45 protein-coding genes, 3 tRNA genes and 2 pseudogenes (1 of these 50 running past the window's edge) are annotated in these 57,671 nt (G+C 42.7%); 23 read left to right on the forward strand and 27 right to left on the reverse strand.

Features of this window, described 5'->3' with window-relative positions:
- Positions 1-125 precede the first annotated feature (125 nt).
- Positions 126-554, forward strand: coding sequence for a trimeric intracellular cation channel family protein (locus tag JMW94_RS11345; RefSeq protein WP_227685493.1), 429 nt, complete (start codon positions 126-128; stop codon positions 552-554).
- A gap of 73 nt (positions 555-627) precedes the next feature.
- On the opposite strand, the gene recJ is transcribed toward JMW94_RS11345, so the two are convergent.
- The gene (gene recJ / locus JMW94_RS11350) at positions 628-2,457 is read right to left on the reverse strand and encodes a single-stranded-DNA-specific exonuclease RecJ (RefSeq protein WP_201604483.1); all 1,830 of its coding nucleotides are present in this window, start codon (positions 2,455-2,457) and stop codon (positions 628-630) included.
- A gap of 313 nt (positions 2,458-2,770) precedes the next feature.
- On the opposite strand from recJ, the gene JMW94_RS11355 reads away from it, so the two are divergent.
- The 3 genes from JMW94_RS11355 (at position 2,771) to JMW94_RS11365 (ending at position 4,362) form a co-directional block, all read left to right on the forward strand.
- Positions 2,771-3,286: a hypothetical protein gene (locus tag JMW94_RS11355; RefSeq protein ID WP_055123847.1), complete on the forward strand. Its 516-nt coding sequence runs from the start codon at positions 2,771-2,773 to the stop codon at positions 3,284-3,286.
- 257 nt (positions 3,287-3,543) lie between these two features.
- Entirely contained in the window at positions 3,544-3,777 is a 234-nt protein-coding gene (locus JMW94_RS11360) for a hypothetical protein (RefSeq protein WP_201604484.1), read from the forward strand.
- 195 nt (positions 3,778-3,972) lie between these two features.
- Positions 3,973-4,362 carry a hypothetical protein gene (locus JMW94_RS11365; protein WP_045451282.1) on the forward strand — a complete coding sequence of 130 codons (390 nt, stop codon included), beginning with the start codon at positions 3,973-3,975 and terminating at the stop codon, positions 4,360-4,362.
- A 153-nt stretch (positions 4,363-4,515) separates the two neighbouring features.
- Here the strand turns inward: JMW94_RS11365 and JMW94_RS11370 are convergent, their stop codons facing one another.
- The 4 genes from JMW94_RS11370 to uvrB form a co-directional block, all read right to left on the reverse strand.
- On the reverse strand, positions 4,516-4,893 hold the full coding sequence (locus JMW94_RS11370; protein ID WP_087815765.1) for a hypothetical protein: 378 nt from the start codon (positions 4,891-4,893) through the stop codon (positions 4,516-4,518).
- Positions 4,894-5,171: 278 nt separating this feature from the next.
- Positions 5,172-6,224, reverse strand: coding sequence for a pyridoxal phosphate-dependent aminotransferase (locus JMW94_RS11375; RefSeq protein ID WP_227685494.1), 1,053 nt, complete (start codon positions 6,222-6,224; stop codon positions 5,172-5,174).
- Positions 6,225-6,760: 536 nt separating this feature from the next.
- Entirely contained in the window at positions 6,761-7,813 is a 1,053-nt protein-coding gene (locus JMW94_RS11380) for a pyridoxal phosphate-dependent aminotransferase (RefSeq protein ID WP_201604485.1), read from the reverse strand.
- A gap of 239 nt (positions 7,814-8,052) precedes the next feature.
- Positions 8,053-10,164 (reverse strand): excinuclease ABC subunit UvrB, encoded by a 2,112-nt coding sequence (uvrB, locus tag JMW94_RS11385; protein ID WP_201604486.1) that lies wholly within the window; start codon positions 10,162-10,164, stop codon positions 8,053-8,055.
- A gap of 375 nt (positions 10,165-10,539) precedes the next feature.
- On the opposite strand from uvrB, the gene dps reads away from it, so the two are divergent.
- Complete coding sequence (dps, locus tag JMW94_RS11390) at positions 10,540-11,022, forward strand: DNA starvation/stationary phase protection protein Dps (protein WP_060491486.1); 483 nt, start codon at positions 10,540-10,542, stop codon at positions 11,020-11,022.
- A 184-nt stretch (positions 11,023-11,206) separates the two neighbouring features.
- Here dps and JMW94_RS11395 read toward each other — a convergent pair whose 3' ends face one another.
- From JMW94_RS11395 to JMW94_RS11430, 8 genes are all read right to left on the reverse strand, one after another.
- Entirely contained in the window at positions 11,207-11,914 is a 708-nt protein-coding gene (locus JMW94_RS11395; protein WP_201604487.1) for a DUF2059 domain-containing protein, read from the reverse strand.
- A gap of 15 nt (positions 11,915-11,929) precedes the next feature.
- Complete coding sequence (locus JMW94_RS11400) at positions 11,930-13,051, reverse strand: cation diffusion facilitator family transporter (protein WP_201604488.1); 1,122 nt, start codon at positions 13,049-13,051, stop codon at positions 11,930-11,932.
- Between the two features lie 106 nt (positions 13,052-13,157).
- A complete protein-coding gene (locus JMW94_RS11405; RefSeq protein WP_055123836.1) occupies positions 13,158-13,703 on the reverse strand; it encodes an acyl-CoA thioesterase in 546 nt (181 codons plus the stop codon).
- Positions 13,704-13,829: 126 nt separating this feature from the next.
- Entirely contained in the window at positions 13,830-14,240 is a 411-nt protein-coding gene (locus JMW94_RS11410; RefSeq protein ID WP_201604489.1) for a DUF2177 family protein, read from the reverse strand.
- 102 nt (positions 14,241-14,342) lie between these two features.
- On the reverse strand, positions 14,343-15,836 hold the full coding sequence (locus JMW94_RS11415; protein ID WP_201604490.1) for an SAM-dependent methyltransferase: 1,494 nt from the start codon (positions 15,834-15,836) through the stop codon (positions 14,343-14,345).
- Positions 15,837-15,919: 83 nt separating this feature from the next.
- Entirely contained in the window at positions 15,920-16,891 is a 972-nt protein-coding gene (locus JMW94_RS11420; protein WP_201604491.1) for a DUF1365 domain-containing protein, read from the reverse strand.
- A 41-nt stretch (positions 16,892-16,932) separates the two neighbouring features.
- Positions 16,933-18,693: an NAD(P)/FAD-dependent oxidoreductase gene (locus JMW94_RS11425; RefSeq protein ID WP_201604492.1), complete on the reverse strand. Its 1,761-nt coding sequence runs from the start codon at positions 18,691-18,693 to the stop codon at positions 16,933-16,935.
- A gap of 57 nt (positions 18,694-18,750) precedes the next feature.
- The gene (locus JMW94_RS11430; protein WP_201604493.1) at positions 18,751-19,488 is read right to left on the reverse strand and encodes an SDR family NAD(P)-dependent oxidoreductase; all 738 of its coding nucleotides are present in this window, start codon (positions 19,486-19,488) and stop codon (positions 18,751-18,753) included.
- A 541-nt stretch (positions 19,489-20,029) separates the two neighbouring features.
- Between JMW94_RS11430 and JMW94_RS11435 the strand changes: the two genes are divergently transcribed.
- Positions 20,030-21,232 (forward strand): pyridoxal phosphate-dependent aminotransferase, encoded by a 1,203-nt coding sequence (locus tag JMW94_RS11435; RefSeq protein ID WP_201604494.1) that lies wholly within the window; start codon positions 20,030-20,032, stop codon positions 21,230-21,232.
- 300 nt (positions 21,233-21,532) lie between these two features.
- A tRNA-Asn gene (locus JMW94_RS11440) sits at positions 21,533-21,608 on the forward strand.
- Between the two features lie 259 nt (positions 21,609-21,867).
- Here JMW94_RS11440 and icmH read toward each other — a convergent pair.
- From icmH to JMW94_RS11460, 4 genes are all read right to left on the reverse strand, one after another.
- Positions 21,868-22,680, reverse strand: coding sequence for a type IVB secretion system protein IcmH/DotU (icmH, locus tag JMW94_RS11445; RefSeq protein ID WP_060491495.1), 813 nt, complete (start codon positions 22,678-22,680; stop codon positions 21,868-21,870).
- A gap of 114 nt (positions 22,681-22,794) precedes the next feature.
- Positions 22,795-24,141, reverse strand: coding sequence for a type VI secretion system baseplate subunit TssK (tssK, locus tag JMW94_RS11450; protein WP_201604495.1), 1,347 nt, complete (start codon positions 24,139-24,141; stop codon positions 22,795-22,797).
- Positions 24,142-24,150: 9 nt separating this feature from the next.
- Positions 24,151-24,837, reverse strand: a complete 687-nt coding sequence (locus tag JMW94_RS11455) for a hypothetical protein (protein ID WP_201604496.1) — start codon at positions 24,835-24,837, stop codon at positions 24,151-24,153.
- Positions 24,838-24,868: 31 nt separating this feature from the next.
- Positions 24,869-25,918, reverse strand: a complete 1,050-nt coding sequence (locus JMW94_RS11460; RefSeq protein ID WP_227685495.1) for a M15 family metallopeptidase — start codon at positions 25,916-25,918, stop codon at positions 24,869-24,871.
- Between the two features lie 417 nt (positions 25,919-26,335).
- On the opposite strand from JMW94_RS11460, the gene JMW94_RS11465 reads away from it, so the two are divergent.
- The 7 genes from JMW94_RS11465 to JMW94_RS11495 all read left to right on the forward strand — a co-directional run bounded on the left by JMW94_RS11465 (position 26,336) and on the right by JMW94_RS11495 (position 38,424).
- Positions 26,336-28,114 (forward strand): hypothetical protein, encoded by a 1,779-nt coding sequence (locus JMW94_RS11465; protein WP_201604497.1) that lies wholly within the window; start codon positions 26,336-26,338, stop codon positions 28,112-28,114.
- Between the two features lie 72 nt (positions 28,115-28,186).
- The gene (tssM, locus tag JMW94_RS11470; RefSeq protein WP_201604498.1) at positions 28,187-32,233 is read left to right on the forward strand and encodes a type VI secretion system membrane subunit TssM; all 4,047 of its coding nucleotides are present in this window, start codon (positions 28,187-28,189) and stop codon (positions 32,231-32,233) included.
- Positions 32,230-33,210 (forward strand): type VI secretion system-associated protein TagF, encoded by a 981-nt coding sequence (gene tagF / locus JMW94_RS11475; protein WP_055123825.1) that lies wholly within the window; start codon positions 32,230-32,232, stop codon positions 33,208-33,210. Before tssM ends, tagF begins: the two co-directional genes overlap by 4 nt.
- Before the next feature lie 233 nt (positions 33,211-33,443).
- Positions 33,444-34,157, forward strand: coding sequence for an OmpA family protein (locus JMW94_RS11480; protein WP_045451536.1), 714 nt, complete (start codon positions 33,444-33,446; stop codon positions 34,155-34,157).
- Positions 34,158-34,329: 172 nt separating this feature from the next.
- Positions 34,330-37,152, forward strand: a complete 2,823-nt coding sequence (locus JMW94_RS11485) for a DUF2345 domain-containing protein (RefSeq protein ID WP_201604499.1) — start codon at positions 34,330-34,332, stop codon at positions 37,150-37,152.
- A gap of 19 nt (positions 37,153-37,171) precedes the next feature.
- A complete protein-coding gene (locus tag JMW94_RS11490) occupies positions 37,172-37,810 on the forward strand; it encodes a hypothetical protein (protein ID WP_201604500.1) in 639 nt (212 codons plus the stop codon).
- Between the two features lie 50 nt (positions 37,811-37,860).
- A complete protein-coding gene (locus JMW94_RS11495; protein ID WP_201604501.1) occupies positions 37,861-38,424 on the forward strand; it encodes a hypothetical protein in 564 nt (187 codons plus the stop codon).
- 104 nt (positions 38,425-38,528) lie between these two features.
- Here the strand turns inward: JMW94_RS11495 and JMW94_RS11500 are convergent.
- A pseudogene (locus JMW94_RS11500) lies at positions 38,529-39,059 on the reverse strand (IS3 family transposase); the annotation flags it as partial.
- An 80-nt stretch (positions 39,060-39,139) separates the two neighbouring features.
- Between JMW94_RS11500 and JMW94_RS11505 the strand changes: the two are divergent.
- The gene (locus JMW94_RS11505) at positions 39,140-39,478 is read left to right on the forward strand and encodes a T6SS immunity protein Tdi1 domain-containing protein (RefSeq protein ID WP_227685499.1); all 339 of its coding nucleotides are present in this window, start codon (positions 39,140-39,142) and stop codon (positions 39,476-39,478) included.
- A gap of 260 nt (positions 39,479-39,738) precedes the next feature.
- Here the strand turns inward: JMW94_RS11505 and JMW94_RS11510 are convergent, their stop codons facing one another.
- The 3 genes from JMW94_RS11510 to JMW94_RS11520 all read right to left on the reverse strand — a co-directional run bounded on the left by JMW94_RS11510 (position 39,739) and on the right by JMW94_RS11520 (position 41,746).
- Positions 39,739-40,473, reverse strand: a complete 735-nt coding sequence (locus tag JMW94_RS11510; protein ID WP_227685496.1) for a DUF305 domain-containing protein — start codon at positions 40,471-40,473, stop codon at positions 39,739-39,741.
- A gap of 125 nt (positions 40,474-40,598) precedes the next feature.
- Complete coding sequence (locus tag JMW94_RS11515; RefSeq protein ID WP_227685497.1) at positions 40,599-41,066, reverse strand: DUF305 domain-containing protein; 468 nt, start codon at positions 41,064-41,066, stop codon at positions 40,599-40,601.
- A gap of 77 nt (positions 41,067-41,143) precedes the next feature.
- Positions 41,144-41,746 carry a DUF411 domain-containing protein gene (locus JMW94_RS11520; RefSeq protein ID WP_201604502.1) on the reverse strand — a complete coding sequence of 201 codons (603 nt, stop codon included), beginning with the start codon at positions 41,744-41,746 and terminating at the stop codon, positions 41,144-41,146.
- A gap of 223 nt (positions 41,747-41,969) precedes the next feature.
- Here JMW94_RS11520 and JMW94_RS11525 point away from each other — a divergent pair, with 223 nt between their 5' ends.
- Both JMW94_RS11525 and JMW94_RS11530 read left to right on the forward strand, forming a co-directional pair.
- The gene (locus JMW94_RS11525) at positions 41,970-42,737 is read left to right on the forward strand and encodes a heavy metal response regulator transcription factor (RefSeq protein WP_201604503.1); all 768 of its coding nucleotides are present in this window, start codon (positions 41,970-41,972) and stop codon (positions 42,735-42,737) included.
- A 1-nt stretch (position 42,738) separates the two neighbouring features.
- Positions 42,739-44,220 (forward strand): ATP-binding protein, encoded by a 1,482-nt coding sequence (locus JMW94_RS11530; RefSeq protein ID WP_201604504.1) that lies wholly within the window; start codon positions 42,739-42,741, stop codon positions 44,218-44,220.
- A 288-nt stretch (positions 44,221-44,508) separates the two neighbouring features.
- Here the strand turns inward: JMW94_RS11530 and JMW94_RS11535 are convergent.
- From JMW94_RS11535 to msrB, 4 genes and pseudogenes are all read right to left on the reverse strand, one after another.
- A tRNA-Asp gene (locus JMW94_RS11535) sits at positions 44,509-44,585 on the reverse strand.
- Between the two features lie 51 nt (positions 44,586-44,636).
- A tRNA-Val gene (locus JMW94_RS11540) sits at positions 44,637-44,712 on the reverse strand.
- Positions 44,713-45,016: 304 nt separating this feature from the next.
- Positions 45,017-45,502, reverse strand: a pseudogene (locus JMW94_RS11545) (glutathione peroxidase).
- Between the two features lie 160 nt (positions 45,503-45,662).
- Positions 45,663-46,088 (reverse strand): peptide-methionine (R)-S-oxide reductase MsrB, encoded by a 426-nt coding sequence (gene msrB / locus JMW94_RS11550; protein WP_045448234.1) that lies wholly within the window; start codon positions 46,086-46,088, stop codon positions 45,663-45,665.
- 646 nt (positions 46,089-46,734) lie between these two features.
- Between msrB and JMW94_RS11555 the strand changes: the two genes are divergently transcribed.
- Complete coding sequence (locus tag JMW94_RS11555) at positions 46,735-48,378, forward strand: aminotransferase class I/II-fold pyridoxal phosphate-dependent enzyme (RefSeq protein ID WP_413786197.1); 1,644 nt, start codon at positions 46,735-46,737, stop codon at positions 48,376-48,378.
- Between the two features lie 108 nt (positions 48,379-48,486).
- Here JMW94_RS11555 and JMW94_RS11560 read toward each other — a convergent pair whose 3' ends face one another.
- Both JMW94_RS11560 and JMW94_RS11565 read right to left on the reverse strand, forming a co-directional pair.
- Entirely contained in the window at positions 48,487-50,094 is a 1,608-nt protein-coding gene (locus tag JMW94_RS11560) for an inorganic phosphate transporter (RefSeq protein WP_045448242.1), read from the reverse strand.
- 639 nt (positions 50,095-50,733) lie between these two features.
- Positions 50,734-52,377 carry an ATPase gene (locus JMW94_RS11565; protein WP_201604505.1) on the reverse strand — a complete coding sequence of 548 codons (1,644 nt, stop codon included), beginning with the start codon at positions 52,375-52,377 and terminating at the stop codon, positions 50,734-50,736.
- Positions 52,378-52,630: 253 nt separating this feature from the next.
- Between JMW94_RS11565 and JMW94_RS11570 the strand changes: the two genes are divergently transcribed.
- The 5 genes from JMW94_RS11570 to JMW94_RS11590 all read left to right on the forward strand — a co-directional run.
- Positions 52,631-53,344, forward strand: a complete 714-nt coding sequence (locus JMW94_RS11570; RefSeq protein WP_201604506.1) for an FFLEELY motif protein — start codon at positions 52,631-52,633, stop codon at positions 53,342-53,344.
- A 108-nt stretch (positions 53,345-53,452) separates the two neighbouring features.
- On the forward strand, positions 53,453-54,574 hold the full coding sequence (ubiE, locus tag JMW94_RS11575) for a bifunctional demethylmenaquinone methyltransferase/2-methoxy-6-polyprenyl-1,4-benzoquinol methylase UbiE (RefSeq protein WP_201604507.1): 1,122 nt from the start codon (positions 53,453-53,455) through the stop codon (positions 54,572-54,574).
- A gap of 111 nt (positions 54,575-54,685) precedes the next feature.
- Positions 54,686-55,390 (forward strand): SCP2 domain-containing protein, encoded by a 705-nt coding sequence (locus JMW94_RS11580; RefSeq protein ID WP_201604508.1) that lies wholly within the window; start codon positions 54,686-54,688, stop codon positions 55,388-55,390.
- Between the two features lie 137 nt (positions 55,391-55,527).
- On the forward strand, positions 55,528-57,189 hold the full coding sequence (locus JMW94_RS11585; protein ID WP_201604509.1) for an ABC1 kinase family protein: 1,662 nt from the start codon (positions 55,528-55,530) through the stop codon (positions 57,187-57,189).
- A 185-nt stretch (positions 57,190-57,374) separates the two neighbouring features.
- Positions 57,375-57,671 carry the 5' portion of an FAD-binding oxidoreductase gene (locus JMW94_RS11590; protein ID WP_201604510.1) on the forward strand. 1,119 nt of this gene lie beyond the right edge of the window, so the window shows 297 of its 1,416 coding nt (coding positions 1-297); the start codon lies at positions 57,375-57,377; the stop codon falls past the right edge of the window.

The raw sequence follows: 57,671 nt of genomic DNA on the forward strand, positions 1-57,671 counted from the left end.
CTCATGTCTTTGTTTTGGACACTTTTGATCACTTGCGCTCGAAAGTCTGCTGAATAGGTCATGTATTCTTCTGCCGTGTCGCTTATTTTAAAAGTATTGTATCTTATTTATAAAAGACTGACTATATGAGCTACCTGACTGTTATCACCATCTCTTCATTAGTGATGCAAATATTCTTTCATCCCAACTCTAAACGCGTTAATAAGTTCCTCAAACTCTCAGATACTATTGGACTGTCAGTTTTTACCTTAATCGGTATCAAGGTTGCCGATAGTATGGGTGCAAATGTGCCCGTGGCATTATTACTTGGGGTGATTACCATCATTGTCGGCGGTATCATCCGCGATATGATCTGCAATGAGATTCCGCTGGTGTTGCAGCAAGAGATTTATATTTCGGCAGCCTTGGCTGGCGGCATCCTCTATTTCGCACTACACAATCTGGGTGTGACAGCTTGGATTGCTGACATCGCTACTATGAGTACGATTTTTACCTTACGCATGCTCGCCATTCGTTATGGCTGGCAATTTCCAATCATCGAATGGAAATACTAAAAAAGCGTCAACCTTAAACAAAGTCGACGCTATATTTGCTACTTATTAAGTATCTTATAATAAGATAATGCCATCATTCCTGTACCACTGCTAAATCCCTTACCATCAACTGTAGACTTTGTTTGCCGTTCCACTCGTTGATGTCTAGCTGAAATAATACATGCACTTTTTCTGCACGATAATCCCATATCTCGCTATCAAAATTAAAATAAATTGCTTCAATCGGATATTGCACATCAGGGTAACGCAGCGACAGTTTAAGGTGCTTGTCTTTTAATATCTTAAAGCTTAAAACTTCAAAGACCCCATCAAATATTGGCGGTGCAAAGCCATGACCCCAAATATTAGCATCAGCTAAGTGGTCAGCAAACCACAAGCTAAAGTCACTCGCCTGCAACGCGCCATCAGTAAATTTTTGCTCTGCAAACACCTCATTATCCATCTGTGCCATGACGTCATTAAAAGCCATAACAAACCCATCAAAGTTACGGCGTTTGATCGTTAAGCCTGCTGCCATCGCATGACCACCAAAATGACTGATTAAATCAGGATAGCGCTCGGCAACCTGCTCAATCGCATCACGAATGTGCACGCCAGCGATAGAACGCGCCGAGCCTTTGATAGGGTCATCGTCACCGGTACGCTCTGTATTCGCGGGTGCAAAAACGATACTTGGCAAATAATGACTTTCTTTTAACCGTCCAGCGACGATACCAATGACGCCTTGATGCCAATCATCTTGGTATAAAACGATACTGCGTTTATGGTTATTATTCGTCTTTTTCTCAGATCTATTTTGAACAATAATATCGCCGCTTTCATGGTTATCCGCCGTAGCCTCATCGTCCATGTCTGTATCCGAAGCGGCTAATGTCTGTACGATGCTATCCGCTTGCGCGCGCATCTCACCTTCTACCTGCCGACGTGTCCGGTTTAACTGCTCAAGCTCTTGCGCCAAACGCTGCGCCGTACTCCAGTCCTCGGTCAACAAACACTCAATACCGATGCGCATATTGTCCATACGACCAGCGGCGTTGATACGAGGTCCTAAGACAAACCCAAAATCCTGCGCCTGCAACTGCTTAGGATCTCGCCCTGCTTGTTCAAGGAGTGCCAAGATACCGAGCGAGCAGCGCCCTTGGCGGATAGCCGCCAGTCCATGATGCACTAAAATGCGATTGTTTTTATCAAGCACTCCAACGTCGGCAATCGTCCCTAATGCCACCAAATCCAAATATTGACTCACTTGCACGGTAGATTTACCAGCTTCGCGGCGCAGCTTGGCTAAGCGTCCAAGCACATAAAATGCCACGCCCACTCCTACGAGCGCTTTACTGCTAAAGTGACAATCGAGCTGATTGGGATTAACCACAGCCTCCGCAGGCGGTGTTTCTTTAGTCGTCAAATGATGATCAGTAATAATCACGGTGATGCCATCGGCTTGCGCACGAGCCACGCCTTCATGGCTTGAGATACCGTTATCGACGGTCACTATCACCTCAGGATGATACTTCTCAATACCCAATTCGACAATTTCTGGTGTCAAACCATAGCCGTACTTAAAACGGTCGGGCACTAAAAAGTCAACGACTGCGCCCATTTTTGTAAGCGCGCGCATCATTAATGCGGTGCTGGTCGCACCATCACAGTCAAAATCACCCACGATAAGGATGCGCTGATCGTCATCGATGGCGACGTCTAATAGACGCACTGCTTCGGTGACACCATGTAGCATTTCGGCTGGCAATAGCGCAGAGAGTTGCGTCTCTAGCTCATCAGGTCGAGTAATGCCGCGACCTGCGTATAAGCGGGCAAGCGTCAATGATTGGGCGGCAAGTGGTTGCAGCGCGGCGGGCAACTCGTCGATGCGAGTGCTGGTATAACGGGGGGTTAAATTTAGCATGTGCATATTCTACTGGCTTTGGCAGAGGGTCACAATGACAATTTTTGGCGGCTTGGTTTACCGTTTTTTGTTGCAGTACATTGTGATAAGCCATATTTTAATACTAGCATAGAGCAAATAATTCATACTCTATGCATATAATATGCATAATATTTCATTTACAAAAACGGTGTATAGCGACTGCATTTTTCTGCATTTTGCTACAAAGCAATGATTGTATGCCGCTCAGAAATCCATAAAATGGTAAGCAACTGAGATACTTGCTATCTATTGAGATTTGATTTTTTATTTTAACTATTTATAAGGATGCTTTATGAAAACCACACCACTGGCTGAAAAACTACCAAATACCATTGACCCTAGCTTGGATCTTGAACAAGTAAAAAAGGAATGTCAAAAGTTGGTCAAAAAACGCGCCAAATATTCTGCTGGTGTTGCCATCGTTCCTGTACCATTTTTTGATGTCGCAGTAGACGCAGGTATGCTTACTCAACTATTACCTGACATTAGCGAACGATTTGGCTTACTTGAAGACCGTAAGGCGGCAGTTGATTTAGAATCACGAGCCATTCATTGGGGCGCATTAAAAGATCGTACTGTCGATTTTGCAGGGTTGATGGCGACACGTGGTATTGTTAAAAAGACCGTACAAGGCTTTGGTGGTCGTATCGCTGCCAAGCAAGTAACGAAATTCATTCCACTAGGAGGTCAAATGGTTGCTGCTACAATGGGCTATATGATTTTCAAAAAAATCGCCAATGACCACATCAATGAGTGCTACAAACTCGCAAAAGACATTCAGCAAAAGCAACACGGTAAAAATGTCTAAAACAGTTAAAAAACTGTCATTAACTTTATAAAATAAAACCAGCTAAGAGCCATTACCTTAGCTGGTTTTTTTGTGCTGAGTTACGTATATATGGGTTTGAATCGGCTGCTTTGCGCAGAATGCTATTAAGCTAAATAGTATTTACAATAGAAAATAATAAATACGCTACCCAAATATAGCAATACTTCATGAATATTTCACCTCTCTCAGTTAATGAACTCGTTAAAGTAAGATAAATTTTATTCATGGATTCTTGTATGCTGCACTTTAGCGTAGATAGTTATGAGCTCACGTCAACACTGCTACTGCTACTAGGTTGCATAATTTTTTTCATCGCCAGTATTTCTGCGGCGTTCAATGACAATTTTGATGCTTTTTCATGCAAACACCTCACCACTTGGTTATTTATCGTCGGTGGTTTATTGATGATTATCGGCTATATTGGTTATAAAGCCTATGCATATTATCACCCTTATGCGTGGCTGGATTGATAACGTCAAGCTTTGATAAAAAAAGCTTTATTCAATACTAATAATAGTTGGTGGTGTTATTGATAAGTTTTGCTGATAATATACGACCTGCTTGGAGAAAATACATGTCAATTAGCAAACATCAACTCGTACAAAATGCCCGTTTCTATTAAGCATAAACCTTAAAACCAATAAAAATCTTAAAGGATCAGACCCATGAAAAAAATCTTAATATCAACGGCTATGCTCGCTACCCTCGCTCTATCTGGATGCACAACGACTGGTGGCATGAATAATAACGCAGGTACTGCTATCGGTACTGCCAATGAGATTGGTATGAATGTCTTTAAATCAGCGATTGATAACCAATGCCGCAGTCAGATTGAAAAGCAAACTGCTTGGCGTGTGGCTAGCGTGGCTATGACCGACACACAACAAGAAGCTGTAAAAAGTAATGTTTGTGGCTGCGTCAGTGAGCAAGCGCCGCAGCAAGTGACACTCGTTGAATTGGGCAATGCTGCTATCGATTCACAATATCGCACACAGCTGGTCACGAAAGTCGTCGCAAAATCTCTACAAAGTTGCTATACCAGTTTTATGAAATAAAATATGATATATCTACTGATTTATAGTAGATATGGTTGCACAACATTTAAGTTTTAAGACAATAAAATAAGACCATAAAAAGGGTGCGTTATAAATAACGCACCCTTTTTATTGCTAAGTCTTCGTACCATCTACTTATCTTATTAACTTGGCTTAGAACTTGTTTTTGTCAACTGGATTCTGTGACAAAGCTGCTGTGAAAGGCAGTATTTTACTGCGGCTAAAATACTTAGAAGAGCTATCAATAATCTTATCTACTTCTTTGATCAAATCATTAATAACGTCATCATAAACGCCATGATATAGTTCAGTTTCGAATGCCGTAAAGGGATGCTTACGTGATGCCGAGCCGACCTCTGTCACGCCTTGCTTACTATAAAAAATATCGACTCGACCATCACTGTTGAGTACACAATTTAATACTCCGCCCTCCAGCTCCATCTCTACTCGCTCAGGCATAAAAATATAATCATCTACATTGATGAGTTTTTTTTCTACTTCTCTCTTAAAAAATGATTTGATATCAAACATGGATATATCCCTGACCTTAAAATTATAATATACGTTAGCACGCCTGATTTTACAGCCACTGTCCAGCATGTAATCTGCTGCTTGTTTGTTCGTGCTTTATGAATCAATACTATAAGATGACGTGATATTTTTTAAGACAGGATATGTAAAACTGCGTTTGATGTTGGTAAAAATAAAATGTTAGCTGTAGCTCCTTTATCCTATTGCAATAAAAAAGGGAAGCTGTGCACTAGGGCGTGTCCCCTTTTTTAATGATGGAACTACTCTATCTGGCTTAATCACACCCAGCCTTTCTCACGAAACGATTTCAACACCTCAACAAACACTGCCATCTCATCAGGTCTGCCAAGCGTCAAACGATTAAAGCCAATGATAGGCGCAAACTCGCGACCAACAGCGATGCCATGGTCGCACATTCTATCGATATAGGTTTGTACATCGCCCTTGATTTCGTGGAATATAAAGCTGGCTTGTGATGGTAAGTAGCGTAGTCCAAGCTCATCCAACGTCTGCTCAACCAGCTGACGCGATTGATTGGCAGTATGCAAACTCAACGCCAAAAACGCCTCATCATCCAAGGTTGCTATCGCGGCGACAGCACCAGACAGATTGGTATTATCCACTGAGATAAACGCCTCTAGCTCAGTGATCATTTGCGGACTGGCAACTGCATAGCCGACACGCATACCTGCTAGCGCACACAGTTTGGAGAAAGTCCGAACCACGATAATATTGTCTGAGCGCTGCTCTCTTATCCACGCAATCCCACTCTCAAAACTTGGGTCAATGACATATTCTGAGTAGGCTTCATCTAGCAAGAAATAATGATGGTCTGGTGCCGTTCCTACCCACGATTTTAACTCATCTGTGTCAGTAATCGTCGCTGTTGGATTGTTGGGATTGCAGAGATAAAACAAGCTTATACCATCAAAATTATCAGCCACTTTTTGCATATTTTGTAAATCAAAAGAATAGCTTTCAGGCATCAGTGCTACTTTTACCACGGGCACATTGATAGAGGTTGCATATAGTTCCGCATAAGCAAAGGTTGGGTGCGGCACAATTACTTGAAAATTTCTGCCTTCTCTTAACGCTTTGTTTTGCAGCATTTGTACGACGGTGCGGATATTCTCACTGGAGCCGCTGCCTAGAGATATTTGACTTTCAGTCACGTCATTAATTTTCGCAACTTTAGTGATTAAGGCTGCACGCTGGCCATCTGGATAACGAAAGCCGATATCTAAAGCATCGATAACCGCTTTTTTGGCAGAGTTTGCCATGCCCAATGAGTTTTCGTTAGAGTTTAATTCTATTAATGGATTGGTAAGCACAATAGTAATACGCCTAATTGATACCCATACCAAATATGCGATGAACAATGTCAAACTCGCTCAGCCAGCGGACGTAGCACTTGTGCTCGTCTTTTTGCTACTCTGATTATTTAGTAAGGTTTATATATGGATGGTGAGATGCATTCGGATAATAATGGTTATGGTAAGTGGCATTTACCCTGATTACAAGCACTCTGAGCGATGAAACTCGTTAGCAGCTGTTATGAGTGAGATGCTCACTTATTGATAGTATCCGTTAAATAAAAAAGAGCCACCCTATAGGCAAATCACTTTGCTAATACTAGGGCGTGTCCTCATTTTAAAAATGGTGATAAACATGAGATAAATTGCCGTTAAACAAGGAAAGTAGCGCAAATAATATCAAGATATTAAGAAGCTATTTGACGATGTTTGGCAAAATTTAGCCATTTTTAGCCATTTTTAGCCCATTTAGCAAGTAATCGATTGGATTGAGGACACGCCCTAGTCTTGTTAGTTTATCGATATTTCAAATTAGCAGTTTTCTAATGTACTACTTAGACCCAGCCTTTTTCACGGAACAGCTTTAATACTTTAATAAATTCTGCCATCTCATCAGGCGTGCCAAGCGTCAAGCGATTGAAGCCTGTAATAGGTGGAAACTCGCGACCAACCTTGATGCCATGGTCACGCATTCTATCGATATAAGTCTTTAAATCACCTTTTATTTCATGAAAAATAAAGTTGGTCTGTGAAGGTAAATAACGCAATCTAAGGTCATCTAACACTGTCTCAATCATCTGGCGCGACTGATTGGTATTGCGTAAGCTGAGCGCTAAAAACTTGGCATCATTTAACGTCGCAATAGCAGCAACCGCACCTGACAAGTTGGTGTTGTCCATAGACATAAAAGCTTCGACACTCTCAATAGCTTGCGGGTTAGAAACTGCGTAGCCCACTCGCATACCTGCTAAGGCACATAGCTTTGAGAAAGTATGGATAACAATAAGATTGTCGGATAACCCTTGTTTCACCCACTCAATACCGCTCTCAAAGCTTGGATCTGACACATACTCCAAGTAAGCTTGATCTAGCAAGAAGTAATGGTTATCTGGTGCATTACTTACCCAAGTCTTAAGCTTTGACGTTGATGTAATGATGCCCGTTGGATTGTTCGGATTGCAAATATAAAGTAGGCTGATGCCATCAAAATCGTCAGCTGCTTTTTGTAATTCATCAAAATCATAATCATAGTTTTCAGCGGTTAGTGGTATCTTGACCACAGGCACGCCAATGGAATTTGCATACATCTCTGCACAATCAAACGTTGGCACAGGAATCACCATTTGAAACTGCTTGCCCTCTTTTAATGCTTTGTTTTGCAACATTTGTAAGGTAGCTCGAATATTTTCAGTCGAGCCATTGCCTAAGGAGATTTGGTTTTCTGCCACACCATGGATGGTGGAAATTTTGCTAATGAGCGCCGCGCGTGGATTATCTGGATAACGAAAGCCCTCACCTAAAGACTCTATAATGGCTTGTTTGGCAGAATCTGCCATGCCTAGTGAGTTTTCATTCGCATTTAATTCTAAGAATTTATTATTTTGCATGATGGATTATATGCCTCAACGTCCGTTGTTATAAGTTCATATTGCTCATTGATATCATATTAAGGGGCATTTAGTATAAACACAAGTTTTGATATAACCAATTATTAGTTATTAATAATATCGAACAAAGGCGAGGTTGTTTTGCTGATAAGAAGACCATAAAAAAGGTAAGCTGCACCGTTAGCAACTCACCCTTTTATTAAATACAAACTGATATTAACGGCAGTTCAAATAACCTATTAGATCAAATGCGCTTTTAACTCTAGCACTTTATCACGCGTTTTTGCAGCATCTTCAAACTTCAAATCACGCGACATCTGCTTCATCAGTTTCTCAAGACGGTTGATTTCTTTCGCCAGTAAATCAGGACTGCGTAAAATGCTGATATCTACATCAGGCAAATTACTCTTGATAGGAATCACTTGATTGTCATTGGCATTCTGATCGTCACCCGTATCGATTTTATCAGTAATACTGCGACGTGCCCCTTTTGGTGTGATGTTGTGCTCAAGGTTAAAAGCGACTTGTTTTTCACGGCGACGATCGGTCTCGTCTATCGCCTTTTGCATACTGTTGGTAATACGATCAGCATAAAGGATAGCCTTACCATTGATGTGACGCGCGGCTCGTCCAATGGTCTGAATCAAGGCACGCTCAGAACGCAAAAAGCCTTCTTTATCAGCATCGAATATCGCTACTAGCGATACCTCTGGCATATCCAAACCCTCACGCAATAGGTTAATACCGACCAGTACGTCATGCACGCCAGTCCGTAGCTCATGAATGATTTGCATACGCTCGACAGTATCAATATCTGAATGCAGATAAGCGACTTTGACATCGTATTCTTTTAGATAACTGGTCAAGTCCTCTGACATACGCTTAGTCAAAGTGGTAATCAGTACACGCTCGTCTTTTTCGCGGCGTTTGGTAATCTCTGATAGTACGTCATCAACCTGCGTCAATACAGGACGAATTTCAATCTCAGGGTCAATCAAACCCGTTGGACGCACGACTTGCTCAACGACTTGCTCGCTGTGCTCAAGCTCATACAATGCAGGCGTAGCACTCACATAAATAGTCTTAGGCTTGATACGCTCCCACTCTTCAAACTTCATCGGGCGGTTATTCATCGCACTTGGCAATCTAAAACCATAATTAACCAAGTTCTCTTTACGCGATCTATCGCCTTTATACATCGCGCCAATCTGCGAAACCGTCACATGCGACTCATCAAGGAACAGTAGCGCATCTTCTGGAATATAGTCAAACAACGTCGGCGGCGCTTCTCCTGATGGACGACCAGACAGATGCTGTGAATAGTTTTCGATGCCGTTACAGTAGCCGAGCTGCTGAATCATCTCAAGATCATACTGAGTACGCTCTTCAAGACGCTGTGCTTCAATCAGTTTATTATTGTCACGGAAATACTCTAAACGTGGCTCAAGCTCAGCACGGATGGTATGACTGGCAGCTTCTAGTTTATTACGCGGCGTCACATAGTGCGATTTTGGATAAATAGTAATACGCGGCACGCTACGTACCGTCTTACCTGTCAATGGATCAAACCAAGTAATTTTCTCTACTTCATTATCAAATAAATGCACACGTACCGCCAGCTGCTCAGACTCAGCAGGATAAATATCTAGCAGCTCGCCACGCAACCGATACGTACCGCGCCCAAAGTCTAGCTCATTACGCGTATATTGCATTTCAACAAGACGTTTGATGGTAGCAGTGCGATCAATTTTGTCGCCAACGACCACATGCAAGAGCATTTTTAGATAGCTTTCTGGATCACCCAAACCATAAATGCACGATACCGAGGCGACGATAATTGCATCACGGCGCTCTAGGAGTGCTCGCGTCGCTGACAGACGCATCTGATCAATATGGTCATTAATAGCGCTGTCTTTTTCGATAAAGGTATCACTCGCCGCGACATAGGCTTCCGGCTGATAGTAGTCATAATAACTGACGAAATACTCAACAGCATTGTTTGGAAAAAATGACTTAAACTCACCATATAACTGCGCGGCAAGCGTTTTGTTATGCGCCATAATAATGGTTGGACGCTGCGTCTCAGAGATGACCTTTGCCATGGTATATGTCTTACCCGAGCCCGTTACACCGAGTAGTAACTGCTCATCCATACCAGAATTGATACCGTTGACGAGCTTTTCAATCGCTTGCGGTTGATCGCCTGCTGGCTCAAATTCAGTAACCATCTCAAAAGCACGACTTGATATTTGCGTCCCAGACGCATTGACACCACTAATTTCAGCTTCGCCTTGGAGCTGAGTGGCCAATTGGTTTAACTGACGCGACGAGCGCGGTTCAGGCATTCGCATAATGGCTTTCTTCTTCTGAAGGTTTATAACAATGTGGGGTCTAAGCTAGGGTTTTTAAAGGTAATCAAGGGTTTTATCTTGTCATCTTCTCTTACAATATTAGCATCTAGATATGACCTCACACGCCCTATTTATAACGAATAAATAGTACCTTCGTTATAAAAAACGCACACAGCATCCGCTAAATTTACAAAGCTTTTCATGATTAACAAACTCATTACACGACCACCTAATAAAGCCTAACGCTTGAGGCTTTCAATCTTCATTTAAGCTGCTATTATTTATAACGAATCAATCAACAAGTAGTTCATTAGTAAGATACCAATAACAACAAATGAGATTTTCATTAAAATAATACACATAACGGAGTAGAACATGAGAGAACGTTACGCAAGTGGAATAGATGACGCAACCGCAAAGAAAATGATCGACTTATTGAACGCTAATCTAGCGAATCTCATTGATTTGAGTATGGACAGTAAGCAATGTCATTGGAATTTGCAAGGTACTGGCTTTATCGGTGTTCATCAGTTATTAGATGATACTTACGGTCGCTTAACTGAAGCTTATGATACGGTTGCTGAGCGTATTGTTATCCTTGGCGGTAAAGCCAATGGTATCTCTAAACGCGTCGTTGAGGACTCTATCCTCGAGACTTACCCTACTGATATCACTGAAGTCGACCAGCATGTTCGTGAGCTTACCAATCGTTATAAGACCATTGCGGCATCATTGCGTGAAGGGATTAATACTGCTGGTGACGCGGGTGACGAAGACACCGCTGACCTATTAACGGAAATAAGCCGTACTGTCGATAAAGATGCATGGTTCATCGGTGCCAACGCGCCAAAGAAATAATATCTTTGTACCTAAACCTGTTATACCAATAAAACAGGTATATCCATAAGATAGTCCATATCAGCAAAAAAGGTCACTTTTATAGTGACCTTTTTTGTGTATACTAATTTATGTGTAATAACTTTAAGATTCGCGCTCAGAAACGGGCTTTAAAATAGCTAAATTATCAGTTATTAGCTGTCAGTTAAAAAACACCTTGGATTATTTGTTGCATCTGCGGTAAAAGCTCATCCAGCTGCGCCTCTGTCTCACTGGTATCGTCAGGCAAAGATTGCTTTAGAAATGCCGCTGTAATCTGTGGCTGTTTCGACAAGATACTTTGACCCATCATCGTATCATAAAAATCAATTTGAGCATCAACTTCCGCTTGCGTATAGTAAGTTTTTGCCGCGTTAATATATGCTTGCGTCAACGTCTGCTTGTCAATAGCATTGCCTATACCATTGGTCATTATCTTGGCATATTGACCCAGCACTTTTTGAATCTGCTCTTGTAGCGCCTGTTGACGTTTATTTAGTTTACCATCACCTACTGACTCAGTACGATTTTGCGTTTGTACGTTGATGGCATTAATAGCCGCTTGTTGCCCGTTAACGATAGATTCTATTTGCTCATCAATGTGCATCACTTCCATCAGCTTAACGATAGACGTATCTGTTGGGGAGATATTATTATTCATAAAAGCGGTATTGTTAATAGAAGCGCTATTCGCACTTATTCTATTGATACTTACGCTTTGCTGTTGAGCAGGCTCATTATGAATTACCAGCTCAGCCTGTGCTTGAGTCAGACTGGCTACTGCGCTAATAGTGACAACGACCATACTTAATGAGCGAACCATGATTAAACGCCCAACAGGGCTCTCTATAGCAGACTGAAGACTTAGTTTCATGTTAGTTTCTCTTTATCAGGCATCTTGATTATAACTATTGGGTAAGTTCAAAGTTTTAGCATTGGGTACAGATAATGTCAGGATAGCTTCCTGAAATAAAGGATTGGCACGGAACTGACTTTCAATAATTTCGAATTTTTGGGCAATCTCTTTTTCTTTTTGATTGCCAGCGATATCGACTGCTGCCACCATAAATATCTTTTTGGGTCCCACCCACTCCAAATGTAAGTACGACACACTATCGATATCTGGATGATTGAGTAACTCGGTCAATGCATAGCCATGTATCCTCTCTGATACTTTATAACCGACCAAAAAGTCACGGTTACGGCTAATTAAAAAAATGGCTACCGCACCTAATAATATTCCGACAATGATAGAGCCGAGCGCATCCCAAAACGGCTGTCCCGTATAAGCATGCATACCCATGGCAGCAGCAGCGACAACCAAGCCAATGACAGCTGCCAAGTCTTCAAAGAATACACCACGTAAAGTTGGGTTTGACGTATCGACCACATAGCCAATGGCGCTGACATTTATCGCTTCACCATGCTTTTTGCTTTGTAAGTAAGCTTGCCCTAACGAAAACCCTTCGAGCACAAACGCAATCGCCAATACAATAAAACCGATGGTATAGTTGGTCTCGCTTTCCGCAGCATTCCACTCGGTGATACCGGTATAAATGGAGACAATCGAACCTGCCATAAAGACACCAAAAGCGGCTATCATCGACCAGACATAAGCTTCTTTGCCATAGCCAAGGGGATGGCTTTCATCAGCAGGTTTGATCGCCTTTTTCTCAGCGACAATTAATAAAGTACCGTTACCTGCATCTGCCCACGAATGCGCTGACTCTGCGATCATAGAAGCAGAGCCCGTCATAAATGCTGCAACCGTTTTGGCAATCGCAATGATAATGTTGGCTCCAACGGCAATTAATACCGTTACCAATGAAGCGGAATGCTGCTGGTCTTTATTGGTTGTCGACTTAGCAGAACCGTCTAATACAGAGTGAGAATTACCATCAGAAGTGGCGTCTGTAATGAGCGTGCCAGCACCCCTAGCACGGCTACTACGCGGCGCTGACTGATGAGAAATAGGAGTGTGTGACTCGGCTTCCGATGGTTTTAAGCTCATAATAATCTCGATATAGGCTTTTTGAACGCAGATATTTACATATTTAACCAGATCAATAGACCATATATTGAGAGCCGTTTAACTGACTATGCAGGGTCTATTTGTCTTAACGATCATGAGAATTAGCCAGCTCACCAACCATATCCCCGATATCACAACTGGGTCGATGTGAGCTTTCCAGACGCAGGTTTTTACGCTCTAGTGCGGCATCAGCGCGGCATTGCTGCATGGGATTTTTGATATCAAGTGGCGGCGCAGGTGTGGGCTTGCCATTATCATCGATAGCGACCATCGTAAAATAGCAGCTATTGGTATGGCGTACAGTACGGGCTCGAACGTCTTCTGCTTCGACGCGAATGCCGACCTCCATCGAAGTATTCCCCACATAATTAACACTTGCCGCAAAGGTGACCAATTCGCCAACATATATAGGCTCACGAAACATCACTTGGTCGACAGACAGCGTCACCACATAATTGCCGCTATAGCGACTGGCGCAAGCGTAAGCGACTTGATCAAGCATTTTAAGCAAATCACCACCATGCACATTGCCAATAAAATTCGCCATATCAGGCGTCATAAGTATCGACATATATAGCTCATGATTTAACGGGGCTTTTTTGGCAGTCGAGCTGGTATTGTATTGCGGCATAAAAATCCTTGAATGATTTAGGGCGTGTTGATAGTAAGTATCATTTATACAGCAGCTCACAAGAGAGCACAAACAGCACTCTGTCATTGAATGGTCTAGGTTATGTAAACCTTAAGCTATTTAACTTTAGCTCAACCAATGAAAACGATAAGCAAGCCAAGCAACAATGGCGCTCACTGAACCTGTCAAGATACCGCCCCAAGCAAAATCAACCAACGCTGTATCCAGTGTAAAGCCTTTGTACAACGCTAAACTGGTAAAGTCATAAGTACCGTAAGCCATCAGCCCTATTAAGCTACCAAGCAAGAATATATGACCAATCGAAGCGCCTGCTTTGATTTGTGGATATAAAATCAAGACACAGAGAGCCAGTAGATAAAACATATAGAACACGCCAGCAGCAATCATGTTTGGCTCATCGGAAAGCAGATGCCCGATACGCTTTTCGTAAAATAAGCCAGTCATAGTCTTGAGCCAAACTGCGTCAATACCCAAAAATATAAGCACAGCAGCCAGATATATAAATACATAACCCATAACCACATCCTTTTAATTAGCGTTTTTTAATCCCAGCTTGTTTCCATAACTGCTTGTTTCCATCATCGCTTGTTAAGACACTACCTGTTGAAACTCAACTTGTTAAGACGCTATATTTCGTTTGGAGGCGTCTTGGCCATCACTGTTAACATTACCGCTTTCATTAGAATTCATAATATCGTGAATCAGGCGGCTGCTTTGCTCATCGGTGAGAGTGTCATGAGAAGACAAATCAGAGAAATGCATCACATCAATATTGTCAGGCTTCACTGCGGTCAACTGTACCACGCCGATGGTGCGCTCTAAAAACCCACCTTCACAGTAGCAAAAGTAAAAATCCCACAAGCGTATAAAGGCCTCATCGTAGCCAAGCGCTTTGATTTCATTGCGCTGCTGCATAAAAGCGGTGCGCCAATCACGCAGTGTATAAGCATAGTCAAAACCGTAGTCATGCAACTGCTTGATGACCATGTCGGTTTGTTCCGTAAACTGTGTATTTAGCTCTTGATTGGAGAGCAAACAACCACCAGGGAAAATGTGCGTTTGGATAAAATCGACTGAATTAACATAATCTTGGTAGTTTTGATCATTAAAGGTGATCGCTTGCAGCACCATCAGCCCTGTGGGTTTGAGCAAGCTATTACATTTGGCAAAAAACGTCGGTAAGTACTCGTGCCCAACGGCTTCAATCATCTCGATACTGACTAGCTTGTCGTACTGCCCTGTCAGCTCACGATAGTCTTGCTTCAGCAGGGTAATTTTATCAGACAGTCCTGCCGCATCGACTCGGCGCTGCGCCTCATCATACTGGGCATCAGAGATGGTCGTCGTCGTTATGTGACAGCCATAATGTGTGGCGGCATAAATAGCAAAACCGCCCCACCCTGTGCCAATTTCTATCACATGATCATCAGGCGTCAATTGTAATCGCTGGCAAATGAGCGCCAGTTTATGCTGCTGTGCTGCGCTCAGTGATACATCAGGCGTACGATATACTGCTGCTGAATACATCATCGTATCGTCCAAAAACCGCTGATACATATCATTGCCCAAATCATAATGCGCTAAAATATTAGACTTGGCACCAGACTGATCATTGCTACGTAGCCGATGCTTCGCTTTTTCAAACGCCTTACTCACACCTGCAAAGCGATTTTCTAATTTATTCAACACCGCCAAGTTACGCGCTGCCAACCGAATCAGCCCGGTCAAATCGTCCGTATCCCACTCACCATTGATATAGCTGTCTGCTAGCGCAATAGAGCCGCCAAGCAACAGCTGCCGATATACAGTAGGATCATGAATCATCAAGGTAACGTGTAGTGAATGGCGGCCCACTGCCGAACTGCTCGCGACACTATCGGATACTTTACCAAAGCTAACGGTATTAGGTGCTTGCTCATCGAATGCTTCGACTATAGTCAGACTACCAAACTGGATATGCGCTAATGCGCGGAAGATGAGTTTTCTTGCCAATTGATTCATTCCCGTACTGACGGGCTGAAAAATGACGCTCTCATTGACGACTTTACTCATCTGTGCGGTCAATTTTCCTAATGTCGAAACGGGTGCTCGGTCGGTTGGTCGTGCTGACATCGTATATTCATCCTTGTTTAAATGCTCTATGCTTAAGCGTTAAGCTGATAAATTTCTTTGGCTGATCGTTAGCCCTTTAACTATCAAAGAATATCTTTTTGAGTCGGTGCTTTGTTCTGTTGGCTATCGGCCAGTTTTTCATCATAATGAATATAAGGCACTTTTTTAATCGCATAAATCTTGAAAGCATGCCAATAAATACGGGTTACAGAGGTCATGTTCATTAGCGGGTTTTTTCGCAAGCTGTTGCGAATCGTTGTGGCGGTCATTAGAACGCCAACCATTTTTATACCCGTTTTTAATACCTCACCGCGCTCATCGCTGATATCGATAGCAATACGAACTTGCAAGCAATTATCCGGCTGCTTTTTTACCTTAACCTGCCAACGATATAGCTGGTCGATCGGGTTAAAAGGTGAGACATGAAAATCTTTATTATGACAAAATTCAGTATTCCCGCCATTGAGTGTAAACCCATAATAATGGCGCTTATCCCACGGTGTATTAGAGACTTCAGCCAATAAATGGGATGGTATCTGCTGCTCATCGAAACCTAAGTAAAAATTGACTGGACTAAAATATATGCCCGCATTGCGGCAAATGAGCATCCCAATAATATCGCCTGTTGGCGCACTACCCGCTTGCTCAATAAACGCTTGGTTTAAACGATGATTGAGCGCTTGAATAGGATTTGAACGATCATTATCATGAATTGATAAATTACTTAGGCTATTTGACTCTTGTAAAGGAATAGCTTGTAAATAATCCTCAGGACAAAACTGCTGCAAGGCTTTTTTATTTGCTGAAAATAATGACAATCCTTTGACCAGTCGCCCTTTTGAAAGCAACTTTTTTAAAAGCTTATTTTTGCTACTAATACCTGTACTTACTTCAGGAAGCTCCAGCCCTTTAGCCAATGCGCTGATATTGATGCCCCAATAACGGTATGGGTACGCAAATTTATGCACACTTGGCAGTAACCGACTGTGCCAAGTCGTCCCATTGAACAACTGATGGGGTAACAGCTTATTAGGCGTGCCGGTTTCAATAGACATAGCATTCTCTTCAATAGTGTTCGTTAATCTCACTGCCAAAATCACTGCATTTTATGACGGCCAAATAAGCGACGCTTTCGCTTTGATTCATCACTTTTAACAGTCGGTTGTAAACGTTCAATGTACTCAATCAGCTCCTGATTGGTAAGCGCCGTGACCACCTCACGCTTATTAAGTGTGCGCAATTTGCTATCTGCCTTTACCGGCAGGTCTTTATAACGAAACGGCGTATGTGCGCTCTCGGCATCAGGCAGATGAGTCGGATCAACCTCGTCCTTTATCGCAATATCATGACCGAGCGCCTGACAGACACGTAGACCACTACGTACGCCATCTTCATGAAAACCATTAAACCAATAGGCACCGCAAAAATGTGTGTGCATGTCGTTACCAGAGATACTCGACCATCTGCTTTGCGCCTCAATCATCGCTTTATCAAACACAGGATGGCTATAATCGATGCGCTTAATGACGTGCTTATCATCAACATTTTCACGAACGGTTTCTGGATTCAGCGTAACCAAATAATTGTGCTTTTTGGTCAGGCGTTGCAAAATATTCATGTGATAAGTCAGCACTGGTTTTGCTGATGTTTGCGCTTTTTTAGTATGGTTTTCAGTAGCTGATTGTCCTGATTGTCGCGCAGTTTTATTTGCGAGATTCTCATCAATCAGATAATTCCAGCTGGCCCATGCCAATGGCTTGTTCGGTAGGACACTGACATCGGTATGCAGTACGGCGGTATTTTTGGTAAAGCGAAAATGACTGAGTACCTCATGTTCATCCTTACTGGCGTCTGTTAAAATTTTGAGTGCGGTGTCTGCATGACAAGCAAAGATAACTTCGTCAAATACCAATTTTTCGTTTAAGCTTTCGATATTGCTATCAGTAATACTTTTATTTTTAACCGTCAATAATACTTGCTCACCATCGCGAACCACAGACTGTACGGGACTGTTTACTCTCACCTTACCGCCCGCTTTGATGAAGCGTGGAATCAACTTATTGACGTACTGTTTTGAGCCACCTTTGATCGTAAACCACTGCGGACGATTAACTACATCGAGCAAGCCGTGATTGTCAAAGAACTGTGCAAAAAACACCAGTGGGAAGTCTTGTACTTCATGCAGACTGGTTGACCAAATGGCAGAAACCATTGGCAGAAAATAATTGTCTATAAACAGCTTGCCATAGCTTTTTTCTGTGAGATAGCTGCCCAGTGTTTGCTCAGTAAAAATGCTAACATCTTGCCCGTTAGCACGTGCCATTTCGTAGTCTTGGCGTAGCTGCTTGATATGCTTATTGAACTGTAAAATATCTTTGATAAATTGCCAAAACTTTGGATTAAAGACATTCTTACGCTGCGATAATAAAGTATTGAGCGTATGACCGTTGTATTCAAACTTACGAGCCGTGTTTTTCACAGAAAAGCTCATATCTGTTGCTTGAAACGGCACTTGCAACTCATGTAGCAACCGGAAAAAATTGGGGTAAGTACGTTCGTTAAAAACAATAAACCCTGTATCTATCGCACTGCTTTCTGTCTTGCCACTCTTGGCTTTTTTGCCGTTTTGTAAGGTCACATCAATCGTGTTTACATGCCCACCGATATAATCATTAGCCTCGAACACTGTCACTTCATGTTGCGCCACCAGATAATGAGCGCAAGTCAATCCTGATACACCTGAGCCAATGATAGCAATACGTTTTTTAGCTTGAGCGTCAGTCGTCTGTTTTGAGAGACTGCTAGCTTCATGAGAGACTGTCTCTATATTCTTACGTTTACGACGGTTAAACAGCATTGATGCGTTCCTTTCCATATTTTTAGTAATTTGTTTTTAGCCGTTTTTCAATATAAGCTATTTTTTATTAATTTTTTCACTGACTTGCTGCCACACCAAATCTGGTAACGTACCCAATACTTTTAGCGGTAAAGTGAGCTTTTTGGGAAATTCAATCACATCGTGACCACTCGCGATACCATCACGAATCGCTTTGCTTGCCTCCGCTGTTGTTTGGATAAAGGGCATGGGAAAATCGTTTTGCTTAGTCATTGGTGTCTCGACAAAACCAGGCACGACCAAGCTTACTGACACATCATGCGGTGCAAGGCTAATTTGCAAAGTTTTCATTAGGTAATGGATGGCAGCCTTTGAGCTGCCATAAGCTTCGGCACGAGCAAATGGCACATAAGCAGATGCTGAACCAATGCCAACCAAGCGACCTTTTGAGGCGATTAGCTTTGGCAATATCCCTTCGATAGCATGTGACAACGTACCCATATTTACCGACATCACTTTCATAAACAAGGCGCTATCGAAGTTTGGCATGTCCAAATATTCGCACATGCCAGCGCCACAAATCGCCAAATCAACCTCTTCAATTTTTCCAAAAGCGTCGATAACTTTATCCCGATCCATGAGATCTAAGTCAACTGTTTCTGCGCCTAGTGACTCAAGCTCAGCCAATGCCCTATCGTCTCGACCAACGGCATAGACATGATGACCGTCTAGTAGATAGTCTTTTGCCAATTGATTGCCAATACCAGACGTCGCGCCAGTAATAAGTATATGTAATTTCTTAGTAGAGTCAGTCATCGTAAACGTCCTTTTATGTGTGCTGATAGTACAAAATTCACCATGCATTTAGGTGCTAAATACTTGCTTATCATCTTTAGTCAGCTGATGGCATTAACCTTTTTTTATTAAGGTATCATCCATTTTATTTATTAAATCTAAACAATCATAGCGCACGGCTATCGATTTATTGTTGTGGTTTCGCAATCAATGCGTCTCTTAATTGACTGAACCTGTCTACCCTCGCGCACTGGAAAGATTGCTCTTAGGTCTGTCGTTTTATGTTACTAGCCTTATAAGACAGCCTAATTACGGCATGCTACAATACTAAAAATCAAAAATAGCTTTACATTAAAGGGCTGATTAATCAGCGTATTTATCATGAAAATATCCAACCTGTTAAAAGCGCTCGTCTTTATTAACGGTTATTTATTTTCAAAAATCAACTTCCCTTGCGACAGTTTTTGAAACTGCCTGATATCGTGTCCTAATGACATCTCAAACGTTATACAATTAATGATAGTGCTTCACCAATCCCACTCCACTATAAAAAGGATCTCTCATGAGCGAATTGCAACTCTCTGACCGCGTCAACAACATCAAGCCATCGCCTACGCTAGCGATTACCAATAAAGCCAAAGAGCTAAAAGCAGCTGGTAAAGACATTATCGGTCTGGGTGCGGGTGAACCTGATTTTGATACGCCAGAGCACATCAAAAAAGCAGCCATCGATGCCATTAATGACGGTTTTACCAAATACACCGCTGTCGATGGTACGCCAGAGCTCAAAAAAGCCATCATTGAGAAGTTCAAACGTGATAACAACATCAGCTATGAGCCCAATGAAATCCTGGTATCAGTCGGTGGTAAACAGTCATTTTTTAACCTTGCGCAAGCCTTTATCAATCCAGGTGATGAAGTCATCATTCCAGCACCTTACTGGGTCAGCTATCCTGACATGGTCATCATTGCAGAAGGTGTGCCAGTCATCGTCAAATGCCCTGCTGAGCAAGATTTCAAAATCACCGCTGAGCAATTAGAAGACGCCATCACTGACAAAACTAAAATGCTGGTATTGAACAGCCCCTCTAACCCAACCGGTATGATTTATACGTTGGATGAGCTAAAAGCCATCGCTGAAGTGCTGAAAAAGCACCCACAAGTTTATGTTGTTTCAGATGACATGTATGAGCACATCCGCTGGACGGGCGATAAGTTCTACAATATTCTGAATGCCGCACCTGAGCTAAAAGATCGGGCAATTATTTTAAATGGCGTGTCAAAAGCATATGCGATGACTGGCTGGCGTATTGGTTACGCTGGTGGCCCTGCCAAGCTGATTGGGGCGATGAAAAAAGTACAATCACAGTCAACCTCATGCCCAACATCGATCAGCCAAGTTGCTGCCGAAGCCGCTATCAGTGGCGATCAAAGCGTGCTCACGCCGATGGTAGAAGCCTTTGAAAAGCGTTGTGATCTAGTCGTTGATGGTTTGAACGCGATTAAAGGTATTACCTGCCTGCGTCCTGATGGCGCTTTCTACGTATATCCTGACATCAAACCACTCATCAAAGCCGCTGGTCTGTCGTCATGTACTGAATTTTCAGCATGGTTGTTAGAGAAGGTTGGCGTCGCAGTGGTGCCTGGTGACGCCTTTGGTCTTGGTGGCTATATGCGCATCTCTTACGCGACTGATGAAGCAACGCTAAAAGATGCCTTATCACGTATCGAAAAAGCGGTTGCTGATCTAGACATTGCTGAATGATAAATAAACAGCCACTGTCTTAAAATTACTACGCTTAAGTATGTGCTTAAACATGCGCTTATAAACGAAGACGCCACCTATCATCTATGTGGCGTCTTTTTTATTTATCTCATGATTGGGAGTTTTTTTGGCAAAAAACCTCAAAAAATGCCTTATCCCCTTATTAAAACAATTATCTTTGATAATTATGCAAAAAAGGCTTGACGTATTTTTTATTTTTGCTAGAATACGCCCCACTTAGCAAGAACTCGTTAGAGACTTCTAAGGCTCGTTGTAAGGTTTTAAACACTTGCAGCTTATTCTCCAATAGCTCAGTTGGTAGAGCAACGGACTGTTAATCCGTGTGTCCCTGGTTCGAGCCCAGGTTGGAGAGCCACATTTTAGTTGTAAATTTCTTGAATTATTTTTGATTCAATTATGGCATTTGCCAAAACCCTCATCTCTTTGATGAGGGTTTTTTTATGGCTACTATTTTTATTGGCATGAAGAAACTTATATAAAGCTCAGTAGAAAAATAAGTAGCCAACGATATAACAACCATTACCTTGCTGTCCTAACAGTTTTTATTTCAGCACAACGTATGCAGCTGAAATAAAAACTGTTAAAGAAGTTAGCATTTAAAGTAAGGAAAATAATTAAGGTAGGAAAATTGAGATATGAGCTTGCTCTTTGTTTTCTTGAATCACATTGTCGTATGCTGACAGCTGCTCATTAGAGAAACTATTGGTAAACTGCCACATGGTCGCAAATATCGCGGTCAACAACACTGCCATGACCGTAAGTATGACCCATAGTGGCGTTTCGCTCGTGAGCGTGTGTTTGATTTGGTCGGGTATCGCCCAAAAAGGCGAAAACTCGTTCTTATTACCCCGTAGATGCTCAATTTCATCCCCTAAGCGTGAGATAAGATAACGAATTTTCTCGGGTGCTTCTAAACGATACTTCCCTTGAAAGCCAAGTAGCATCGCATAGTGATAGACCTCCAGAGCAGGCAGACGCCTCTCTCCTTGCTCGCGTAGCCCATCTAAACGCTCAAAGAACTCATTACCAGCAATTTGTGAGCCAAATAAATCCAACTGCAAAGGATTTAGCTCCCAAGCATCTTTGAGAGTTTGAAACTCGGGCTCTTGCGAGGTCATGATGGTCTCATCAATCAACGCACAATACGCATACTTAGCTTCATGGATATCTTCTGAAAGAAATCCTTTTTTGCGCGCATTCATCTCGAACTTGTCTAAAAAATCATATATTTTTTGACGAAACTGTCGCGGCTCAGTGCTGAAATAATGATTACGCAATAAAAATACCAAATAAAAGCCGTCATACATGATATCTACCAGCGACTGACTACTGATACGCTTATCTAGACCAGTTGCTGAGACCTTTGAAGCCACCTCGCCTGAATCTAACAACGAAGGTGCAGAACCCATTGAATTATTCCCTGACATGATTATTCCTAATGCTTATTATTTCAAATACTATTGAGGGCGTGTCCTCAAAATGAGGGCGCGCCCTAGTGCATACTCATCTTGCAACCTCAGCACCTCTATAGACAAAAAGAACTACTGTACGATAGCCATCAGCTCTATTTTTAAATCATCAAAGCCATTTGGCACATAAATACAGATAGATTCAGATTTGAGCATTTCGTCATATAGCTCGCCTACTGGTTCGATGGTGAAATAGCTAAAGCCTGGTCTCACTGGTATCGCACTGGGTACTTGGCTGACATGTGAAATAGAAGAGCCTGGCAGCGCTGACAACACACGTTTCTCTACTGAGTCAGGCGTCGCAATTTTAAATCGGCGTGGTACGATATCGATGAGCTCGTGCATCGGCAATGATGAGCTAACAGACAGATACAGCTGTGAGCCACGTGTGATCTTGTCACTACTTAGCTCGCCTGTATAATAAGATGGCTTATTTTGACGTAATGGAATCGAGATAAAGTTACTGGCAATGACAGTATTGAGTAGCTCACGAATGATTAAAATGATACTGACAAATGAGTCATTGGCATTATCGTGATGATAAGAAGGTAAGTCGCCCACCTTATATAATGAGCTAAAAGTAGCCAATTGGCTGGCGACATTTAATAATGCTTCATAAAGGCGTTCTGGATGTAGTTTGGCATTATTATATAAATGACTGAGCTGAGAGTATGCGGTATTTAGCGTATGCAATAGCCAAAAAGAGGCAATATCCGAGGAGCGAAACTCCAGTAAGTCATTGTTTGACTGACGATGATGGTCATACAGCGACGTAGACTTGGTATTAATCATCGTCATCAAACGATATACGTGACCAATAAGCGCAGGGTTACTCGTAATATGCACACTTGGGACGATATAATCATCATCGACTTGATAGACGCCTTGAGTGGTACGCACGAGCTTGGCTACCAATAAGGACACGGTATCTTGGCTAGGCGCTTGCGCAGAATGACTTAATTGCAAACTTGGCGACAGTTTAATCACGTCAATGACTGCTTCAGCCGCTTGGCTATATAGGTCTTGTGCCTCAATAGCACCCCTTACATAGCGTGCTGGATTGTCACTACGATCCGTCTGTATATTGCTGCCGCCACTATGGACAATCTCTAAACTCAAAAATACGAAAATTTCATCGCCATTGTCTTGGGTATCTAAGGTAATGGCTTTGGGTAAGGTGTCAGTACGAGGCGCATGATATATCGTACCATCGGGCAATACCGCATAAATACTTTGAAAGCTTAGTAAATTGCTTTCCAAAAGTTGCTTATCAATCTGAACATCAGATACGCCATAAGCATAAGGATGCACCAGCATCATACTCAAAGCTCGTTGCGAGTCATGATAAGTGTCTTGAATCTGAAAATGTTGGGGTCGCAAAAACAACCCTTCTCCCCATAATACCCTGTGTTTACTCAAGACAATCTCCTAAGAACAGCTGACTAGTGGCTGCTGATAATATTTAAGTTTGGTGGTAAATGTAGGTGCCAGTGCTGGGTCAACACCTTCAGTAATGCTGACATCGCATCCACCAATATTGATCGCCAGTGGCGTATCAAAATTGAGACTGGCAAGTGGGATAAGAAACTGTGAACGTTTTTTGGTATATCTCAGCCCCACTTTAATAGCGATAAAGCGCGCGTCTTGCGGAATGTTCACGGTCAGACTGCTCTCACGATTTGGGATAATACTGATTTCTTTGGCAGCTAGCGCTTCAATATCCGTAAACTGACTCTCCTCCTCCAAAAATGCGATATAGGCAGTACTTGCTGTGCCTACTTTGGTACGCCCTGCATTGGCATTAGTGGTGGGTTTGATATTTAGAGTAATCTGCTGACGCTTCAGTTTTTCTTGCAATGCTTGCTGCTCAGCACTCATGGTCGCCAGCTGCTGTTGCTGCAGCTCTAGCTGTGCTTTTAGACTTTGCAGATCAGCACTATTTTTGCCATCATCAACGATATGGCTCATGGCATCTATAGTAGGAGGCTCGCCTGCCAATGCCGATACCTTGTCATTTGACTTGCTCAATCTATCAGTGCTGCATCCGGCGATCGCACCACTTAGCAAGCAAGTGGCGGCGATTAATGATACTGGCAATGTCATACATTTATTCATACTTTCAGTTTACCTTAGCTTTTTATTATCATTATTGACTGGTCAAAATCTCAGCCATTTCTGGGCGACCGAGCACGCCTTTTTTGCGCAGCTCGACATGCCCAAGATCCATCATGCGCCAATCACCACCCCACACAAGTCCGGCAGACTTGGCTACTTTACCATATAATTTATAGCCTCGCATTGCCCAAGGATCCTTTTCGCTTATGACAATTTTACCATTTCTAATAAAGGCGCTATCGCCCGCCAAACCAAACTGATGATAGCTCTTGTATGATCCTGCCTTCGTTACATGAGTGCCTTTTTTCAATAGTCTTGCTTGCCTTGCAGGGCTACGATAGCCTTCTAGCAGCACCATGTCATAGCCATATTGGTCACTCATTACTTTATACACAGTCAACAGCCGTTGAACAAAATCCGAGTTCATTTTTTGCCAATTACGGTCAGCATTTTTGATATTGATATGACCGTTGTTTAGATGTGTAGCCAACATGTCACCTGAATAGCCAGTGCTATGATCTTGCGTGTTTAAGTCAGACAAATCAGGCTCAGGGAGCATTAGTGGTCTATCAATCTGAGGTATATTTGTCTGATTATCCGGCCAATAGCCTTCCTCTGTCTTGTCAGCTTGGTAGCTTGCAACCTCGGCTTCTAGTTCAGCAAACAGCTCCTCTGGCGGAGGCGACGGCGGACGCAGACGCTCTCCTATGAGTAGTTGACTGATTTGCAGATTTGTCGTGCTAGCCACGGTATCGTTGGCATGATAAACCTCCAGAGAATGATTGGTAATCAGGGCATAACACAATCCAACCGTTGCCATGACAATCAAAAAAGACAATGCCGATATCACTGGAATACGAGAAACATCTATATCCGAAATAAAACGAATAAACTGCTTGATACGATAATGAAATACCTTCTTTGGTGTCTTTATTGATGGACGCTTGAATTTTAGGCTAGGCAATCGATGAAAAAACACCATTACCTTATCTAATAGTCGCCCACATAGCTGCCGATCAAAAAGCATGACCATCATGAGGATAGAGAGCAATGTAAAGACCGATACAGTCAAGTAAATCATAGGCAAGAGTCAGCGACAGTTGAGACGATAAAAACAAAATAATAATAAACAGGCGTTGATAATTACGATTTCGTCAGTATTATATAGACAAATCATCTCCTTTTAAAATAAAGCTAACTTAATTACACTAATTTTTATTTATTCCTATCCATTAGCTTATCTACAGACAACTTAAAAATACTATTTCATTATAAAAATTTACTTAATAATGCCTAAAACCCTCACTAGTTATCGATTTTATAGTTTAACAATATTTTCAAAGCGATTCCTATCATTACAACCGAATTATAAAAAAGACAAATAAAGTTAACTAGTATAGTAAAAACAAGATTATAAACATCATAAAATTTGGATCGCAAAGCTTGTCTACATGGTGATAATTATAATAAAAACCCAACAAATAGGGAGTTTAAATAAGTGGGCGCAAAAAAAATACTGTCATACGGCCGATCTGTTTTAGTCATGATTTTGGTGTTGTATCTCATTTTGGTCTGGATGTACTTTAAAGACAATGCGCGACAGCTGACCTCATCTGGCTTATTACTATGGTTTGTTTCCATCCCTTTATTGTCTCTTGGATCTATCATGGCGCTCTTATGGTGGCAAAAAAAACTGGATAAACAAACAACCGATTCACCAGAGATACTTGATGGAACAACAGATAAAACAGACGCTATTAAGCCGCCCAATACTTATCAGTTATTTATCTATAGCCGTGTCTGCCTACCAGAAGGAGACTGTTGGTCTGAGGTGGTGGACAATGATGCAGACCTAACCGTATTGAGCGAGGATTTGACAGATATTGATGGTATGCCAATGTTGGTCAAACCGATTGCAAGACTCCCTGATGCAGCTGCCCTACCATATCCTAGTCTGTCTGATGCCTATTCAGCAGATTCAGAGTTTGACGACAGCTATTCAGACCATTATTTAGATTCGAACAGTGATTTAGACAGTAGTTTAGACAGCCATCTCGATGATGAGAGATTTACTGAACGTAAAGCTGCGTTAAATGATACTACCTTGCGTTTACAGGCATTAATTTATGAGCAGCTAGTCTTGAGCGAGGAGATGCTGTCTAGCCTTGCCGAACACTTTTACCAACATCACCAACAAGATACGACTCAGTCCAACGCAGCCATTCATATTCATCCCGAATGGCAGCAACATTATTTGGTGAGTGCCAACGAAATAAGTAGTGAAAATAACAGCAGTAAAAATAACGATGATGACAAAATGACAGCAGCCTCTGCTGGTCATTTAACCAATCTTCCTATTTATTTATGCTTACCTTCCAGCGCCGATTCAGCATTTTTAATCGCGACCATAAAAGAACAGTTAGCCACTTACGGTATTCCTGATACACGGCTTGCTATTACGACCATCATAACTGACAGCACTGACGTCGCAAACACCGTAGCAGATAATAGCGCTAATAATACCACCATTGCCACACCTACAGAATTTATCAATAGACATCTGCTGCCTTTATCTAAATCAACTGCGCCGGATCTGTGCTTAATTCTCATTGCAGATTCACAGATAAGTGAAGAATGGTTAGACACTCATTTGTATTCTGAGAAAATGACCAATGTCATTCCAACTGAGGCGGGTGCGCTGTTGCTATTCTCGAATCAAGCGGCTCAAGAGCTACTCAATATTGACGCTAGTACCCGTATTTTATTAACGGAGATAGCTACAGCTCATCGCACTGAGCTTTTGAGTGATAAACGTCACTATTTTAATCATTTAACGACTATCAAAAACCTATTAATAGACAATATGCTTTCACTGTCGCCGACCGATACGACCATGCTAAAAACCACTGATAAACAGACAATAAAGCCCGCAAAAAAATCGTCTGACATCAATAGCAAAGAAAAATACAAGACTAATGTTGCTATAGCAGACATGACCATTACCGCCATGTCTGACATTAATCCATTAAAGCAGCCCTATGACTTATCAACGTATATGAGCTTTCTTGAAGCATTTATAGCACAAGGCGCTCTAGTAAACGAACATCATTTAGGGCATTATATGCCATTGAATAATTGGTTGAAGCCATTCATCAGCCTATCACTCTTCATTGACTTAGCCAAAGAAGACCAACAAGAGTCAGACAGATCGTTTTTAATTACTCAACATAAGCACTGCAATATGCTTTGGTTGCTAGACTCTTCTCCAACATCTTAGTCGTAGTTTTAATGGTGTTTTGTCGTAGTAAATACTCGTTTTATTATCTTAAGTTCACACTAGGTAGCACGCATGTTTTCAAGGTTTTTTCATCTTATCTATAACCCAAGAGTATTATTGGCGCTGGGGCTCATTGTCGCTCTAGTCTTACTTTATGATTATGTGACTATTAAAACCTTTGTCATAATCATTGGCGTCATAATCACATGTACGGTGCTGGGGGCGCTTGGCTATTACCTGTGGAAAAAACGTAAGCTTGCCTCAGATGAGCTGGCAAACTTAGTGGAGGATAATGGCAACGAGAGCCAAGGTGACGATAGCCCTCATGTGGCCAAAGATGAAAACGCTCAAGAAGTGCAAGCGCTACGTCAGCAAATGCAAGATGCCATTAAAACCATTCGCAAATCAAAGATAGGCGATCAAACAGGCAAAGCGGCGTTATATGAGCTGCCGTGGTATATGGTCATTGGTAATCCCGCGGCAGGCAAAAGCTCTGCGGTGCTACACTCTGGCTTAAAATTCCCCTTTATGGAGCAAGGTAACAAGCTATCCGTTAAAGGCGTCGGCGGTACACGTAACTGCGATTGGTTTTTTTCGACTGAAGGTATCTTGCTCGACACCGCAGGACGTTACTCCGTTTATGAAGAAGATCGCTCAGAATGGTTGTCGTTTTTAAGCCTACTCAAAAAGAATCGACCTAAAGCACCGATCAATGGCATCATCATCGCGGTCAGTATCGCCGAACTCACCAAAAACGATCCAAACTATGCGTTGGATTTGGCCAAGAATCTGCGCAGCCGTGTGCAAGACTTAACGGAACAGTTAGAAGTTTATGCGCCTGTCTATGTGATCTTTACTAAAATGGATTTGATTTCAGGCTTCCGTGACTTCTTTAATGACTATGAGCAAGAAGAGCGCAGCCAAGTATGGGGCGCGACCATCCCCTATCCTGAAGACCCAGAAAATATCAATATCACGGACGTATTCGAAGAGCATTTTGGTGTCTTGGTCAATGGTCTAAAAGACTTGAGCACCACTAAGCTATCCTTACGTCATCAGCGCACGGTATCTCCCAGTCTAATGACTTTCCCAATGGAATTTCAGTCATTACGTCCCATGATACGGACGCTGATGCATGCTTTGTTTGAGGACAACCCTTTCCAATTTAAGCCCATATTGCGTGGCTTTTACTTTACCAGCGCCTTGCAGGACGGACAAGTTAGCAGCCAAATGACGTTGCAAATGGTACAAAATTACGATTTGCACCCACCTGCGATACCGCTCAATGCACAGCAAGAAGCCGCAGACAAGCCCTATTTTTTACAAGATCTATTTTCTAAAGTCATTTTAAAAGACAAGCATTTGGTCAAGCAGCATAAAAACCGACACAAGCGCAGTCATCGTGCGCTTGCGACGCTAGCTGCTGTCGTGACTTTGTGTGCGGCTGTCGGTCTGTGGACATGGTCTTATGCCAATAATAAACAGCTCACTGAGCGTGTCGTGGCTGACTTACAGCAAGTCGCAGCGCTACAAAAGAATTCTAATGGTGATCTACAATCGCAGCTTGAATCGCTCAATATTCTACAAAGTCGAATCGAGCAGCTTGAAGGCTATGAAGACGACAAGCCGCTGTCTTTGAGTTTTGGCCTCTATCAAGGCGATAAGCTTAAGCAAAAATTGCTAGCAGAATATTACTACGGCATCAGCATCATCGTCTTAGCGCCAACCAAACAAAATATCGAAACGTTTTTGACCGAAGTAAATACCAATGCCGATCAATTAGAAGTCCGTACAGAAGACTCAAGCACTGATGACACCTCTGATGCTGCCGTTAATGATGCTTATATCCAGTCGGACCCCACAGACGTTGAAGATGCTTATAACGCGCTCAAAGCTTATCTCATGCTTGGCAATCATGACAATTTAGAGGCCAGTCATCTGAGTGATCAGATGACCCGTTTTTGGCGCAACTGGCTCGAAGCCAATCGCGCTGACATGCCGCGTGACAAGATGATTCGCCAAGCTGAGCGTATCTTGAGTTTTACCTTGGCTCATGTCGACGACCCCGCCTTTCCATTGATCCAAAATGACTTAGGGCTGATAGACAAAACCCGTAGCAATTTATCCAAAGTTAGCAAAGGTCAACCTGCTCGTGAGCGTGTTTACTCTGAGATTAAAATGCGTGCATCTGCCCGCTTCCCATCGGTCACGGTTGCGCAGATTACGCAAAACAATGCTAATGAAGCACTGCTTGGTAGTTATGTCATTTCAGGCACTTTTACTAAAGAGGCATGGGATGCTTTCGTCAGTGATGAGATTGATAAAGCTGCTACTACGAGAGTGGTCGCCGATGATTGGGTGTTGGCCACCAGCAGCCAAGATGACCTTACCTTGACGGGCAGTCCTGAACAGATACGACAATATCTGGTCAATCGCTATAAGCAAGAATATATCAGTGAATGGAAACGTTTTTTATCTCAAGTATATGTTCGGGATAGCACAGGCTTCGATGATCATGCGGTCTTATTAAACCAGCTGTCTAGTGCCACAGAGTCACCGTTAAAAACCCTGTTTGAGACAGTAGATCGCCAAACTCAATGGGACAATAAAGCGTCCAATCAAGCAGCTGGCAATGGTGGCGAATCTCGTCGCTCATTTGTCAATTGGTTTAAGCAAACTATCCTGCGTCAAAGCCCTGCTGAGCTGCGGCAAGCAGAAGCTGCGATGAATAATGGTGGTAGCTCTAGTAACGCTGCGCCTGTAGCACAAGCAAGCTCAGGTGTGATTGCGCAAGAATTCTCCTCTATACATGCGCTAGTAACGCCAAGAGAAGAAAATCAGGATCTGTCATTATTAGACAGCTATTTAGTCAGTTTAGGCGATATCAGAACCCGCTTTAACAATATCACTCGTAGTGACGACATCGGCCCTGATGCTTTGTTGTTTGCCTCACAAACCCTTAGCCCCGAAGGCTCAGAGTTAACCAAATCTCTACAAATATTAGATGAGCAGATCCTAAGTCAAGCCAACTCTGAAATAAAACAGCTGGTTCGTCCGTTGTTGAGTGAGCCACTAACTCGTTCATTTAACATGCTGCTGACGCCCACTAAGGCTGAGATTAATAAAGTTTGGAAAGCGCAGGTCTATAAGCCTTTTCTCGATAATTTAGGCAGTAAGTATCCCTTTACCGCCAATGCAAACTTAGAAGCGACGCCTGCAGAGATCGGTCAATTCTTCGGCGAAGATGGCTATGTGGCGCGATTCGTCAATGAAACGTTATCGCCCTTTATCATTCGCCGCGGCGATCAAATTTCCAGTAAAATCTGGAATGGTGCAGGTCTAGGTCTTAACCCGCAGTTTGTCGCTGATTTTGGGCGTTACTTTACCAATTATACGGGTAGTAATAGCCCAGGTGCTGTTGGTGCGAATAATACTGGTAGCGCTGCCAATCAAACCACTTTTCAAATCATGCCATTACCCGTCAGCGGTTTGACTGAATATACCATTGTGGTCGATGGTCAGCAGTTGCGTTATCGCATGGGAACCCAAGCGTGGACAACGTTTGTATGGCCGAACCCAAGTAGCCAACCTGGTGCCAGTATTCGAGCCAAAGACTATGATGGCAGAGACTTTACTGTCTTTGAAGAAGCAGGTAGCTTTGGGGTAGAAAAGCTGATTAATAGTGCACGCCGTACTGAACTGGGCAATGATATCTTTGAGATGGCATGGTCTGGTGACGGTATCACTATCTCTGTACGCTTTAGAATCATCAGCGGCAGTGGTAGTAGTACCACTACCGGTCAAGGTCGCTCTACCAATCCCTTTACCGGCATGAAACTACCAGAGGAGATTATTGCCCTTGGTGTCACACGTACAGCAAGGCCAATTTCTAATGATAATGCTGTTGATGGCGATACTCCTAACACAGATTCTGGCACCAATCAGCCAGTACCGACTGGCGAGCAAAATACAAGCAATGTCACGCCGCCAGCCCGCGTATCTACTGTAGCCCCTAATACCAATAGTGAAAACAGTCCACCAGTACAACCGCCTACTGATACCACGACGGCTACTGATGATCGTTCAGCCGTGACTGAACAGCAGGAGCAAACGCCATGACTCCAGACTCCTTGCCTTTAGTATATTTTGGAAAATTGCCTGCTCGCGGGGACTTTGTACGGGCACGCGCTCATATCTCTGAGACCAATGCCATTGATGAATGGGTCAGCGAAGCGCTAGCCGTGTCGGAAAGTGTATTTAGCGGAATTCCGATAGACAATGTCAGTAATCATAACTTTGCCTTTTTAAATTTCAGTCATATCGATACTAGAGCTAATGAGATTATCACCGGTGTTTTGATCCCTAGTCACGATAGTAGCTATAGAAATTACCCATTGATAGGTTTTGGCGTGCTTCATCTCGATAAACCGAAAAACTGGATGAACTATCTGCCCGTCAAGTCATCAGCGCTTTGGAATGACACTTATGAGGTTTTGAGTATGGCCAAATCCAAAACTGACAATAGCGATCTTATGGAGCACCTCAACCATAGCCAACTCAGCATCGATAACAATGCCAGTACTTACTACTATGATTTTATCAATACCACTACGTTGCATGATATAGCGATCTTAATGAACATTGATAAAGCGCAGCTGATACAGCAAATCATTGCCACTGGCCTGTTATTTTTACCTACTTTTACTAAGGGTTTCCATGGCTTAAATAAAGCCATCTGCTGGTCACTTACCTCTGATAGAGAAAACTCGATACACATGGCCACTTTTTGGCACGATCTCATCAATGGTTTTTATCAGCCACACCAGCTCTACTTGAATACCTACTTATATCGTGTCGCTAATTGCTATCGCCTGCTCATGAGTTTTACTAAACCCGATGGACGTATACTCAAGCAAATATCAGAAAGTGAAAAAACTTATCCTGAAGGTTGGGTGGTCATCGCTCATAGCGACTGGACTCAAGGCTATATCGATGAAGACATTGGATTGACACGGTTTAATAAAGTATTGTTACAAGACAATTTATATCTGTATGATACTAGGCAATTGTTTAAAAAAACTTTTTTAGCACAATAAATAATGGCTCACGATAACTGCTGATTCGTAACAGCTGATAGTAGCCGCCATGCATCATACCCCTGCAATTAGTCACTGCTCAATAATAGACAGATTAAAAAGGTACTTGAATGAAAGTCCTCTCTAGAATAACAAAATCCAAGCGAACAAATCACACGAAAAACCTGCTATTAGCCGCCGCTATCACCCTGCCTATGAGCGCCGTTGTATTTGCAGAACATAACGACACTCATGTGACAAATAATTCACAAAATGTGCCAGTGGTCATCAAGGGTGTGGTCGCTACCAGCTCAGACAAACAGCAACTGCTCGACAAGCTAAAAGCACAGTATCCTGATAAACCTGTCAGAGATGAAATCGAAGTACGTTCGAACATCAGTATACCAACCAACTGGCAACAGATAGCCACGACTATCATTGATAGCGACATTTCTAACATTCGTCAAGGGCGTATCGACATTCATGGAACGACCATTAGCTTACATGGCAAGGTAAGCAGCCTTGAACAAAAGCAAGCCATTCAAAACCGTATTCACTCGCGCCTAACTGATCTCTATCAATTAGAAAATCAGCTGGTCGTGGTAGAAGGTGAACAACGCCTCATAGACGAGACTTTGGGCAACCGTATCGTCGAGTTCGAGTCTGGTAGCACCAATCTAACGCCTATGGGTCTTGGTATCTTAGACGATATGGCAGGGGTGTTACAGCGGGTCGGTGATAAGCCTGTTCTTATCACCGGTCATACCGATAATGTCGGCAATTCTACTGCCAATCTTGCCCTATCAAATAAGCGTGCAGAAGCCGTCAAACAATACTTGATCGGTCGAAATATCAATGCGACTCGTCTCAGTACTACTGGTAAAGGAGACTCAGACCCTATCGCTAGTAACGACAACGAAGAAGGTCGCACTCGCAACCGCCGTATCGAATTTACCCTCAATGAATAACATCGCTATGTAGAACGTATGACGATAATGGTCACTAAGCAATGACGGTTAAGTGCTGATAGCTGGTTTGATAATGCTGAAAAACATACTGTCATTGCTACTAGAGATATCGATGCTACAAAAAACACCAATGCTAAAAGAGAGCCACTGCTAAAAAAATAGGGACATAACTATGCTACGCTTGACCAATACCGTGCTGCCTATGCACCCTGATCGGCTTTATGCCAGTGAAGGCAGCACTCAAGCGCCCTATCCGAGCGCTCGCCAAGACATCAATGCTCATCGTGCGTGGCAAGATAAGCTCATGCATAGCGCTGATGAAGCCGATATCATTGCTCAACTAAACCCCAATGGTAATTGCCAATACCAGCAGCACGGTATCGACACTTATGTGCTACACGTTTATATCCATGAGCGGCATCACCCTCCTTTTACGCCATTAACCAATCTCATCGGTAGCCCTCTGACCTTGAGCTTTGATATTCCAAGTGGCCTAAGCTTTCGTCATCTTTATATAACGGCTGTGCATCAGCTAGATCATGATGGCAGCTACGGCTATTATCGCCTGCTCGCCCAGCCCATCACTTATCGTCTGCATCAGCATATACGCGGTCTTATTAATACTCATTTGTCTGTACAAACTATGGTAGCAGAGCGCACGGCTACGCTGGATATAGAAATCATCGATGACAGCGACAATGGTGAAGATGCTAACTGGTCACCAGCACGCATGACCCAGTGGCAAATAAGCGACTGGACAAATATTTGCGAGCGGCTTGCGCGTCAAGGACTCACAGCCTATCTGCGCCATGAGCAAACGAATGAGCACAGTCCACCAAAGCTCGTTATTACATCGCATAGTCCAAGTGATAGCGATGGAATCAGCCTAAATATTGGCGCGCTGCGTTACCAGCAAGTGTTACATGACCGTGTGCAGGCACCAGTATTGGCATTGAGTGAGCAGGTCATCACCCAACCAAACTCAGTAACGATGCAGCGTTTTAATAGCAGCAGTGTTGCACACCCAACGCAGTCCGCCGACGTTGCGATGAGCCGTAATCCTGATGACGTAAGCCATTCAAATAACCACACTCTCACATTAGACACGCCAGCTGCTTTTGCGCCAGTAACAGATACTGAAACCATAGACGAAGCAACCATCGTGGCAAACAGTCATCAAAATCGATATAGCATCTATCATGCCCTAGCCCATGCTACGGATTTGAGTGTTGCTGATACTTTTATGCTTATCGATCACAGTACGCTCAATCAGCACTACCGTGCTACCCATATCGTGCATCTGGCTCGCAATAGTCTAGCGCATGTCACAGGGCTGACCCAAAGCTCACGCCACCAACAGCGTCATGCGTCGACATTAGCATCTGGCATTCATTTAACTCAGCTGCGCCTCATTACCTCTGATACCCCATGGGTCGGTCATCTATATAGCAGACATGCCCTACCGCCGATGACGGGGATCACTGAAATGCAAAATGAGATGGATAGCCGTAACCATATGACGCCCACGCACAGCTATTTACTGGATAGCCCTGCCCAGCCTATCAGTCGCCTTGAGGCTCAGGCTGGCGCGAACTACGGCACACACTTCACCCATAGAGCGGATGACCAAACCCTCATGCAATCTATCGGCGATAGCGAGCATCTAATTAACACTGGCAGTTTATTGTCATCGACTCGCCCTAGCCTATTTGCCACGGATAACGCACAAGCCATTGAAAGCGGCTATCGACATAAAGGGGACGCTACCCTAGCAGAATGGGTCACTGATCACCGTATAGAACAAGCCTACTCGCAACTTAACGTCGTTGATGGACAAATCGCTGCTAGCCTAAAGATGGGGATCATCAATCCAGCAAAAGACACCGCCAAGCGTCAAGGCATCAATGCGGCTACTAACGCTCAAATCAACATAAAATCAGGCGAAGCCCTCGTCTTCTCCACTCAAGCACAAACCCACGCACAATCTGGACAGCACAACTACCAGCACCATACTCCCACTCTCACCCAAACTGGTCTTGGTGGTCAGCACTTAGCGGAACGCTTAACGCAATTGGCGACAGGGCTTGGACGTCATGTCAATGACCATAAAGCGATTAAGACGCAACTTGAAACTATCGCAGAGGAACAGCAAACCAAAACCCATCAAACAATGCCATTCGCGTTAATCGATAGCGCAGCAGACAGCAGCTATGTCAGTGACGATACACTGATTCACAGAAGCATGGGTGAGATGGCCTCCACCACGCAGCAAGATATGGTGATCAGTAGTGGAGAGAGTCATAACCAGGTCAGTAGCGAGTCTCTAAATATCATAGCCGATGGTCAATTTAGCATGACCAATGCCAAAGAGAATATCACCCTCTCCGCCCATATGGGTAAGCTTGAAGCCACGGCTAAGCAAGATGTAAATATGTCATCCTCAACTAAAGAAGTTGAGATAGTGGCAACGAATAAGATTACGCTGACGGCGGGCGGTGCGAGTATCACGCTAGATGGCGGTGATATTACGATTATGGCGATGCAGTTTACGGAGAAAGCTGGTAAGCACAGTCGTGATGGCGGCGGGATGGATGGGCTGAGTTTGGCGGGGTTACCGAGTTTAGTGGCTGGCGCAATGTATAAAGCACAATTTAAGTTCGCTGACGATGATGATGTTGCTTATGCCAATACGCCGTATATTGCTATCAATGAGAATACGAAAGAGACGTTTGAGGGTGTTACAGATACTGAAGGAAACACTGAAACGTTCTTTAGCTCTGATCCTGATGAAATTAAGGTTCATTTGAAATTAGATAACTATACTGCTCAGTTTAGGTTTGCTGACGATGATGATATTCCCTATAGTTTCGTTGATTATATTGCGCAGGCTGAAATAACGGGGGAAGTGTTTGAAGGTACTACTGATATTGATGGTTATACCGAGGTTATGAATACATCTATTGAACAAGAAATCAAAGTCCACTTGAAAATATAATTTTAATAAGGGAGCCGTTATGCCTGATCCAGATTATGATCCATTTGCAGTTTTGAGACGACCTGAAAGAACCTCTAGTACTACGACCACTCGAAACTCGGCAACTTCGAATACCCAAATTTCGCGTGTTAAAAGAAAATTGACATTGACTCTGGACGGAACTCCTAATGGTAATCATGCTTATACTTGGGACTATCCAGATGGAAGTTTTGAAAATCATTATAAAACTCCGCTTTATACTCTAAGAATATCTAATGGTAAACATACTAGAGCGTTTCAAGTAATAAGGTTCGGTCCAAGATATGTAAGAAGTGAGGGTTACTCAGTTGCTGGACTAGCAGATCACCAAACACATTCTTTGACATGGTATCCAGAATATATGCTTCACAGTACAGACTCAGCAGAAAATGGTGCATGGATAGTATATGGAAACTTCCTTATTCATGATGGGCCTAATACAAATGATCCAAATAGAGCTGATAGCATGATAGGCACTGCGGGTTGTTTGGAAGTCTTTGGGCATGATGGATTCTCTAGCTTTAATAAAGCCCTACGCGAATTAGGTGGTGTCACATCAAACAAAGATGTTGATGCAAAAATAATATACCTGAAGGCAGTGCGTCCCATAATCAGAGGAAGGACATTAGTCCTTCCTTAGTATGCTTAGTTACAAAAATAATGGTGTATTACAAAATCAAGAGGTTCCATATGAAAAAGTTTATTCTGTTTCTATTTTTTGTACCTTTAGGATGCTCAATAGAAAGCAGTGCTATTGAAGACGTGCCTGATATCGCAAAAAGCGAAACCACTTTTATTGAGTCGAGTATTGAAAATAATTGTACTGGTGAACCTTTATTATCAATGTATGAAGAATTTGTCAAATTAGGTATTAAAGAAACAAATTTACTAACTAGTAAAGCTAATATAACTTTTACTAAAAGCAGTACACCTAAATCAAGGATAGAGAAAAACCTAACTTCAGAGTTTGGATCTGATTTCTTAAAAGATGCCTGCGCAATAGATGGAACAGTTATTAGTATCAAAGATTTAAGAGAGGGTTATCTTGGTGCTTATCAAGTTACCTACAACTCAGAGGAAAGCGCACTTTTAGCTACTGATATTATAAGGAATACAAACTCAACACAACTCAAGGTTTTTAAAGTTGCCACTGTCTTCAATTGGAGATTAATCAAGAACACTATTCTCATCAACTACAACAGCCCAGCTACGACTGTATACTACGAACACAATGTGAATGAGTTATCTAAATAGTTGGTTATGGTGATTTTGTAGTGGTCAACTAATTTTAGACACCTACTAAAAGGTTTTTATTAAAGTGAACCGCCCCGAGTATATCGGAGAGTGATTTACTTGAGTTAGGCAGCGATGCCTGACAGGATAAAATTATCATAATACCGCTTTTCAAATTCAAAAGGTGGCATATAACCAATCGTGCTATGCAATCGTGTTTTATTGAACCAGTCCACCCATTCAAGGGTTGACAGTTTAACATCATTTACACCGTTCCAGTTCTCTTTTAAATACTAGATTACTTCAGTCTTATATAGGCTATTGACCTTTTCAGCTAGTGCATTGTCGTATGAGTCACCTGTGGTGCCGACCGAAGCAATCACACCGCAGTCAGCCATCTTCTCAGTGTAGCGAATGGATAAATACTGAACGCCTCGATCACTGTGATGAATGACATCTTTGGGATTTTTTCTGTCTGCTATTGCTTGGTTTAATGCCGCCATCCCCATATCGGTGTTCATGCGATTAGAGACTTTCCAGCCCACAATAGCGCGAGCAAACACATCAATAATAAAAGCAGTATACACCCAACCATTCATTGTCTTGATATAAGTGAAGTCCGCCACCCAGAGCTGGTTAGGACGATAGGCATTAAACTGGAGAGAAGACAGGGTTTGCTTTTGAGATCACCCCTACTCTCGGGTGGGTAAGGCTAAAACAAGGTGACGCAAAAGATATAGCCACTGGGCTTGAGGATAGAAAGTTAGAATTATTTTTTGCTTTCCAACAAATTAAATATATTGAGATGGAAGACAACAACGACAAACCCCTATTCGACCGCTGCGTTAAAAAGTTTGGCGCACTTGACTATGATGAGATGTTTGGCTTTGTTCCTGCCCTTGCGATTAGTGACAATGCCTCTATCAAAAATATAGATAAGATGAATATCTTTGTACATCTCAATCTTTTACCCGACTTGATTGAAATTCAGTACATAGACTTTAAGAAGTTGGGACAAATGGCATTTGGTGTTGAAGATACTTCAACTTTGCCTGATTTAGATAATTTGAAATGATTCATAATGACATAAGCCACCTTCGGGTGGTTTAAACACAGTTATATTATCCTAGCAAGCCTTGCTCATATCAATGGCGTACCTAAGAGACTCAACCTTCTAAGGCTTATGGTCGACAAAGGTGGCGACGCGAATATTGATACAGGCAATGGCGGAATTTTAGAGAAGGTTAAGAAATGTAAAGCAGAAGAGGCAGCACCTTAAAAAATCTAAGACACTGCTTTTCATCTAAAATACATCCTTTCTTAAGCACTCATCATTTAACTATTGTGCTTGGCTATCCAGTTTTGCATTTGCTCAATTTCAGGCTGCTGCGCGTCAATTATTTGTTGTGCCAATTGACGCATTTCTTCATTTTTGCCATACTTTAGCTGTATTTTTGCCATATCTACTGCGCCAATATGATGCGGCAACATACCGCGAGCAAATGCCATATCTGGGTTAGGGTCAGCGATACCTGCCATCATTTCACTATGCATCGTATCCATACCTTTAGCATAAGCTGTCTGCATGGCTTCAGTATCAGACGTTGGCTCAGCAGCATCAGGATAGTTGGCAAGCCAGTTCTGCATTTGCTCGATTTCAGCTTTCTGAGCGTCAATAATCTCTTGTGCCAACTGACGCATTTCTGCATCCGTACCATACTTTAGCTGAATCTCTGCCATATCAACAGCACCTATATGATGACCAAGCATTCCTTGGGCAAAGGCAGCATCGGGATCATTGTATGCCATGCCTGCCATCATCTCATCATGCATCTTAGTCATAGAGTCATTATACTCTCCATGCATGCCCGTCATCGCATCACCTGACATATCATGACCTGCATGCGCATCCATCGCGCTAGTGTCTGTTGTAGCATTATTAACGGGAGCCGCCTCGTCTTTGACAGTAGCCTCTGTTACATCATTCGTCGGCTGACAAGCGCCAAGCATCATCATGGCACTGACACTAACTGCAAGCATGGCAAGACGTGAGTTTCTTATCATTTTCATGGTAGGTCCTTAATTACGATCATTTGGTAGTTATGGTTCATATAAAAACTGGCAAATCAGCTAAGATCCACCAGTTGGAAAAATCATTTAATTTATGTACTAAGAGCAGTGTGTTTTAAGGTTATTTACTCTAATGCTTCGATCAGTGCCTGCATCTCTTTAATTTCACGTTTTTGTGCTTCGATGATGTCATCAGCAAGTTTCTGTACTCTAGGGTCTTCTATATCGACTCTTGAGCTGGTTAAGATCGCAATTGAATGATGCGGTATCATAGCCTGCATCCAATCCACTTGATCGACGGTTGCTTGAGATCTGACGCCCCAGATACCCACGGCAAACATCAACACACTAAGACCATAAATCATTAAGTTGACCTTAGTTTTCTTGTACATATTGCTCATAAAGGCGAGCATAATCACTGCCATGCCTGCGCCCATATATAGCGCCATATAGGCTCTGGTCTCACTAAAATAAATATGATCCCACTCATAAGTATTGAAGTACATCATGATATACATCACCACGGTAGACGTCAGAATCATGAGGGTGAACTTTACATAAGGGTTCATCTGTTTTTGCTCTGCATGATTCATCAGTCAGTCTCCATCAATGCTGCAATCAGTACTACAATGAGTAGCTGAAATTTAAAAAATCTATCTAAAGTATTGGTTTATAGCTGCTGCTCTGCGGACTCAATCTCAGCGTATACTTGGTTTGTGCCATCTTTATTAATTTGCATAATTTGGTATGGCATAAACTTATCTTGATATTCCATACCAGGACTACCGACGGGCATACCCGGTACCGCCAAACCAATGGCTTGCTTTGGTGGATTTTGCAAAAACTCAGCCACATACTTGGCAGGAACATGACCTTCGATGACATAACCATCACTGGTAACGGCGGTATGGCAAGAACGCATCTCAGCAGGCACACCGTAACGCTCTTTAAATAATGACAAGTCTGCAACATCATGGGCAGTTGTCGTTAACCCATTATCTTCTGCGTGCCCTATCCATTCTTTACAACAGCCACAATTGGCATCTTTATAGACAGTGGCTGACACGTTCTTGAGCAGGTCTGGGTTGTTGGATGGTGTCACTGTTTGCTTACTCTGTATAGCGTTTGCCTCACCACTGCTGGCGTTAGCGGCATTGGCAGTAGAGGTGCTAGCATTAGAAGCATTGCTGTCAGATTGCCCACATGCTGATAATATGGCAGCGGTTAATAAGACCGCTGACCCTCGAACAAACTTAACGGTAAAAGGAATCATAGAGGCTTCTCATAGTGTTGAATATTTCATGGTGTTGAATATTAAAATTAGGATGTATTAAAGCCAAACTAGCATAGCCACTCTGACAGTCAGATGACGCCAAGATGACAATTTTGTCATCTTCTAGACTGAGCATAGGTTTATTACCAGTATTCCTCTATGATTGATAACAATAGAGACATTTTATATTGATCTTATCCTAAATAATTGGCGCGAGTATGCTATGAAAGTATTGTTAGTCGAAGATGAGTTATCGCTTGGCGACTACATTAAAAAAGGTTTAAGCGAGGCAGGTTTTATCGTTGAGCATAAAACCACAGGTTTAGATGGGTATCATGCATTGATGACTGAGGACTTCACTGTCGTGGTGATGGATGTGATGCTGCCTGATGTCAGTGGTTTTGAGCTGGTCAGTAACTATCGCGCTGCTGGTAACACCACCCCTGTATTATTTTTGACCGCAAAAGATGACCTTAGTGACCGTATAAAAGGCTTTGAGATTGGCGGTGACGATTATCTTACCAAGCCTTTTGCCTTCGCTGAGCTGTTGGTCAGAATCAAAAGCTTACTACGCCGTGCCAATCAAGCAGATTACACCAGCACAGTGCTTCAAATGGCTGATTTAAAACTGGATATCGCCAAACGTAGCGTGCATCGAGATAAGGGTTCTATCAAATTGACGGCCAAAGAATTTGCGCTATTGCAGTTTTTACTTGAGCATCAAGGCGAAGTATTGCCCCGTTCTGTCATCGCTTCACAAGTATGGGATATGAATTTTGATAGCGATACCAATGTGATTGATGTGGCGATAAGACGCTTACGAAGTAAAATCGACGATGGCTTTGAAAATAAGCTCATTCATACTGTACGCGGTATGGGCTATAAACTAGAAGCGGACAATAGCGCCGTTACAGGCAATAATGAAACTAGCATTGATATGAGTAATGAGGCTAATACAGTTTCTAAACTCAACCACGTTGAAGTGAAATAGCATGGCATATAAATCGGAGCATCGACGCTTGTCATTACTGTGGCGCACTACCCTAGTATTAACGGTATGTGTGCTGATATCTCAAGCTTTTTTGTACATATGGATACAGCGTTCGGTTAATGATCATTTTGAACAAATGGACTCAGAGATCCTGACTCACGCTGCGTTTAATTTACGACAGTACATGACAGAGGTGACATCGGATGATCAGCGCTCTGACAACCTTTCCGACCCTGCTCATCTCGCCAATACAGCATCATCTGTGGTAGATATCTTTCGACCAGATTATGAAGTCAAAACCATTATCACTGACCATAATGGACAAGTCATTAATAGTCAGCCAAAGGATTTTATTGATAAACTCAATGACTCCCAATTGGTCGAAAAACTATGGCAGCAGCACCGCGATCAACCCTTTGACTTGCAGCTTAATCATCGTCATTATCGCGCGCTGGTCATTGAGCACTCTAATCGCTTGGCATTAATCGCGCTACCGATTGATGTGCATCATCAATACCTTGCCCAGTTTAATCACCATCTTATTCTGATACTTATTGCGATTACTTTTATCTTGGTATCAGTGGCGGCTTTTAGCGTCTATTTAGGATTCGCCCCCTTAGCGACCATCAGTCAAAAAATGGCACGTATCAACGCCGAGCAGTTAGACGATAGAATCATCGTCTCTGAAATGCCAAGCGAGCTGCGACCCTTGGCTGACGCTTATAATGCCATGATGGATAAACTCGAACACAACTTTGCTTCATTATCACAGTTTTCAGATGACATTGCTCACGAACTGCGCACACCACTGGCAACGTTAAGCACTCAAACTCAAGTGATGCTCAGTAAACCTAGAGACCATCAAGAATATGTCGAGCAGCTACATCATCAACACGACACGCTCAAGCAACTATCCCTGCTAATTAACAATATGCTATTGCTAGCAAAAACTCAAAAAGGTCTCTACGACTCACAACGTCATCTTGTCGATACCAACTCACTGATAATTAAGCTCATCGATTATTTTGAGCTGATAGCCGAAGAGCGCGGTATCTCTTTTGAGAAAAAGGGTGTGTTTGATGTGGTATTAGGGGATGAGAGCTTATTACAAAGGCTGTTTGCCAACTTGATATCCAATGCGATTTACTACGCCGCCAGCGACAGTATCATTACTATTACTGCCGTTTCTAAGACTGCTAGCCTCATAAAACATAACGCTCACGCCCTTAGAGAAACGGCTCAGCAGCCATCGCTAAACATCACCATCACTAATCGCTTGCAGACGCCTCTAACTCAAGCGGAAGCAGATAGACTGTTTGAACGCTTTTATCGTCATCACAAATCCAATCATCAGCATTCGGGCACAGGGCTGGGATTGGCCATCGTACAAGCGATCGTTAATGCCCATAACGGCAAAGTCAGTATTACCATTAAGGATGGGTATTACTTTCAAGTTAACGTACAGTTATTAAAAGAATCATAGGGCGTGTTTAATCGAGAAATGGTCACCGTTTGGTCACCGAGCAGGTGGTCAGCAAGGAGGTGATCAGCGATTTTCAAAAGGTAGAATGTATGCAAACAAACTTATAGCTAATACATCACTAAAGAGTAGACCTTTTCTTAATGGCTAATAGAAGTAGGATATATAGCCCTTATGCATAAAGGCTTTAAGGAGAAATACAGACACAAAAAAACCCCAAACAAAATTATGTTTGAGGCGAAACTTGCTTAAACTCGAGAGTTTAAATTTGTTTTAGCTTTTTACTAAATATGGCGCAGCGGACGGGACTCGAACCCGCGACCCCCGGCGTGACAGGCCGGTATTCTAACCAACTGAACTACCGCTGCTTAGGTCGTCTTAGCATCTTCTCTTATTACAGAGACACTCGCTAAAAAGAGTGGTGGGTGATGACGGATTCGAACCGCCGACATTCTGCGTGTAAGGCAGACGCTCTACCAACTGAGCTAATCACCCTGAGAAGCGTTAAAAAATTGCACTGCAATTTTAACTTCGCAATTTAAAACTCCTTAAAAGGAATTTTATAGAAAGTCTAATCTTTAAAGTTGTCACGCTTTAAGTCAGTAAAAATTCTAACAACATTGAACTTAATTAAGTCCCCTTGCTGTGGGTGTGTATTATATAGATTTACACATGGCTGTCAAACAGTATTTTCAGTTTTTTAACCTATTTTATAGGTTTTTATTTATTAATCTGACAAGCCTATGTTTTCATTGGATTTATATTTTTATAAAAAACCAATAAATTTTCAAGCATGACCCTATTTACTGGCTAATGCTTGTTCGATATCCATTTTTATGGCTTCTGGTTTGGTGGTGGGCGCATAGCGGTCAATGACCTGTCCATCTTTACCAATTAAAAACTTAGTAAAATTCCATTTGATACCGTCTGTTAATACGCCACCCTTTTGCTCTTTAAGCCAATCAAAAATAGAATGAGCGTCTTTGCCATTGACATCAACCTTTGCCATCATTGGGAAACTGACACCATAGTTCTTTTGACAAAATGCGCCAATCTCCTCATTACTGCCTGGATCTTGCCCGCCAAATTGATTACAAGGGAAACCAATAACGACCAATCCTTGATTTTTATATTGCTAATATATTGCTTCTAGGCCTTCAAATTGCGGCGTAAATCCACATTTGCTGGCGGTATTGACGATTAATAACACCTTACCTTGATAATCAGCAAAGGCTTTTGCAGTACCGTCCATACGCTCAGCAGTAAAATCGTAAATCGTGCTCATCATTTGTCCTTAAATCGATTAGTTATTATTTTGATAGTCTTTTAAGCAGTGCTCATTTTTCAATAACATTGAAAACGTTAATAATACTAATCACTGGCAAGGCAGCATCTCGCGCTTCCCTGCCATGACTCTAAAATACTCTAAGCAATTTTTTTAACAATTACTTTTCAGATTTATCTAAATCAATAGACACAGAATTGATGCAATAGCGCATCCCCGTCGTCTCGCTTGGGCCGTCAGGGAAGACATGACCTAAATGTGCGCCGCAGTTACTACAGGTTACTTCTGTCCGCGTCATGCCAAGCGAATTATCCACATGCTCCTCGATAGCGCTGTTATCAACTCCTTGGTCAAAACTTGGCCAACCACAGCTGGCATCGAATTTATTGCTTGAGTCAAATAAGCTCGCACCGCAGCCTTTGCAGCGATAAATACCGTCATCAGTCGCATCGTTATATACGCCCGTAAATGGGCGTTCTGTACCCTTTTCACGCATCACATGATATTCATCAGCACTCAAACGCTCTTTCCAATCAGCTTCTGTTAATTGGCTAATTTCTTCTTGGCTAAGTTGATTGTCTTGCATAATGTATCCTTAATTTGGGTATGTATTATCTCATCCATTAGTATTAGCTTTTATCTGCTATTAACTAACACTTTATCGCCATATTTTTATAAAAACGATGGGCCTTATCTATTGTTTATCCACTCAATATTCAAGGCATACATTACAAGAAAACCATCATAAACAAGTGATAGCGTAAGGTATTGAAAAAGCTATGATAAATAAAATACAGCAAATTTTCTTAACGTATCAATGAATACAGATGTAGCCATGATAATAACTCTCTGAAAGAAGTTTGATATATAGGGCGTGTCCTCAATTCAATTGATTATCTTCTAAATGAGCTAAAAATGGCTAAATTTTGCCAAACATCGTCAAATAGCTTAGCAATATCTCGATATTATTTGCGCTACTTTCCTTGTTTAACGACAATTTATCTCATTTTTATTACCATTTTTAAAATAAGGACACGGCCTAGTAGAGCAGCAATGAGGTAACTACAATACTATCAATGCAAGTTATTCTTGCATATATAAATACATCTTCCTTAAAAACAGCTTGCATTGATACTTGTAATGCAATAATATCTTGCATTAAGGCTTAATTAAAACAAATGCCTGCTTTCCTTCTCTCGACTACCAACTACTCAATAAAGGCTTGAATGATTATGGCTGATGACAAGAATAAAGGCTCACAAGCCGAAAGACTGGTACAGCTACGTCGTGATAAAGGGCTGACTGCTGAGCAATTAGCGCAAGCCATGACCGCAGCAGGCGCAAAAGTCAGTCGCGGTGCTATCTCGAATTGGGAGCGTGGCACCAATGGCATTGTGTCATCTAAGCTACCAACGCTAGCACACATTTTAGGCTGCAGCGAAGGCTATCTGTTACGCGGCGAACTAAAAAACGACAGTGATAATAATAAAGAAGTGAGTAAAAGCGCTCATTCTCATAACAAAAACAGTCAAAGTACGGCACCCGCTCAAGCTGATAAGATACATGACTCTCAAGCCAATCAAACGACTACAACTCCTATTATAGATACAAACTCACCAAATAACCCTATGAGTGGTCACACTATGAACACAATAAAAAAATCGGATAAATTACAAAATGTTTGCTACGACATTCGAGGCCCGCTATTACAAACAGCCAATAAGATGGAGGCAGAAGGCAAACGTATATTAAAGCTGAACGTCGGTAACCCAGCCCCCTTTGGTTTAGAAGCCCCGCATGAGATTTTGCGCGATGTGGCGATGAACCTACCAGACGCGACTGGCTATTCCGACTCGCAAGGGATTTTTTCAGCGCGTAAAGCTGTCCTACAGTACTATCAATCAAAGGGGTTGCTATCGGCAGTTGATGTTCGTGACGTCTATTTGGGCAACGGAGTTTCTGAGCTGATTGTAATGACCATGCAGGCTTTGATGAATGATGGTGACGAAGTGCTTATCCCAATGCCAGACTACCCGCTTTGGACGGCAGCGGCGAACCTAGCTGGTGGCACAGCGGTACATTATCGCTGTAATGAAGACGACAATTGGCATCCTGATATCGAAGACATTAAATCTAAAATCACCTCTAAAACCAAAGGTATCGTGGTGATTAACCCTAATAATCCAACGGGTTCACTTTATAGTGATGAATTACTCAAACAAATTATTGAGGTCGCTAAAGCACATGATTTAATCATCATGGCCGATGAAATTTATGATCGTATTCTTTATGATGATATGGTACACACCCCAATGAGCACCTTGACTGATGATGTGCTGGTGCTCTCATACAATGGATTATCTAAATCTCATCGTATCGCGGGATTCCGCGCAGGTTGGATGATGGTATCTGGCAAAAAGCACCATGCCACTGACTTTATCGAAGGCTTGGACATGTTAGCGTCTATGCGCTTGTGTTCCAACGTCCAAGGTCAGTATGCCATCCAAACGGCAATGGGCGGCTATCAAAGCATGAAAGAGCTCACGTCAGAGCGTGGGCGCTTATATAAGCAGCGTGAAATGGCTGTGTCACGGCTTAATGCGATCAAAGGTATCTCTTGTACCATGCCACAAGGCGCGTTTTATTGCTTTCCAAAGATGGACCCTAATGTTTACCCTATCGAAGATGATATGGCATTTATGATGGATTTGCTTGTTGAAGAAAATGTCTTAATGGTGCAAGGAACAGGCTTTAACTGGGATAAGCCCGATCATTTCCGCTTGGTGTTTTTGCCAAACCTACATGATTTAGAAGATGCCATGGATCGCTTAGATCGCTTCTTTGCCAAAAAGCGCAAACAATTTGGTACCGAATAAACCTTAACTTGACATAAAAAAAACGCTTATCGGCATGATGCTGATAAGCGTTTTTTATTTGAAACGTGCTTATAAATAACGTTAAATAAGACTTAATAAGCGTACGTGTTAAAAAATATTGACCAAAATAATATAACTGATTGCAGACATTGCCGCTGCTGCAGGAAGCGTAATGATCCATGCCAAACCGATAGGTTTCATCAACGCCCAATTGGTGTCTCTATTGACGATACCGATACCCAGTACTGCACCGACCAAGGTATGCGTGCTTGATACGGGCAGACCCATGGTTGACGCGCCCATTACCACTGCAGCCGCAGCCAATTCAGCTGAAAAACCAGAAGCGGGATGCATTTTTGCCAAGTTGGTACCAACCGTTTGAATGACTTCTTTACCAATGAACCAAAGACCAACGATAAGCGCAACACCAAAGGTCAGCATAACCGCAGGCGGTACAGCGGCTTCAGTCGCAATGCTATTGGTACGGATAACATCCATAATCGCGGCAAAAGGGCCGACTGCATTGGCAATATCGTTTGAGCCATGGCTAAAGGCAAAAGCAGAGGCGGTAAAGACTTGCATCCAGCTAAACATAATAAACGTCGCTTTAGTCAAATCCTCTTTATGTTTACCGCGAATACTCTTGGTATAGATAAAGGTCGCAAGCCACACCAGCGCCGCGATCATACCCATGATTAAAAAGCCTTGCAGCGTCGTCATGCCATTATTGACATTCTTTAGCCCCTTAAAGATGACCAAAGAGGCCATGACCGCGCCGCCTGCAGCCGCAATGATAGGAACCCATTGCTTCAACGCTTTTAGCGTATCAAGGTTGCTGCGTTCATTTTCAATCTCATAAAGCTGTTTATAGTAGTCAGTCTCTAAATCTTCAACATCGCAATCATCATCTTTGTAGATTTCTTGATCACGCAACATCGCTGACGTATAGGCAAGTTGTTCTGATTCTGTTAAACCGTCTAAAAACTCTTTGTGGTTTTGTTTTAAGGTTTTTTTGTCACCTTTCAAAGTCGCAATGTGCGCCTCTGTTCTATCATTATATTCGATGATATTTTTCTTAATCTGTCCATATAATACATAGGACAAAACGCCGCCCAATAGCGGTGATAATACCCAAGAAATCGCGATGGTGCCAATCGTACTCCAATTCACCGTTGATAATGCCATTTCAGTACCACCTAACGTGATACCTAATACAATAGAGCTACCAACAACGCCGCCAATAATAGCGTGCGTAGTTGAAACGGGCAGACCTTTTTTGGTGGCAAATAACAGCCAAAATGCGGCAGCGATGAGCGCTGACAGCATGACATAAATGAATTGGTTGGGCGTTACTGAAAGACCATCTAAATCGACAATGCCGCTTCGAATGGTATCGGTGACTTCACCACCTGCCAGTACGGCTCCGGACACTTCAAATATCGCTGCGATACCCAACGCTTGTGGAATGGTCAATGTCCCTGCACCTACTGAGGTACCAAAGGAGTTGGCGACATCGTTACCACCAATATTGAATGCCATAAAGACACCAAAAGCAGTGGCCACAATAAATAGCGTCGTCTGTTGACGCATCGTGTAATCTAGACCCCACCACAAAAAGTAGGCGGTCATCGCAATCAGTAAAATGGCAAAAAATAGATTTATTCTCATAGAACCGACTGATTTGACTGGCTCTGTAGAACTGTTGCTGATACCCATACGTTGATACGTCCTGCGTAAGCTGATTGAAATTATAGGCGGTTGATGACATTGCGCGGCTATTAATAATGCTCGTGATAGCTTCTGACATTAATATAACGTATATGAAACGCGCAATATGCTTGCTAAAAAACGGTTTTTCTTACTGCTATCTTGGTGCTCTACCCTAACGCTTATCTTTTATTTACTCGTATTTTATTTTACGTAAAGGCAGTAAATAAGGTAAAACACATCACTCAATATGTCACAAAGCCGCAAGGAATATTGCCAAATCGTCTGATTACAGCAGCTTGCGGCTTAGAGATGTCGTAGTAATAATTTTGGTTCTAATAACTGCTATTGTAAGAACCTTTGCCAAATTTATTAACCAGAGTGATTAAAATGTCTGTGTCAAAGGGTAAAAACACTCTACTCACTCAGTGAGTTTCGTGCACAGCAGGAGCTATTACGCGCCTATTATATTAAATATAAGCGCATAATGCATGATGATATTGCAAGATTTGTAACTGCCAGCATATGTGTTAGAAAACATCCTGCTGTAACGCAGCATTATACTCTCTTTCCCTGAATTTATTTAACGTTAAATATATAATTATGGCGCTTTGTAACCAGCTACCTAATTGAATGACCAATCGCATATCAGCTGCCACACACCGCTGATAGTTGCTTAATCGCATGATCTAAAACATCCAAACGTGCTTGACGCTTCTCATTGGTCGCGATGACGCACCACGGTGCGTGCTCTGTATCGGTACGTGCCAGCATATCCGCCGCAGACTGCACATAATCCGACCATTTATCACGGTTACGCCAGTCATCATCCGTCAGCTTAAACTGCTTGTGCGGTGTCTCCTTACGTGCCTCAAAACGTTTAAGCTGTTCTTTTTTATCGATAGCCAACCAGTATTTGATAACGATTGTCCCCGCCGCGGCTAAATCCGCCTCAAAGCGATTGATTTCATCGTAAGCACGCTGCCATTCCTCATCAGTGGCAAAACCCTCAATGCGCTCAACCAAAACGCGCCCATACCAAGTCCGATCAAAAATGGCAATACGGCTAATACGGTCGGTTTGCTCGTTCGGAAGTTTGGTCCAAAAACGCCATAGATAAGGATGTTGCAGCTCATACAACATTGGCGCACTGATATTATAAATTTGATACTCGCGTGGGTCGAGCGGCGCAACCAATCTTTTAATCGCGCCACCTTTGCCAGCAGCGTCCATTCCTTCAAAGGCAAAAACGATATGACGCCCTTTGCGCGCACGCAGCAACTGGGCAAGGCGAACTTGTTTTTCTAACAACTCATCACGGTAGTCCGACTTATCAATCTCTGCATCATCGATATCTTTCAAATATTTAGGAATTTTTACAGGTTCAAACTTTGCTGATTTGAGTGCTTGCTGAACTTGCTTCTTAGCCTTTGATTTATCAGAGGTTTTTACTGTATCTATTTTACTACTCATTAGCGCGGTTTGCATCGCTTGTAGCACTTCATGGCAAAAATGGTCAGCCGCATCTGACTTGTCATCACCATCAATGATGATCCAATCATCTTGCTGGCGTAGCAGAACAGTAGCCACTTGATTAAAGGTTTCGATAACTTTTTTACTATTCCAGTCAATTTGGTATAAAAACTGCGGATCGGCTTCATCGTCATTCAGTCGCGCTTGCAACGTTTCAATATCCACATGGAACCAGCATTTAAGCAGTCGGGTTTGATTGGCAGCTAGGTCTTGTTCGAATGCTTGTAGCTTGATAAGCTGCTGCTGTAAATATGCTTGCCATTGCGCAATCGGTAACGCTTTGTCGTTGTCAGACTTGTCATTGTCTGACGTTGCCATACGCATGACGTTATAAAGCAAGTCAGCATACCAGTTGCCAAAATAAACCATCACATCGCCATGACGGGGTAACGCCTTGGTATGTGCCTGCCAAATCGGCTGATACGCTAAGGGACAATCACCAACGGTTGCCTCAACTTTAAGTAGTCGAGGATCTACCCATTGGCGCAATTGCTTGACAGCGGTGCCCTTGCCTGCCTGCTCCATACCATTGACCAATACCAATAGCCCTGTTGGTTTATTGAGGATTGGCGGCGTCTGTTGCCGCGTTGCTCGTAGAGCATATTGGGCCGTGACCAGTGCCAATCTCAGTGCATCTTTGTCCATAGAAAACTGGCTCAGGGGATTGGGGGTTAGGCGCTCATCGACAATTTGCTCACTAAATCGTGCACTTAGCGCTTGTGGTGCGGTGGATTCAGTCGTCTTATTATTTTTGCTCATAACTGTCATCATCCTATGATTGAAAGCATATTAGCGTCATCATAGCATTGCAGCAATTCGGTAAATAACGCTGCTATGTAACAGTTTGACATTTGTATTCTGCTTTATTTTCTTTTAAGGTGAACACAATCTCAGACACATGCTGTAATCACGCTCTATAAATACAAAAACCAAAAGTATAAAACATGGTTTATCCTGAGCTTTTTATTTGCAACCTTTTAACCCTCTTTACTTTTATGCAGGTTTACTGACCATGGCCTCTTTAGCCGATTTACAACAACATTTGAACCGTTTTTGGGCACTGCCTTATCATGAAAATTTGGCATTAAACGATAAACTCAGCGAGGTGCAAGCTTGGCAACGAGATCGTATTCAAAACACTCATAAAGACTTGTTCGAGCAACCTCAAAATCAGCTGATGGCAGATTATTTTTTGACACAATTGTATGGCGGCGATGAGTTTAAATTATTGGCCAGACAGTTAGAACGCATTGTACCCAAGGCACAAAAAGTCGAGCGTTTTGCGCCAGCAGCGGCTTTAGAAACCGGTAGCATGGCGATACAAGCAGCTATCTTAGCGATAGAACTGGATTTACATTTAGCAGAATGGCTATTGGCTCAAGATTTAGCCGTTAACGAAGACAACATGCTGAACGCCTATCGTGCGGTCAATGAAGCCGACACCAGACGTATCCAAATTGGTCACTTAAAAGAGGTGTGCTATCGTACTGATAAGTATATAAACTCTTTTATGTTGCAAAAAGCCTTTGCCTTAGCAAAAGGCACCGCCTACCGTTACAACTATCAGCCTTTGTATGAATTTATCGATTCAGGCTTTAAAGCGATGAAACCACTAAAAAGTGTCAGCGGCTTTATTGAACCGTTTTGTGAGCGTGAGCTTGAGATTATTGATCAGGTTCATGATATGGATAATGGCAGTAAGCCCTTAGCGTTTGGTGTATCATAGAGTTGATCAGAGACTCAGCTAACTGATGAAAATTCGTTAGCGGACACAATATATAGTCAAAAAAATATCTCAAAAAATAATCATAAAAGTGAATCACAGGATAATGCTATGACCGATAACACCCATAATAACAACGCGCATCTCAATCAAAAACCTACTATCAATGGTCATTTACAAGATAAATTGGTCAGAGATAGCATCACCCACAATCAAAATATTACGGCACAAGTACAAGCACGTCGAAGCTATGAAACTAATACCACGCTTAATACAGGTATTGATGCTGGCGTCGAAAACAGCAAGAGAAATGACTTTACACAAGTCCAAGACCTACCAACGGGAACGCCACAAGGCCAACAAACCACTATGCCAAATAATACTACCAGCAACACTGTAGACAATGCATCTGCACAAACACAAACCGCCAAACAAACACTTTTTAATCAGCGTGATGACATCAATAACCCACATACGCCTGATACCGATGGTAATGAAGAAACACATTTTGGCTATAAGACTGTCAATAAAGCTGAAAAGCAAGCACGGGTTGCCGATGTTTTTACCTCAGTTGCCAAAAAATACGACATCATGAACGACTTAATGTCATTTGGTATTCATCGCCTATGGAAGCGTTATGCCATTAGCTTATCAGGCGTGCGTGCGGGTCAGCATGTACTTGATATCGCTGGCGGTACAGGTGATTTAGCCAAAGTATTTAGCCGTGAAGTCGGTAGAAATGGCCATGTAGTGTTATCAGATATAAATGCCGCCATGCTAGAAGTCGGTCGTGAACGCTTAATCAATGCTGGCTGCAACAACGTCGATTTTGTACTTGCCAATGCAGAAACACTCGCGCCATTTGATGACAATAGCTTTGATTTGGTCACTATCAGCTTTGGTCTCCGTAATGTCACGGATAAAGACGCAGCGCTCAAATCGATGTATCGCGTGCTGAAGCCAGGTGGACGTTTATTAATTTTAGAATTCTCAAAACCTGTATTTGAGCCATTGTCTAAAGCCTATGATTTATACTCATTTACCGCCTTACCTATTATGGGCAAGCTGATTGCCAATGATTCTGAGAGTTATCAATATTTGGCCGAATCGATTCGTATGCATCCTGATCAACAGACGTTGAAACAAATGATGCAGCAAGCGGGCTTTGAAAATTGTGATTATCATAACTTGACGGCTGGTATTGTCGCTGTCCATCGCGGCTTTAAAGCGTAAGATTAAGTTAAAAACTATCGTAATAGACATGCCATCACGTAAAGTGGTGGCAACCGACCTTTACAAATGATGCGCTCTTTTAAGGCGCTCAACTGACTATGCGAGAGCTTTATGCTGACTGTTCTACTTTTGGCGGGTGCCGAAAAGCTGATTAACCTTGCTATTGCTAGTGATGAAATTACCAAATCAGGATTGGCACCGCTTGCTGGAAAAGTGTTGCGACTCAATATGGCAATGCCTGAGATTCGTTTGGATATTTTATTCACTCATGAGCGTTTGCGTTTTGAGCCGGTGACAACCGAGAGTGTGTTTGAGCAAAGGGGCGCGATGAACGAGCACCAACAAGCCACTATGGAGCGCGCACGGATTGGTCATAGTCGTCCAGACTGTACCATTACTGTAGATAACCCAGCGCAACTGCTGAATCTGATGCGTGGTAGCGAAGGCAATTTACCTATCGCGGGTGATTACAAGGTACTAATGCAGCTCAAACAACTGGTCGCAGGCTTTGACCCAGATGTCGCAGGACAGCTTGAGCCATTTATTGGTAAGCCGATGGCCAGTCAGTTACATCTACTTATATCACAGCTAAAAGGTAGCTGGCGTCATAGTGCTAAACGCGCTTTTGACGATGTCAGCGACTGGGCTAATGAGGTGGCAGGTAATAGTGCTCCTGATCCTACCGAGGCAGCAGAAGTAAACGACCTTAAGCAGCAACTGTTAAAGCTGCGGGCTGATGTCGAACGTGAAGAGGCCAAACTTGCTGCTATCAAAGATGAACAGGCACGCTTTCTCAATAACTTGTTTCATCAATAACTGTTGTCGTCGATGATCGCTAAATCCTATTATCGACAGCACTTTTTATAGATAAGTGCAATTTATAGATAAGCACAGTTTATAAATAAGTGCAGTGCCCACCCTATTTTCGACTTTCTTTAGAGTACCCATACCTCATGCTATTATCTCATCGCGCCCGTTTACTTGAGCTTTGGCGTATCGCCGCAACTTATCGCATCGATACTCATCTTTCTATCGAAGACGCGCCACAGCTGCAACCTTTGGCGCGTTTGATTCGCCTACATCCAGCGGCGTGGGGTAAAAAACACCAACCCAATGCGATTAAATATGCGCTTGAAGACATGGGCACGCTGTTTTTAAAGCTTGGCCAACTGCTGTCAACGCGTCGCGATTTAGTGCCGCCTGAGATTATCGAACAATTGGTTCAGCTACAAGACAAAGTCAAACCTTTCAATTCTGATGTGGCCATTACCCAAATCCAAGACCCCAAACACGGTCTTGGTCAATCGATTGGCACCTTGTTCGCACGCTTTGATGTCAAACCTCTAGCGGCGGCTTCTATTGCCCAAGTACATACTGCTGCATTGCATGATGGTCGTGAAGTGGTGGTAAAAGTGGTGCGTCCTGATATCCGTACCACCATCATTGCTGATTTTGAGCTACTACGTGAGCTGGCCAATTGGGTATCAGCGCGTATTGAAGCGGCACGTGCCATCCATATCGTCGATATTGTCGAAGACTATCGCCAAGTGATGTTAAACGAGCTGGATTTGACCTTAGAGGCAGACAATACCACTCAGATGCGCAACAACTTCTTGGGTTCCGCATTGATGTATGTACCAGAAGTCTATGATTCTGCCAAAAATGTGATGGTCATGGAGCGTATCCAAGGCGTTCCTATCTCGCAAGTTGCAGTGTTTGATAAGCTAGGTTATGACCGAGCAGCACTAGCAGAAAAAGGCTTAACGATATTTTTTACCCAAGTATTCCGCGATAACTTCTTCCATGCCGATATGCATCCGGGTAATGTGTTTGTAGAGACGCCGCCGGTTAAAACACTCACCGCAGATATGGCAGCGGTTGACTTAGGGCATGAACCACGCTATATCGGACTTGATTGCGCCATCATGGGTACACTATCAAAAGACGATCAGCTTATCGTCGCGCGCATGCTGTTGGCGGTGATGAATAACAACTTTACGGCGATGGTTGATATCGTCAGCCGTGCCGGTTGGATTCCACCAAATACAGACAAGCATGCCCTGATGCGCGATATGAAACGCACGGTTGGACCTATGCTACAAAAATCTATTAATGATATCGACTTTGCTGGTGTCTTAATGCAAATTTTAGATATCGCACGTCGTCACCATATGAGTATTCCGCCGCAACTCATGCTGCTATTGAAGACCTTGGTTCATGTCGAAGGACTCGGTCGCGACTTGTATCCTGACCTTGATATCTGGTCACTTGCCAAGCCGATTTTAAGCAGCTGGATTAAAGAGCAGCTCGATCCGATGCGTAACTTGCAACACTTACGCCAACAGTTGCCAGAGATTTTATTATCGACGACTGATATTCCAAAGCTACTGGATCAAGGCTTACAAAGCATTGCCTCACAAGGGTCACGCCAAGACAGTCAACTGCGAGAAATACAACAAATTCGTGCGGATATGCTTAATGATCGCCGCCGAGATTGGCTAGCACTGTCAGGTTTTGCCATTTTCATCGCCATTGCAACACAGGTTGTTGGCTGGCTCTCGCCTATCTTTTATATATTGGCTATTTTGGTTGTCGTTTGGCGTATTTTCGCCTAACGCTCTGTTATTTTTAATAAAAATAAGTATTGGTTAATAGCCATTACTATCTAATTTTTATTCAATAAGCTCTCACTCACTTTCATTGCTTTTTAGTGACATTTAAAGTGAGTGAGAGCTTAGTTTTTACATTGCCTCATTTCTCATTGTGTCGTTAAAAAAGACGCCCTGTATAGGAGTCGCCCATGTCTACCTCTAAAATATCAAGTGCTAAAAAAGACCACAGCGAGGCTATTGCTGCCTTACAAACTCGTTTCGGTAAACAACTTACTACCAATATAACGGTACGTGAGCAGCATGCGCATACGATGACGTGGCTTGCCAATCAGCCACCCGATGCCGTCTTGACAGTACAAGATAAGCACGAGGTAGCAGCTGCAATGGAGATTTGCAATCAGTATCAAATGCCAGTGATTGCATTTGGTATTGGCTCATCCTTAGAAGGTCAATTAAATGCGCCTTATGGTGGATTATGCATCGAT

This window comes from Psychrobacter immobilis (assembly GCF_904846185.1).
Classification (GTDB): Bacteria; Pseudomonadota; Gammaproteobacteria; order Pseudomonadales; family Moraxellaceae; genus Psychrobacter; species Psychrobacter immobilis_B.

Excerpts from the sequence above, each read along its gene's own strand:
- tssM (WP_201604498.1), top strand. The coding sequence starts at position 28,187 with ATGTTTTCAAGGTTTTTTCATCTTATCTATAACCCAAGAGTATTATTG.
- msrB (WP_045448234.1), bottom strand. The coding sequence starts at position 46,088 with ATGCAAGACAATCAACTTAGCCAAGAAGAAATTAGCCAATTAACAGAA.
- JMW94_RS11460 (WP_227685495.1), bottom strand. The coding sequence starts at position 25,918 with ATGATTTACTTGACTGTATCGGTCTTTACATTGCTCTCTATCCTCATG.
- JMW94_RS11420 (WP_201604491.1), bottom strand. The coding sequence starts at position 16,891 with ATGTCTATTGAAACCGGCACGCCTAATAAGCTGTTACCCCATCAGTTG.
- JMW94_RS11565 (WP_201604505.1), bottom strand. The coding sequence starts at position 52,377 with ATGAGCAAAAATAATAAGACGACTGAATCCACCGCACCACAAGCGCTA.
- JMW94_RS11370 (WP_087815765.1), bottom strand. The coding sequence starts at position 4,893 with ATGTTTGATATCAAATCATTTTTTAAGAGAGAAGTAGAAAAAAAACTC.
- JMW94_RS11520 (WP_201604502.1), bottom strand. The coding sequence starts at position 41,746 with ATGATTCCTTTTACCGTTAAGTTTGTTCGAGGGTCAGCGGTCTTATTA.
- uvrB (WP_201604486.1), bottom strand. The coding sequence starts at position 10,164 with ATGCGAATGCCTGAACCGCGCTCGTCGCGTCAGTTAAACCAATTGGCC.
- icmH (WP_060491495.1), bottom strand. The coding sequence starts at position 22,680 with ATGTCAGGGAATAATTCAATGGGTTCTGCACCTTCGTTGTTAGATTCA.
- JMW94_RS11530 (WP_201604504.1), top strand. The coding sequence starts at position 42,739 with ATGGCATATAAATCGGAGCATCGACGCTTGTCATTACTGTGGCGCACT.
- JMW94_RS11555 (WP_413786197.1), top strand. The coding sequence starts at position 46,735 with ATGGCTGATGACAAGAATAAAGGCTCACAAGCCGAAAGACTGGTACAG.
- JMW94_RS11415 (WP_201604490.1), bottom strand. The coding sequence starts at position 15,836 with ATGTCAGCACGACCAACCGACCGAGCACCCGTTTCGACATTAGGAAAA.
- JMW94_RS11560 (WP_045448242.1), bottom strand. The coding sequence starts at position 50,094 with ATGGGTATCAGCAACAGTTCTACAGAGCCAGTCAAATCAGTCGGTTCT.
- JMW94_RS11585 (WP_201604509.1), top strand. The coding sequence starts at position 55,528 with ATGCTATTATCTCATCGCGCCCGTTTACTTGAGCTTTGGCGTATCGCC.
- JMW94_RS11580 (WP_201604508.1), top strand. The coding sequence starts at position 54,686 with ATGCTGACTGTTCTACTTTTGGCGGGTGCCGAAAAGCTGATTAACCTT.
- JMW94_RS11355 (WP_055123847.1), top strand. The coding sequence starts at position 2,771 with ATGAAAACCACACCACTGGCTGAAAAACTACCAAATACCATTGACCCT.
- JMW94_RS11515 (WP_227685497.1), bottom strand. The coding sequence starts at position 41,066 with ATGAATCATGCAGAGCAAAAACAGATGAACCCTTATGTAAAGTTCACC.
- JMW94_RS11405 (WP_055123836.1), bottom strand. The coding sequence starts at position 13,703 with ATGCCGCAATACAATACCAGCTCGACTGCCAAAAAAGCCCCGTTAAAT.
- JMW94_RS11425 (WP_201604492.1), bottom strand. The coding sequence starts at position 18,693 with ATGCTGTTTAACCGTCGTAAACGTAAGAATATAGAGACAGTCTCTCAT.
- JMW94_RS11510 (WP_227685496.1), bottom strand. The coding sequence starts at position 40,473 with ATGAAAATGATAAGAAACTCACGTCTTGCCATGCTTGCAGTTAGTGTC.
- JMW94_RS11395 (WP_201604487.1), bottom strand. The coding sequence starts at position 11,914 with ATGAAACTAAGTCTTCAGTCTGCTATAGAGAGCCCTGTTGGGCGTTTA.
- JMW94_RS11455 (WP_201604496.1), bottom strand. The coding sequence starts at position 24,837 with ATGAATAAATGTATGACATTGCCAGTATCATTAATCGCCGCCACTTGC.
- ubiE (WP_201604507.1), top strand. The coding sequence starts at position 53,453 with ATGACCGATAACACCCATAATAACAACGCGCATCTCAATCAAAAACCT.
- dps (WP_060491486.1), top strand. The coding sequence starts at position 10,540 with ATGAGAGAACGTTACGCAAGTGGAATAGATGACGCAACCGCAAAGAAA.
- JMW94_RS11485 (WP_201604499.1), top strand. The coding sequence starts at position 34,330 with ATGCTACGCTTGACCAATACCGTGCTGCCTATGCACCCTGATCGGCTT.
- JMW94_RS11525 (WP_201604503.1), top strand. The coding sequence starts at position 41,970 with ATGAAAGTATTGTTAGTCGAAGATGAGTTATCGCTTGGCGACTACATT.
- JMW94_RS11490 (WP_201604500.1), top strand. The coding sequence starts at position 37,172 with ATGCCTGATCCAGATTATGATCCATTTGCAGTTTTGAGACGACCTGAA.
- JMW94_RS11360 (WP_201604484.1), top strand. The coding sequence starts at position 3,544 with ATGCTGCACTTTAGCGTAGATAGTTATGAGCTCACGTCAACACTGCTA.
- JMW94_RS11430 (WP_201604493.1), bottom strand. The coding sequence starts at position 19,488 with ATGACTGACTCTACTAAGAAATTACATATACTTATTACTGGCGCGACG.
- recJ (WP_201604483.1), bottom strand. The coding sequence starts at position 2,457 with ATGCTAAATTTAACCCCCCGTTATACCAGCACTCGCATCGACGAGTTG.
- JMW94_RS11410 (WP_201604489.1), bottom strand. The coding sequence starts at position 14,240 with ATGGGTTATGTATTTATATATCTGGCTGCTGTGCTTATATTTTTGGGT.
- JMW94_RS11365 (WP_045451282.1), top strand. The coding sequence starts at position 3,973 with ATGAAAAAAATCTTAATATCAACGGCTATGCTCGCTACCCTCGCTCTA.
- JMW94_RS11435 (WP_201604494.1), top strand. The coding sequence starts at position 20,030 with ATGAGCGAATTGCAACTCTCTGACCGCGTCAACAACATCAAGCCATCG.
- JMW94_RS11345 (WP_227685493.1), top strand. The coding sequence starts at position 126 with ATGAGCTACCTGACTGTTATCACCATCTCTTCATTAGTGATGCAAATA.
- JMW94_RS11380 (WP_201604485.1), bottom strand. The coding sequence starts at position 7,813 with ATGCAAAATAATAAATTCTTAGAATTAAATGCGAATGAAAACTCACTA.
- JMW94_RS11570 (WP_201604506.1), top strand. The coding sequence starts at position 52,631 with ATGGCCTCTTTAGCCGATTTACAACAACATTTGAACCGTTTTTGGGCA.
- tagF (WP_055123825.1), top strand. The coding sequence starts at position 32,230 with ATGACTCCAGACTCCTTGCCTTTAGTATATTTTGGAAAATTGCCTGCT.
- JMW94_RS11400 (WP_201604488.1), bottom strand. The coding sequence starts at position 13,051 with ATGAGCTTAAAACCATCGGAAGCCGAGTCACACACTCCTATTTCTCAT.
- JMW94_RS11495 (WP_201604501.1), top strand. The coding sequence starts at position 37,861 with ATGAAAAAGTTTATTCTGTTTCTATTTTTTGTACCTTTAGGATGCTCA.